The sequence below is a fragment of the Streptomyces sp. RKND-216 genome (genome assembly GCF_004795255.1).
GTDB lineage: Bacteria > Actinomycetota > Actinomycetes > Streptomycetales > Streptomycetaceae > Streptomyces > Streptomyces hazeniae.
This window is the reverse complement of the sequence record NZ_SSBQ01000002.1, coordinates 1,753,723-1,811,393: the sequence shown is the minus strand read 5'-3', so window position 1 is coordinate 1,811,393 and position 57,671 is coordinate 1,753,723. Positions and strand designations below refer to the sequence as shown.

At 74.1% G+C, this 57,671-nt stretch carries 47 protein-coding genes and 2 pseudogenes (2 of these 49 only partly in view); 29 read left to right on the top strand and 20 right to left on the bottom strand.

The features are described 5' to 3' along the window. Both E4198_RS07750 and E4198_RS07745 read right to left on the bottom strand, forming a co-directional pair. On the bottom strand, window positions 1-211 hold the beginning of the coding sequence (locus tag E4198_RS07750; RefSeq protein WP_136182525.1) for a hypothetical protein. Its footprint begins 353 nt before the window's first position; the window shows 211 of its 564 coding nt (coding positions 1-211); it begins with the start codon at window positions 209-211; its stop codon lies off the left edge, out of view. Window positions 212-322: 111 nt separating this feature from the next. Continuing rightward, window positions 323-1,465 (bottom strand): magnesium and cobalt transport protein CorA, encoded by a 1,143-nt coding sequence (locus E4198_RS07745; protein ID WP_136182524.1) that lies wholly within the window; start codon window positions 1,463-1,465, stop codon window positions 323-325. 548 nt (window positions 1,466-2,013) lie between these two features. On the opposite strand from E4198_RS07745, the gene E4198_RS07740 reads away from it, so the two are divergent. From E4198_RS07740 to E4198_RS25345, 5 genes and pseudogenes are all read left to right on the top strand, one after another. After that, the gene (locus E4198_RS07740; RefSeq protein ID WP_136182523.1) at window positions 2,014-2,601 is read left to right on the top strand and encodes a suppressor of fused domain protein; all 588 of its coding nucleotides are present in this window, start codon (window positions 2,014-2,016) and stop codon (window positions 2,599-2,601) included. Between the two features lie 134 nt (window positions 2,602-2,735). After that, window positions 2,736-3,374 carry a DUF6758 family protein gene (locus E4198_RS07735; protein WP_136182522.1) on the top strand — a complete coding sequence of 213 codons (639 nt, stop codon included), beginning with the start codon at window positions 2,736-2,738 and terminating at the stop codon, window positions 3,372-3,374. A 150-nt stretch (window positions 3,375-3,524) separates the two neighbouring features. Continuing rightward, on the top strand, window positions 3,525-4,370 hold the full coding sequence (locus tag E4198_RS07730; protein ID WP_136182521.1) for a PHP domain-containing protein: 846 nt from the start codon (window positions 3,525-3,527) through the stop codon (window positions 4,368-4,370). 204 nt (window positions 4,371-4,574) lie between these two features. Next, a complete protein-coding gene (locus tag E4198_RS07725) occupies window positions 4,575-5,183 on the top strand; it encodes a MarC family protein (RefSeq protein WP_136182520.1) in 609 nt (202 codons plus the stop codon). Window positions 5,184-5,395: 212 nt separating this feature from the next. Next, window positions 5,396-5,710: pseudogene (locus tag E4198_RS25345) on the top strand (TetR/AcrR family transcriptional regulator); the annotation flags it as partial. A gap of 40 nt (window positions 5,711-5,750) precedes the next feature. Here E4198_RS25345 and E4198_RS07715 read toward each other — a convergent pair. Both E4198_RS07715 and E4198_RS07710 read right to left on the bottom strand, forming a co-directional pair. Further along, on the bottom strand, window positions 5,751-6,617 hold the full coding sequence (locus E4198_RS07715) for an alpha/beta hydrolase (RefSeq protein WP_136182519.1): 867 nt from the start codon (window positions 6,615-6,617) through the stop codon (window positions 5,751-5,753). 265 nt (window positions 6,618-6,882) lie between these two features. Then, entirely contained in the window at window positions 6,883-8,445 is a 1,563-nt protein-coding gene (locus tag E4198_RS07710; protein WP_247597586.1) for a DEAD/DEAH box helicase, read from the bottom strand. 517 nt (window positions 8,446-8,962) lie between these two features. Here E4198_RS07710 and E4198_RS07705 point away from each other — a divergent pair. Then, the gene (locus tag E4198_RS07705) at window positions 8,963-9,709 is read left to right on the top strand and encodes a ferritin-like fold-containing protein (protein ID WP_136182518.1); all 747 of its coding nucleotides are present in this window, start codon (window positions 8,963-8,965) and stop codon (window positions 9,707-9,709) included. Between the two features lie 45 nt (window positions 9,710-9,754). On the opposite strand, the gene E4198_RS07700 is transcribed toward E4198_RS07705, so the two are convergent. The 4 genes from E4198_RS07700 to E4198_RS07685 all read right to left on the bottom strand — a co-directional run bounded on the left by E4198_RS07700 (window position 9,755) and on the right by E4198_RS07685 (window position 11,685). After that, a complete protein-coding gene (locus E4198_RS07700; RefSeq protein WP_348771290.1) occupies window positions 9,755-10,033 on the bottom strand; it encodes a hypothetical protein in 279 nt (92 codons plus the stop codon). 194 nt (window positions 10,034-10,227) lie between these two features. After that, on the bottom strand, window positions 10,228-10,455 hold the full coding sequence (locus E4198_RS07695) for a DUF3107 domain-containing protein (protein WP_210732912.1): 228 nt from the start codon (window positions 10,453-10,455) through the stop codon (window positions 10,228-10,230). A gap of 152 nt (window positions 10,456-10,607) precedes the next feature. Then, window positions 10,608-11,228: a TetR/AcrR family transcriptional regulator gene (locus E4198_RS07690; protein ID WP_027764450.1), complete on the bottom strand. Its 621-nt coding sequence runs from the start codon at window positions 11,226-11,228 to the stop codon at window positions 10,608-10,610. A 232-nt stretch (window positions 11,229-11,460) separates the two neighbouring features. Continuing rightward, window positions 11,461-11,685, bottom strand: coding sequence for a hypothetical protein (locus E4198_RS07685; protein WP_136182515.1), 225 nt, complete (start codon window positions 11,683-11,685; stop codon window positions 11,461-11,463). A 168-nt stretch (window positions 11,686-11,853) separates the two neighbouring features. On the opposite strand from E4198_RS07685, the gene E4198_RS07680 reads away from it, so the two are divergent. The 7 genes from E4198_RS07680 to moeZ all read left to right on the top strand — a co-directional run bounded on the left by E4198_RS07680 (window position 11,854) and on the right by moeZ (window position 21,410). Further along, window positions 11,854-12,843, top strand: coding sequence for an alpha/beta hydrolase (locus E4198_RS07680; RefSeq protein WP_136182514.1), 990 nt, complete (start codon window positions 11,854-11,856; stop codon window positions 12,841-12,843). After that, entirely contained in the window at window positions 12,843-14,345 is a 1,503-nt protein-coding gene (locus E4198_RS07675) for a DUF3152 domain-containing protein (RefSeq protein WP_281727967.1), read from the top strand. Before E4198_RS07680 ends, E4198_RS07675 begins: the two co-directional genes overlap by 1 nt. A 191-nt stretch (window positions 14,346-14,536) precedes the next feature. After that, on the top strand, window positions 14,537-16,492 hold the full coding sequence (locus E4198_RS07670; protein WP_136182513.1) for a DUF3492 domain-containing protein: 1,956 nt from the start codon (window positions 14,537-14,539) through the stop codon (window positions 16,490-16,492). Next, window positions 16,489-18,336: a hypothetical protein gene (locus tag E4198_RS07665; RefSeq protein WP_136182512.1), complete on the top strand. Its 1,848-nt coding sequence runs from the start codon at window positions 16,489-16,491 to the stop codon at window positions 18,334-18,336. The genes E4198_RS07670 and E4198_RS07665 overlap by 4 nt, the downstream gene beginning before the upstream one ends. A 132-nt stretch (window positions 18,337-18,468) precedes the next feature. After that, window positions 18,469-19,392 (top strand): NAD-dependent epimerase/dehydratase family protein, encoded by a 924-nt coding sequence (locus E4198_RS07660; protein ID WP_136182511.1) that lies wholly within the window; start codon window positions 18,469-18,471, stop codon window positions 19,390-19,392. After that, complete coding sequence (locus E4198_RS07655; protein ID WP_136182510.1) at window positions 19,380-20,135, top strand: spherulation-specific family 4 protein; 756 nt, start codon at window positions 19,380-19,382, stop codon at window positions 20,133-20,135. The genes E4198_RS07660 and E4198_RS07655 overlap by 13 nt, the downstream gene beginning before the upstream one ends. Before the next feature lie 96 nt (window positions 20,136-20,231). After that, a complete protein-coding gene (gene moeZ / locus E4198_RS07650; protein ID WP_136182509.1) occupies window positions 20,232-21,410 on the top strand; it encodes an adenylyltransferase/sulfurtransferase MoeZ in 1,179 nt (392 codons plus the stop codon). Window positions 21,411-21,498: 88 nt separating this feature from the next. Here moeZ and E4198_RS07645 read toward each other — a convergent pair whose 3' ends face one another. Beyond that, on the bottom strand, window positions 21,499-24,273 hold the full coding sequence (locus E4198_RS07645; RefSeq protein WP_136182508.1) for a lysylphosphatidylglycerol synthase domain-containing protein: 2,775 nt from the start codon (window positions 24,271-24,273) through the stop codon (window positions 21,499-21,501). A 254-nt stretch (window positions 24,274-24,527) separates the two neighbouring features. Between E4198_RS07645 and E4198_RS07640 the strand changes: the two genes are divergently transcribed. From E4198_RS07640 to nudC, 5 genes are all read left to right on the top strand, one after another. Then, window positions 24,528-24,905: an MGMT family protein gene (locus E4198_RS07640; RefSeq protein WP_136185242.1), complete on the top strand. Its 378-nt coding sequence runs from the start codon at window positions 24,528-24,530 to the stop codon at window positions 24,903-24,905. A 360-nt stretch (window positions 24,906-25,265) separates the two neighbouring features. After that, complete coding sequence (locus E4198_RS07635) at window positions 25,266-28,775, top strand: ATP-dependent DNA helicase (RefSeq protein WP_136185241.1); 3,510 nt, start codon at window positions 25,266-25,268, stop codon at window positions 28,773-28,775. 69 nt (window positions 28,776-28,844) lie between these two features. Then, window positions 28,845-32,309 carry an ATP-dependent DNA helicase gene (locus tag E4198_RS07630; RefSeq protein WP_136182507.1) on the top strand — a complete coding sequence of 1,155 codons (3,465 nt, stop codon included), beginning with the start codon at window positions 28,845-28,847 and terminating at the stop codon, window positions 32,307-32,309. 110 nt (window positions 32,310-32,419) lie between these two features. Further along, window positions 32,420-33,838 (top strand): dipeptidase, encoded by a 1,419-nt coding sequence (locus E4198_RS07625; RefSeq protein WP_136182506.1) that lies wholly within the window; start codon window positions 32,420-32,422, stop codon window positions 33,836-33,838. Between the two features lie 54 nt (window positions 33,839-33,892). Then, on the top strand, window positions 33,893-34,798 hold the full coding sequence (nudC, locus tag E4198_RS07620) for an NAD(+) diphosphatase (RefSeq protein ID WP_136185240.1): 906 nt from the start codon (window positions 33,893-33,895) through the stop codon (window positions 34,796-34,798). A gap of 81 nt (window positions 34,799-34,879) precedes the next feature. Here nudC and E4198_RS07615 read toward each other — a convergent pair whose 3' ends face one another. The 7 genes and pseudogenes from E4198_RS07615 to E4198_RS07585 all read right to left on the bottom strand — a co-directional run bounded on the left by E4198_RS07615 (window position 34,880) and on the right by E4198_RS07585 (window position 40,792). Next, window positions 34,880-35,665 carry a DeoR/GlpR family DNA-binding transcription regulator gene (locus E4198_RS07615; protein WP_136182505.1) on the bottom strand — a complete coding sequence of 262 codons (786 nt, stop codon included), beginning with the start codon at window positions 35,663-35,665 and terminating at the stop codon, window positions 34,880-34,882. A 163-nt stretch (window positions 35,666-35,828) separates the two neighbouring features. Beyond that, window positions 35,829-36,695 carry a class II fructose-bisphosphate aldolase gene (locus tag E4198_RS07610; protein ID WP_136182504.1) on the bottom strand — a complete coding sequence of 289 codons (867 nt, stop codon included), beginning with the start codon at window positions 36,693-36,695 and terminating at the stop codon, window positions 35,829-35,831. Window positions 36,696-36,700: 5 nt separating this feature from the next. Next, the gene (locus tag E4198_RS07605) at window positions 36,701-37,585 is read right to left on the bottom strand and encodes a sugar isomerase (RefSeq protein ID WP_136182503.1); all 885 of its coding nucleotides are present in this window, start codon (window positions 37,583-37,585) and stop codon (window positions 36,701-36,703) included. A 122-nt stretch (window positions 37,586-37,707) separates the two neighbouring features. Beyond that, window positions 37,708-39,129, bottom strand: coding sequence for a Gfo/Idh/MocA family oxidoreductase (locus E4198_RS07600; RefSeq protein WP_136182502.1), 1,422 nt, complete (start codon window positions 39,127-39,129; stop codon window positions 37,708-37,710). 200 nt (window positions 39,130-39,329) lie between these two features. After that, window positions 39,330-39,513: pseudogene (locus E4198_RS25335) on the bottom strand (XRE family transcriptional regulator); the annotation flags it as partial. 227 nt (window positions 39,514-39,740) lie between these two features. Further along, window positions 39,741-40,325: a DinB family protein gene (locus tag E4198_RS07590; RefSeq protein ID WP_136182501.1), complete on the bottom strand. Its 585-nt coding sequence runs from the start codon at window positions 40,323-40,325 to the stop codon at window positions 39,741-39,743. Window positions 40,326-40,537: 212 nt separating this feature from the next. Next, complete coding sequence (locus tag E4198_RS07585; RefSeq protein WP_027766167.1) at window positions 40,538-40,792, bottom strand: mycoredoxin; 255 nt, start codon at window positions 40,790-40,792, stop codon at window positions 40,538-40,540. A 366-nt stretch (window positions 40,793-41,158) separates the two neighbouring features. On the opposite strand from E4198_RS07585, the gene E4198_RS07580 reads away from it, so the two are divergent. From E4198_RS07580 to E4198_RS07555, 6 genes are all read left to right on the top strand, one after another. Further along, on the top strand, window positions 41,159-43,312 hold the full coding sequence (locus E4198_RS07580; protein ID WP_247597877.1) for an ATP-dependent DNA helicase UvrD2: 2,154 nt from the start codon (window positions 41,159-41,161) through the stop codon (window positions 43,310-43,312). Window positions 43,313-43,909: 597 nt separating this feature from the next. Further along, window positions 43,910-46,018 (top strand): bifunctional polysaccharide deacetylase/glycosyltransferase family 2 protein, encoded by a 2,109-nt coding sequence (locus tag E4198_RS07575; protein ID WP_136182500.1) that lies wholly within the window; start codon window positions 43,910-43,912, stop codon window positions 46,016-46,018. Next, window positions 46,015-47,130, top strand: coding sequence for an LCP family protein (locus tag E4198_RS07570; RefSeq protein WP_136182499.1), 1,116 nt, complete (start codon window positions 46,015-46,017; stop codon window positions 47,128-47,130). Before E4198_RS07575 ends, E4198_RS07570 begins: the two co-directional genes overlap by 4 nt. A 235-nt stretch (window positions 47,131-47,365) precedes the next feature. Next, window positions 47,366-47,689: a hypothetical protein gene (locus tag E4198_RS07565; protein ID WP_136182498.1), complete on the top strand. Its 324-nt coding sequence runs from the start codon at window positions 47,366-47,368 to the stop codon at window positions 47,687-47,689. 138 nt (window positions 47,690-47,827) lie between these two features. Next, entirely contained in the window at window positions 47,828-48,190 is a 363-nt protein-coding gene (locus E4198_RS07560) for a WhiB family transcriptional regulator (protein WP_136182497.1), read from the top strand. After that, on the top strand, window positions 48,187-48,513 hold the full coding sequence (locus E4198_RS07555; RefSeq protein WP_136182496.1) for a hypothetical protein: 327 nt from the start codon (window positions 48,187-48,189) through the stop codon (window positions 48,511-48,513). Before E4198_RS07560 ends, E4198_RS07555 begins: the two co-directional genes overlap by 4 nt. 123 nt (window positions 48,514-48,636) lie before the next feature. Here E4198_RS07555 and E4198_RS07550 read toward each other — a convergent pair whose 3' ends face one another. Together E4198_RS07550 and E4198_RS07545 are read right to left on the bottom strand one after the other, a co-directional pair. Beyond that, window positions 48,637-50,025 carry an AarF/ABC1/UbiB kinase family protein gene (locus E4198_RS07550; protein WP_136182495.1) on the bottom strand — a complete coding sequence of 463 codons (1,389 nt, stop codon included), beginning with the start codon at window positions 50,023-50,025 and terminating at the stop codon, window positions 48,637-48,639. Between the two features lie 30 nt (window positions 50,026-50,055). Next, complete coding sequence (locus tag E4198_RS07545) at window positions 50,056-51,177, bottom strand: ThiF family adenylyltransferase (RefSeq protein ID WP_136182494.1); 1,122 nt, start codon at window positions 51,175-51,177, stop codon at window positions 50,056-50,058. Window positions 51,178-51,317: 140 nt separating this feature from the next. Here E4198_RS07545 and E4198_RS07540 point away from each other — a divergent pair, with 140 nt between their 5' ends. From E4198_RS07540 to E4198_RS07525, 4 genes are all read left to right on the top strand, one after another. Next, window positions 51,318-51,875: a M48 family metallopeptidase gene (locus E4198_RS07540; RefSeq protein ID WP_136182493.1), complete on the top strand. Its 558-nt coding sequence runs from the start codon at window positions 51,318-51,320 to the stop codon at window positions 51,873-51,875. A gap of 69 nt (window positions 51,876-51,944) precedes the next feature. Then, window positions 51,945-53,630, top strand: a complete 1,686-nt coding sequence (locus E4198_RS07535; RefSeq protein ID WP_136182492.1) for a TerD family protein — start codon at window positions 51,945-51,947, stop codon at window positions 53,628-53,630. Window positions 53,631-53,641: 11 nt separating this feature from the next. After that, window positions 53,642-54,325, top strand: a complete 684-nt coding sequence (locus E4198_RS07530; protein ID WP_027766157.1) for an AIM24 family protein — start codon at window positions 53,642-53,644, stop codon at window positions 54,323-54,325. Between the two features lie 17 nt (window positions 54,326-54,342). Further along, complete coding sequence (locus E4198_RS07525) at window positions 54,343-55,098, top strand: AIM24 family protein (protein WP_136182491.1); 756 nt, start codon at window positions 54,343-54,345, stop codon at window positions 55,096-55,098. Between the two features lie 73 nt (window positions 55,099-55,171). Here the strand turns inward: E4198_RS07525 and E4198_RS07520 are convergent, their stop codons facing one another. After that, window positions 55,172-55,708 carry an NUDIX hydrolase gene (locus E4198_RS07520; RefSeq protein ID WP_136182490.1) on the bottom strand — a complete coding sequence of 179 codons (537 nt, stop codon included), beginning with the start codon at window positions 55,706-55,708 and terminating at the stop codon, window positions 55,172-55,174. Next, on the bottom strand, window positions 55,705-57,198 hold the full coding sequence (locus tag E4198_RS07515; protein WP_136182489.1) for a zinc-dependent metalloprotease: 1,494 nt from the start codon (window positions 57,196-57,198) through the stop codon (window positions 55,705-55,707). The genes E4198_RS07520 and E4198_RS07515 overlap by 4 nt, the downstream gene beginning before the upstream one ends. A 202-nt stretch (window positions 57,199-57,400) precedes the next feature. Here E4198_RS07515 and E4198_RS07510 point away from each other — a divergent pair, with 202 nt between their 5' ends. Beyond that, on the top strand, window positions 57,401-57,671 hold the start of the coding sequence (locus E4198_RS07510) for an SDR family oxidoreductase (RefSeq protein WP_136182488.1). It continues 824 nt past the right edge of the window; 271 of the gene's 1,095 nt are visible here — the first part of the coding sequence; it begins with the start codon at window positions 57,401-57,403; its stop codon lies off the right edge, out of view.

Below are 57,671 nucleotides of genomic sequence, written 5' to 3'. Positions count from 1 at the left end.
CGTCGGTGAGGCCGAGGCCGGACAGGGGCTGTTCGGTCCTGCCGGGGTCCGCGTCCGGGCCGGGGGTGTCCGAGCCGCGCCCCACGAGGCAGACCGCACCCTCGTGCCACACGTGCCACAGCGCGCGGGCGGGGCCCTGCGGTCCGCGCACCCACAGCAGCGCGGACTTCTTGGCGGTCTCCTCGATGAGGGCCTGGTCGAGGGCGGTCATGCTCCGCAGCGTACGCGACCCGCTGTGCGGCCGGGCGGACGCCTATGCCCCCGCGCAACTCCCGCCGCGCGCTTTCGCGTGCGTTTCCCCGCCCCGTGCCCAGGTACGCCGCTACAGCCAGCCGTTGCGCTTGAAGCCGCGGTGGATGGCGATGCAGATGCTGACCGTGACGAGGAGCACCGTCGGGTAGGACCCCTTCCACTGGAGCTCCGGCATGTACTCGAAGTTCATGCCGTAGATGCCGGCGATCATCGTCGGGACGGCGAAGATCGCCGCCCACGAGGTGATCTTCCGCATGTCCTCGTTCTGCGCGACGGTGGCCTGCGAGAGGTTGGCCTGGAGAATGGAGTTGAGCAGGTCGTCGAAGCCCAGCACCTGCTCGTTGACGCGGGCGAGGTGGTCGGCGACGTCGCGGAAGTACTTCTGCACCTCGGCGTCGACCAAGCGCATCGGGCGCTCGCTGAGCTGCTGCATCGGACGCATCAGCGGCGACACGGCGCGCTTGAACTCCAGTACTTCGCGCTTGAGCTGGTAGATGCGCCCGGCGTCGCCGCCGCGCCGGCGGCCCGGCGTGGACCCGCCGTCCGCGCCGCCCCCGCCGCCGGTGCTCTCGGAGAAGACGGCGATCTCGACCTCGTCGATGTCGTCCTGCACGGCGTCGGCGACGGCGAGATAGCCGTCGACAGTCTGGTCGGCGATGGCGTGCAGCACCGAGGAGGGGCCCTTGGCGAGCAGCTCCGGGTCCTCCTGCATGCGGTGCCGCAGGGCGCGCAGCGAGCCCTGGCCTCCGTGCCGGACGGTGATGATGTAGTCCCGGCCGGTGAAGCACATCACCTCACCGGTTTCCACGACCTCGCTGGTGGCGGTGAGTTGGGCGTGCTCGACGTAGTGGATGGTCTTGAAGACCGTGAACAGCGAGTCGTCGTAGCGCTCGAGCTTGGGGCGCTGGTGTGCGTGGACGGCGTCCTCCACGGCCAGTGGGTGGAGTCCGTACTCCTCGGCGATGCCGGAGAACTCCTCCTCGGTCGGCTCGTGCAGGCCGATCCACACGAAGTCGCCCGGTTCTCCGGAGCGCGCGGCGCGCAGCGCCTCGTCCGGCTCGAGGCGGTTGGTGATGCGGTGGCCGTCGCGGTAGACGGCGCAGTCGACGACGGCGGTGGACCGGTCGCGGGTGGTGTCGTAGCTGTAGCTCTGGCGGTCGCCCCGGCGGAGTGCGGGGCGGACGGCGGCGCGCAGGTCACGGATCATGGACATGCTGGGCTCCTCACGGGTGCCGTGCCGTCTCGTCGGCGGCGGGCGCAGCGCTACCCGGAATGGGGACCTACGGTGGCCGACGCCCCGTCGAATGCGGGAGCGTGCGGCAGGCGGAGGTCCGCAAAGCGGGTACCGCGCGGGCGCCGTGTGCGGACGTAAGGGTACGGCGGAAGCGGGCGGTCGGGGACTGTGTTCCGTCGCTCTTCCGCGTGTGCGCTCCGGCGGCATCCGGGAACGGCCCGGAGCCCGGCTACCGGTTCGGCCGGATGTCGGGCCGGTCCGGGGGTTTCACCGCGCCGCGGTGGGGGATACCGGGCCTCAGGCGTGGAACCGCGGGTGCCGTGCGGAAGAACGACTGGTACTGCACGGTCGACTCGGATCCATGAAGTCCCACCTCCTCCGGCCGGTCCCCCGTGGGGGATGTACGAACCTGCCCGGTGCTGCAGCAGCAGCTTTGACCAGCGGTCAACGGTAACACCCGCAGGGTGATCCGCCGCCCCCGGCGGGCCGGGCACCGGCGGTTTTCCGTCGCGCCTATGCTCGCGCGCATGGTGGACGTCTCTCAACTCGTCGAGACCCGGCTGCGCACCGCTCTGGGTGAGCCGGAAGCGCGGGCGGCGGTGACCTTCCTGGGTACCGAACGCATCGAGGTGCTGCGCTTCCTCGACGGGGACGTGGTGCGCTACGCGACGCTGGGGATGTCCGCCGCGCCGATGACGGACCCGGCGGCGGCGCTGGCCGACCCCGACCGCGGGCCGCGCGCAGAGCTGCTGCTGTCCGTGCGCGCGGGTGCGGCCGACACGGACAAGGTGCTGCGACCGTTGGCCGTGCTGGCCGCCTCGCCGCAGGTGGAGGGTGTCGTGGTGGCGCCTGGTGCGTCGCTGGACATCGGCGAACCGCTGTGGCCGCAGGCGCCGTTCACCTCCGTACTGGTGGCGGAGGGCGGCGGTCTGGTCCCGGACCTGGAGCTGGACCCGCCGCTGGACCCGGTGCGGTTCCTGCCGCTGTTGCCGATGACGCCGCACGAGGCGGCCTGGAAGCGGGTGCGCGGCGCCGGCGCCCTGGAGGAACGCTGGCTGGCGCACGGCACGGACCTCCGCGACCCGCTGCGGGCCGGCGTGCCGCTGGAGCCGTAACGTCGCTTCGGTCCCGCGGCATCGGGTGCGGCACGCAGAACGTTAGTGAGTCTCACAAATTCAACCCGCATGCACTTTCCCGACCGGGTGATCGTCCTTGACGGCGTGCCGGGAGGGGAGGACCGTGGTGGGTCATGAGGGGCGAACCCAGTTGCCCGAAATGCGGTGGCCGGGTGCGGGCGCCCGGTCTCTTCGCCGACACCTGGCAGTGCGGGATGCACGGAGCGGTGCACCCGTTGCAGCCTGTGGTGCCGCCGAGCGTCGAAGCGCTCGCCGTCGTCGTCGGCCGCGCCGAGGTGCCGGTGTGGATGCCCTGGCCGCTGCCCGTCGGATGGCTCTTCACCGGGGTCGCCGGGGCTGGGGACGACCGTAGCGGCGGACGGGCCACCGTCGTCGCCTGTTCCGGCCCGGGGCCCCTCGGCGGGCCCGGTGAGCTGCTGCTGATCGCGGAGGAACTCGGTGTCGGCCTCGGCGCGCGGTACGCCGGTATCGACGGGCCCGACCCCGGCCCGTACCTCCAGGTGGAAAAGCCCCCGGACGGCAAGGTGCTCGCGGCGGGCCGCCCCACTCCGCTCTGGTTGCTGCACGGCACTCCGTCCGACCGCGCCGTCTTCGCCGGTGAGGCGCGCGGGCTGTGGCTGTGGGCCGTCGTCTGGCCGGAGCAGTCCGGCCTGCTCCTCTACGACGAACTCGTCCTCACCGACCTGCGCGACGCCGGTGCGGAGGTCGACCTGCTGCCGATCGGGGCGCTCTCGCCGCGTCTCGTCGGCTGAGCGGCCGGGGTGTCCGGCGGTGCGGGGGGCGTGCCCGGGGCGGTGCCGGTGCGTGCCGCCGGTGCCGGGCCGCGCCGTCCGGCCGTGGGGCGCGCTGCCGGTAGAGTGAGGGCGCCCGCCGTTCGCTGTCCGTAGTTGGAGCACCCCGCCGTGCGCATCGATCTGCACACCCACTCCGCCGCGTCGGACGGTACCGACGCGCCCGCCGAGCTGGTGCGCAACGCCGCCGCGGCTGGTCTGGACGTCGTCGCGCTCACCGACCACGACACGGTCGCCGGGTACGAGGAGGCGCGGGCCGCGGTGCCCGCCGGCCTCACGGTGGTCACCGGCATCGAGCTGTCCTGCCGCCTGGACGGCATTCCCCTGCACATGCTGGGCTACCTGTTCGACCCGGAGGAGCCGGAGCTGGCCCGCGAACGCGAACTCGTGCGCGACGACCGGGTGCCGCGAGCCCAGGCGATGGTCGGCAAGCTGCGCGAGCTGGGCGTCCCCGTCACCTGGGAGCGGGTGGCCGAGATCGCCGGTGACGGCGCCGTGGGCCGGCCGCACATCGCCAGCGCCATGGTCGAGCTCGGAGTCGTGGAGACCGTGACCGACGCGTTCACCTCCGAGTGGATCGCCAACGACGGCCGTGCGTACGTCGACAAGCACGAGCTGAATCCGTTCGACGCCGTCCGGCTGATCAAGAACGCAGGCGGTGTCGCCGTCTTCGCCCATCCGCTCGCCGTCAAGCGCGGCGAGGTGCTGCCCGAGTCGGCCATCGCGGAACTCGCCGACGCCGGCCTCGACGGCCTGGAGGCGGACCACATGGACCACGAACCGGCCACCCGCACCCGCCTGCACGGGATGGCCGCGGACCTCGGCCTGCTCGCCACCGGCTCCAGCGACTACCACGGCGCCCGGAAGACCTGCGTGCTCGGCGAGCACACCACCGATCCGGACGTGTACGCCGAGATCGCCGCCCGCGCGTCAGGCGCGAAGCCCGTCACGGGCTGACGTACGGTCCTTCCGCCGCGCCGGCCCCTACGGGTGACGCGGCGCCCGCGCGTCTGCCCCCGCCTCCGCCCCACGCTGCGCCACCCCGCGTGCGGCCCCACGCGCGCGGCGCGTCCCGGCCGCACGACGCGGCGCGCGGCGCCGTGCGCCCGTGCGTCCCCGCCCCGCACCCCGTCACCTTCCCCCACCCCGCAAGGCCCTCTCGTGTTCGACGCCGCTCTCTTCGGATCCGTCTTTCTCACCCTTTTCGTGATCATGGACCCGCCGGGGATCACCCCGGTGTTCCTGGGCCTCACCTCCGGGCGTCCCGCCAAGGTGCAGCGCCGGATGGCGCTCCAGGCCACGGCCGTCGCGTTCGGCGTGATCACCGTCTTCGGCATCTGCGGCCGGCAGATCCTCGACTACCTGCACGTCTCGGTGCCGGCCCTGATGGTCGCAGGGGGACTGCTCCTGCTGCTGGTCGCGCTGGACCTCCTCACCGGCAAGGCGGACGAGCCCTCGCAGACCAAGGACGTCAACGCGGCCCTGGTCCCGCTCGGCATGCCGCTGCTGGCGGGGCCGGGCGCCATCGTGTCGGTGATCCTCGCCGTACAGCGCGCGGACGGCTGGGGCGGCCAGCTCGCAGTGTGGAGCGCGATCGTCGCCATGCACCTCGTGCTGTGGCTGGTGATGCGCTACTCGCTGCTGGTCATCCGCGTCATCAAGGACGGCGGCGTGGTGCTGGTGACCCGGCTCTCCGGGATGCTGCTGTCCGCCATCGCCGTCCAGCAGATCGCCAACGGCGTCACGCGGTTCGTCTCCGGCAACGGCTGACCCGGCCCGCGTCCCCCAATCGTGGGGCCGGGGGACGCGCGCGGGTTCACGGGCTGGGGACCGGCCGTGCCGGGCGGCGTGGTCAGGCGCCGTCTCCGCGGCGGGTGTACCCGTCCAGGCGTTCAGGGCCGCGCGCAGCGAGGTCTCGTCGGCAGCGCCATCCGCCCAGGCGACGTACTCTGACGCCACTCGCGCCGCGATCCTGCGCGCCTGTCGGGCACTTCCTCGCCCGCTGGGAGCAGGACGGGACGCTCACCGCCCTGCTGCGTGGCGGTGTCCCCAACGAAGCGGGCGCGGCCCGCATGCGGCACATCTTCCGCGAGCAGCTCGGACCCGTCGTCGCCAGGGTGTGCCCGGTGCCCGGGCAGGCGCCGCGGCGCGCCGCACTCGTCGCCGCGCAGATCCTCGGCATGGCGCTGGCCCGCTACGTGCTGCGGCTGCCGCCCGCCGCGGCGATGAGCCGGGACGAGATCGTCGCCTGGCTCGGGCCCACCGTGCGGCGGTACCTCACCGCCGACGCGCCCTGAGCATGTCGGCGGGAACTCCCCTCGGTCCTGCCGTCGCCCGTCAGCGCGCGGGGGTTGCCCAGCCGGCCAGCAGGGCCTGCGCGGTCTGCTGCGGCTGGTCCGCGTTCGGCGAGTGTTCGGCGCCGGTGATCACGGTCCGCCGCGCGCCGATCGCCGCGGCCAGCGCGTCGATCTGCGGTACCGGCCACGCGTAGTCCAGCTCCCCGGACAACACGTGCACCGGCATGCCCGTCGCGGCCAGTTCCGTCAGCTCCGCCGTGCGGTCCGGCTCGGTGAGCAGCTGCTGTGCGGTGGCGATCAGCTGCTCGGGCACGTTGGCCAGCCAGCGATGGTGCAGGAACTCCGCCACCGCCGGGGGCGTCAGGTCGTCCGCCGCCTCCGGCGGGTCCAGCTCCCGCATCGCCCGCCAGACGTCCTCCATCTCCATCACCGGCAGCGCGCCGAGCAGCATCTTCAGCCGCGACTGCTGGGTCGTGCAGACGGCACCCGGACCGCTGCTCATCAGCGTCAGCGAGGCGAACGGCGTGCGGTCGCGGAACACGGCGGCGCGGGCGACCAGGCCCCCGAGCGAGTGCCCGACCAGGTGCAGCGGGTGCTCCGCCTTCAGCGTCTCGGCGACCGCCAGGACGTCGGCCGCCAGCTCCTCCGGGGCGTACGCGCTCTCGTCGCGCGGTCCGCCCGTCTCGTACTGCCCGCGCCCGTCCACGGCGACCACACGGTATCCCTCGTGAGCCAGCGGCTCCAGAAGGCCGATGAAGTCCTCCTTGCTGCCCGTGAAACCGGGGATCAGCAAGGCGGTGCCGCGGGTGGCGGAGCCCATCTCGTGGACGGCGAACGGGCCGCGCGCGGTGGGGAGCCGGTGCGCACGCGCACCGTGGGGGAGTTCGAGGAGGGGCGGTCGGCTCATGCCGTGACGCTACCGCGTGCGCGGTGCCGCGGCGAGAACCGCGGGGCGCGTTCCCCGCCGACCCCGGGGCCGCCCGGCCGCGAGGCGCGGAAGGGCGCGCCGGAGCGAGCCGCGCCCCGGCCCGACGGTTCACGCAGCCCCGCGCGGGGGGAGTGGCGCCGGCACGATGCCACACCCGGACGCACGCGACGGGCGGGCTCGTGCGAGCCCGCCCGTCGCGTGCGTCCGGTCGGCCGGGCAGGGCCCGGCCGACCGGTCAGGGGGTTCAGCTCTCCGCAGCGGAGGCGGATCCGCCGCGGGTGCGACGGCGACGACGGGGCTTGGCTGCCGCGCCGCCCTCCGCGCCGCCGGACGCCTGCGGCTCAGCCGGGACTTCGGCGACGGCGCCACCGGCTGCCGCTGCCGCACCGCTCCGGGTGCGGCGCCGCCGCCGGGGCTTGCGGGCCGCGCCTTCCGGCGCACTCTGGCCGGGTGCCGCCGCCGGAGCCGCGGTCTCGGCCGCCGCCTCGAGGGGTTGCCCGCCACGCGTGCGCCGGCGCGGGCGCGACCTCCGCTCACGGCTCGGACGCTCGGTGGCGTCTCCGCCCGAGCGGGCACCGCCGCGTCCACCGCGGCCGCCGCGCGCGCCGCGCGGCCCGGTCTCGCCGAGGTCCTCGATCTCCTCGGCGGCGAGGCCGGCCCGGGTGCGCTCGGAGCGCGGCAGAACACCCTTGATGCCCTCGGGGATGCCGAGCGCCTCGTGCAGGTGAGGCGAGGTGGAGTAGGTCTCCTCCGGGTCCGGGAAGGACAGCTCCAGCGCCTTGTTGATCAGCTGCCAGCGCGGGATGTCGTCCCAGTCGACCAGCGTGACGGCCGTACCCGAGTTGCCCGCGCGGCCGGTACGGCCGATGCGGTGCAGGTACGTCTTCTCGTCCTCGGGCGTCTGGTAGTTGATCACGTGTGTGACGTTGTCGACGTCGATGCCGCGGGCCGCGACGTCGGTGCAGACCAGCACGTCGACCTTGCCGTTGCGGAAGGCGCGCAGCGCCTGCTCGCGGGCGCCCTGGCCCAGGTCGCCGTGTACGGCGCCGGCGGCGAAGCCGCGGCGGGAGAGCTGCTCGGCGATGTCGGCCGCGGTGCGCTTGGTGCGGCAGAAGATCATCGCCAGGCCGCGGCCCTCGGCCTGGAGGATGCGGGCGACCATCTCCGGCTTGTCCATCGAGTGCGCGCGGAAGACGTGCTGCTCGGTGTTGGCGACCGTGTGGCCGTGGTCGTCGGGGGCGGTGGCCCGGATGTGCGTGGGCTGGTTCATGTACCGGCGGGCGAGGGAGATGACCTGGCCCGGCATGGTGGCCGAGAACAGCATCGTCTGCCGCTTCGCCGGCAGCAGCTGGATGATCTTCTCGACGTCCGGCAGGAAGCCGAGGTCCAGCATCTCGTCGGCCTCGTCGAGGACGAGGGCCTTGACGTGCGACAGGTCGAGCTTGCGCTGGCCGGCCAGGTCGAGCAGGCGGCCGGGGGTGCCGACGACCACGTCGACGCCCTTCCGCAGCGCCTCGACCTGCGGCTCGTACGCCCGGCCGCCGTAGATGGACAGCACGCGGACGTTGCGGACCTTGCCCGCGGTGAGCAGGTCGTTGCTGACCTGCTGGCACAGCTCACGGGTGGGAACGACCACCAGCGCCTGCGGCGCCTCCGTCAGCTGCTCGGGCTTCGCCCGGCCCAGCTCGACGTCGGCGGGGACGGTCACGGTCTCCAGGAGCGGCAGCCCGAAACCGAGCGTCTTGCCGGTACCGGTCTTCGCCTGGCCGATGACGTCCGAGCCGCCGAGCGCGACCGGAAGGGTCATCTCCTGGATGGGGAAGGGGGACGTGATGCCGACGGCCTCGAGGGCCTCGGCGGTCTCGGAGAGGATTCCGAGCTCTCGGAATGTGGTGGACAGGATGCTTGCCTCTTCTGTGTGACGCGAGGCGAGGCGGCACCGGTGGGGCCCGGTGGAGCGAGGCGGGTCAGTACCGTGGCCGGTTGCGGCGGGGGCCTTCCTGCGGCCTGGTCCACCGGTCGGCGCGGGACCACTAGCTCATCGCTCTGGCGCTCATCTCGCGCGAGCGGTCCCTCATGGAACGTGGCCGGTGCTCGGTGCACCCAGCCACGTGGAGGGCTTGTCGGGTCGGAGCCGATCGGGCCACCGACCGGGCATCCGCGATATGCGTCGGGCCCCCCGTGTCCGGCGGGCTCCTATAGCACTGTACCCCGGATCCGCGCAGGTGTACCGGGACGACGGGTGTGTACGACTTCACACCTGCGGTCGCCGGAGCGGGGCTGCGGGGTTCCGGTCCTGGTGGGGAGGGCTATCGTGCTGGGCTATGGAGACGCCCGACACACACACCGACGCCGCCGGCCGCGACGCCGCGGCCACCGGCATCGCCGCGCAGAGCTGGGAGCAGGCCGCCGCCGACCCGCAGTACCGGGCCGCCGTCGTGGACCTGCTCGGCGCCCTGGCCTACGGGGAACTGGCGGCCTTCGAAAGGCTCGCGGAGGACGCGAAGCTCGCGCCGACCCTGGCGGACAAGGCGCAGCTCGCGGCGATGGCGTCCGCGGAGTTCCAGCACTTCGAGCGGCTGCGGCGGCGGCTGGCGGAGATCGATGCGGACCCCACGCAGGCCATGGAGCCGTTCGCCGCGCCGCTCGACGAGTTCCACCGGCTCACCGCGCCTTCCGACTGGCTGGAGGGTCTGATCAAGGCGTACGTCGGCGACTCCATCGCCTCCGACTTCTACCGCGAGGTCGCGGCCCGGCTGGACGCGGACACCCGCGCGCTGATGCTCGCGGTGCTGGACGACACGGGACACTCCGGCTTCGCGGTCGAGAAGGTGCGCGCCGCGATCGACGCCGACGCCCGGGTGGGCGGCCGGCTCGCGCTGTGGGCGCGGCGCCTGATGGGCGAGGCGCTGGCGCAGGCGCAGCGGGTCGTCGCCGACCGGGATGCGCTGTCGACGATGCTCGTGGGCGGGCTGGCCGACGGATTCGACCTCGCTGAGGTCGGGCGCATGTTCTCCCGCATCACCGAGGCCCACACCAAGCGGATGGCCGCCCTCGGGCTCGCCGCGTAGCGCTCGCCCGCCCGGGGCGGCGGGCCGCCGCCCCGGTCACCGGTGTCAGGGGATGCGGGGCGCGGCCGTCGCGCGCGGGGCGGGGCGGGCGGAGCGCCCGTGGAGGAGCGAGAGCATCGCCACGCTCACGGCCGCCGAGATCACCAGGGCGAGGCCGAGGTTGCCCGGGCCCATCACCGCGTAGGCCACCAGCCCGCCCACCAGTCCGCCGCCCGCGCCCGTCGGCAGCACCAGGCTGCGTTGCGGCAGCCGCCCGGAAAGCCGGTGTGCTGCGGCCCATGCCAGGGCCAGTCCGACGATCGCCGAGCAGAGTGCGTACGCCACCACAGGACCTCCCGAGCCATTGGTGCGGAGCCGGTCGATCCGGTCCTACCCTCGCCGCGCAGAACGTGAAACTGCTGTGAAGGTGAACATCGGGCGTACGGGCGGAGAACAGGCGCCCCGCGCATACACGTGTGGGGTACGGGAGTCAACTCCCGTACCCCACGGGGTGTTCGGAGTGTGCCCCGGACGCGTCGTCAGAGCGCGCCGAAGCCGACCTTCCGTCCGGCCTGCTCGCCGATCTCGACGTAGGCCACCTTGTCGGACGGCACCAGGACCCGGCGGCCGTGCTCGTCCTCGAGGGAGAGCAACGCGCTGTTCTTGCCCAGCGCCGCCTCCACGGCGGCCTGGACCTCCTCGGCGCTCTGCCGGCTCTCGATGACGATCTCGCGGGGCGCGTGCTGCACGCCGATCTTGACCTCCACGGCCATGTCCCTCCGACGGTCGGGGTGCGCGGACAGCCGCGCCGTACGCAGCACAGATTAGCTCCCCCGGGCATCACGCCGAGGGCCCCGCCCGCATGCCGACAGCGAACACCGGGGCGCGGCCCGGCCCGAGCGGTGGGCCCGCTGCGGGCTCACTGCATGGGGAAACCGGCGATGCCGCGCCAGGACAGCGACGAGATCAGGCGGGCCGCCGCGTCGCGTGGGATGCGCTGGCCGGCGCCCAGCCAGTACCGGGCGGTGATCTGCGCCATCCCGCACAGGCCCACCGCCAGCAGCATCGCCTGGTCGGAGGGCAGCTTGGTGTCCTCGGCGATGATCCCGCAGACGGCCTTCGCGCAGTCCAGGCTCACCCGGTCCACACGCTCGCGCACGGCTGGTTCGTTGGTCAGGTCGGACTCGAAGACCAGCCGGAACGCGCCGCCCTCGTCCTCGACGAAGCCGAAGTAGGCGTCCATCGTGGCCGCGACCCGCTGCTTGTTGTCGTGGGTCGACTCCAGCGCGTTGCGCACCTGCTGGAGGAGCGCGTCGCAGTGCTGGTCGAGCAGCGCGAGGTAGAGGTCGAGCTTCCCGGGGAAGTGCTGGTAGAGCACTGGTTTGCTGACGCCCGCGCGGTCCGCGATGTCGTCCATCGCCGCTGAGTGGTAGCCCTGTGCGACGAACACCTCCTGGGCGGCGCCCAGGAGCTGGTTGCGTCGGGCCCTGCGCGGCAGGCGCGTGCCGCGGGGGCGCGCCTCTGCTGCTGTCTGCTCGATCGTCACGCTCGCCTCCCTGGTGCCTCCCCGGCCGGGCCAGGGGACTGCTGCTTCTCCGCGCGGTGCGCGCCGAGACTGCCATCGTACTTTCGGGTAACCCGGGTCCGCGCTCCGCAAGCGCACATTCTCGCTCAGCGCAGGCTATCGGGACACCCTCTGGCCGCAGGGCGGGGCGAGGGGCACCCGGATGGCGACCGGCCCCCGGGGCGGGGCCCGGGGCCCGGGGAGCGTCTCAGCGGTACTCGTCCTCGTTCACCTCCACCACACGGGCCTGCTCGGCGGCGTCCGCCGGGTCCACCTCGTCGGAGCCGCGGCCGGTCATCGGCTCGCTGCGCTGCCGCAGCAGATCGGCCTGCTGCTCCGCGGCGTCCGCCTCGGGCGCCTCGAGCTCGGCTCCCTCCGGCTCCTCCTCATAGGCGTCGTCGAACGTTTCGGGATCGGTCGGGTCGACAGACATGTGGGCTCCCCTTTCCGGTGCGGGCGTTCCGCAATCTGCTCCAGGCGGGTGCAACCGCTACGGAACGCGACCGGTTCCGGCCGGTTCCCCGCGGTATGTCGTGCGGGTCCCCGCGGCAGTGACGGCGCACACCTGGGTACCCGCGTGATCGTCTCGTAATATTGCTTCATGTCGTCGACCGAGCAGCCGGATCTGCGTACCGCCGTCCCGCACGCGATCCCCGACCTGAACGGACCGCACGTCCATGGCGGGGAGGCGTTGCGCGACGTCTCCCTCGCCGGTCTCACGCTCTCCGTGCGCGCCCGGCCGCCGGTCCGTCGCGGGCTGCCGCCCGCGCTGTACGTGCACGGTCTCGGCGGGTCGTCGCAGAACTGGTCCGCACTCATGCGGGAGCTGGCCGGGCACCTCGACGGCGAGGCCGTGGACCTGCCCGGCTTCGGAGGGTCGCCGCCGCCGGACGACGGCGACTACTCCGTGTCCGCCCACGCCCGCGCCGTGGTCAGACTCCTCGACGCGTCCGAGCGCGGCCCGGTCCACCTGTTCGGCAACTCCCTCGGCGGCGCGGTCACCACCCGCGTCGCCGCGATGCGTCCGGACCTGGTGCGCACGCTCACCCTGGTCTCCCCGGCGCTGCCCGAGCTGCGCCCGCAGCGCACCGCCGTACCGACCGCGCTGCTCGCCCTCCCGGGGGTGACGTCCCTCTTCGGCAGGTTGACGAAGGACTGGACGCCGGAGCGCCGCACCCGCGAGGTCCTGGCCCTGTGCTACGGCGATCCCGGCCGGGTGGCGCCCGAGGACTTCCAGGTCGCGGTGCGGGAGTACGCGCGCCGGCTCGAACTCCCGTACTTCTGGGACGCGCTGACCCGTTCGGCGCGCGGCCTCGTGAACGCCTACACTCTCGGCGGTCAGCACTCCCTGTGGCGCCAGGCCGAGCGGGTGCTCGCCCCGACGCTGCTCGTCTACGGCGGCCGCGACCAGCTGGTCTCGTTCCGCATGGCGCGCCGGGCGAGCACCGCCTTCCGTTCCTCCCGGCTGGTCGCGCTGCCGGAGGCCGGGCACGTGGCGATGATGGAGTACCCCGACGTGGTCGCGCGGGCCTTCCGCGAGCTGCTGGCGGAGACATCCGACCGGAGCGAGCAGGCAGTGAAGGGAGCGTAGTGGGACGCCACAGCCGCAAGCGGAACGCTCCGCCGGAGACCCCGGCCCGGACCGTGCCCGAGGCCGGACCCGTGGTGGGTGCCCAGCCCTGGGCGGCCGGTGGTCCGGACGGTGCCGCAGCCGCCCGGCCCGCGCCGCCTCCCGACTCCTCGGGTCCTGCACCCTTCGCGCCCGGCTCCTTGCGCCGTCCGGCCGTGCCCCGGCCCTACCCGGGCGAGCGCAGCCCGGCCGGAGCCCCCTATCCGGGCCCCGCCGCGTACGGCACGCCCCCCGGCGGGACGCCGCAGGCGCGCGGCGGTCACCCGCAGCACCGCGAACACGGCGGCGCCTGGGGCGGCGGCCCCGCCACCGGCCCCCCTCCTACCGTCGCCGGGCCGCGCTCCGGTGGTCCCCGGCCCGGCGTCCCGCGCAGCGGAGCGGCGCCCGGCCCGCGGTACGGCCCGCGCCAGGACTATCTGGACGCCTTCGACGACGACGTGTTCGCCGCAGGCTCCGCGTCGCGCTCCGCCCCGCCGCCCGAGATGCCGGGCCGTCGGGCCTCGGGTGCCGTCGGCGGTGGCCACGGCGCCCCGCCGCCCCGCGCCGAGGACCCGTGGGACTCCGCGTCGCCGGGCCCCGACGGCGACCATGAAGGTGGCCATGAAGGTGACCACGACGACCCGGAGACCGGGCCGCAGCGCGCCCGCACCAAGGGCCGCACGTTCACCGGCGTGGCCGCCGCCGCGGTCACGACCGCGCTGGCGATCGTGGTGGCCGGCCAGGTCACCGGCCTGGAACAGCGGCCGGACAACCGGGACGCGGCCGCCGGAGCGGGCGAGGCCCGCGGCGGCGACGGCGAGTCCTCCCGCCGCGTGCCGCGCCCCACACCGTCCGACACGCAGGCCGCCCGTCCGCTGACCTACGCGGAGCGGATCGCCACCGTCCTCCCCCTGGACCCGGACCTGCACGGCACCGGCGAGTTCAGCACCGTGGAGGGCCGGGAGGAGGGCGACGGCCGGGGCGAGGTCGTCCGCTACCGCGTCCAGGTGGAGAAGGAACTCCCGCTCGACGCCGAACTGTTCGCCGAAGCCGTGCACCGCACACTGAACGACGACCGCAGCTGGGCGCACGACGGTGCGCGCAGCTTCCAGCGGGTTGCCTCCGACGACGCCGACTTCGTCATCACTCTGGCCAGCCCCGGCACCACGGGCGCATGGTGCGCCAAGTCCGGCCTGGACACCACGGTGCAGAACGTGTCCTGCGACTCCGCGGCAACCAACCGCATCATGATCAACGCCTGGCGCTGGGCGCAGGGTTCGGAGACCTTCGGCGACGACCGCATCCGCGAGTACCGCGAGATGCTGATCAACCACGAGGTCGGACACCGGCTCGGGCTCGGACACCGCTTCTGCGGGTCCGACGGAGCCCTCGCGCCCGTGATGATGCAGCAGACCAAGACCCTCACCACCGGTGCCGCCACATGCCGCCCGAACGCCTGGCCGCACCCGGAGAAGGACGGCTGACCGGCGCACCGCGTACCGCCGCGAGACCGTTGAACGCGCAAACGTCCGGAAAGTCACGGCCGTTCACCCCTTCCGGTGGTGCGACGGACAACCGTCCGTCGTAGCCCCCCGTACCGCGCATACCGTCGTCGGCGTCACATCCACCGCATCCGACGCGGTGGCCCACTTGTCGATCGGCCGGGGGTGCGTTCGTGCGCGTTGCACTGCTTACGGAGGGTGGCTACCCCTTCGCGCGTGGTGAGTCGGTGCTGTGGTGCGACCGGCTGGTGCGAGGGCTGGGCGGACACGAGTTCGAGCTCTACGCGCTCAGCCGCAGCCCGCGCCAGGAACAGGCCGGCTGGTGCGACCTGCCGCAGAACGTGCGGCACGTCCGCACCGCTCCGCTGTGGGGCGAACCACCGGTGCACGTCCCCTGCGCCGACGGCACCGCCGCACGCGGCATCACCGGGCGCCGCGAACGCCGCCGCTTCGCCGAGTGCTTCGCGGAGCTCGCCGCGGCGATCTGCACCCCGGCCGCCGACGGTGACGAGCCCGACCGGGCGGACCGCACTGGCCCCACGGCCGCGGAACGCTTCGCCGCCGGTCTGCACGGACTCGCGGACCTCGCCCGCGACCACGGCGGCCTGCCGGACGCGATCCGCTCCGAACTCGCCGTCCGCGTCCTGGAGTCCGCGTGCCGCGCGCCGGGCGCCCTGCGTGCCGCGCACGCCGCCCAGGTCTCCGACCTGCTCGCCGTCGTCGACCGGCTGGAACGTGCCCTGCGCCCGCTCTCCCTGGACTGGCTCGACGAGGGCCCCGGCAGCGCCGGCCTGGGCGACGCCGACCTGTGCCACGCCGTCGGAGGCGGCCCCGCCGCACTCGCCGGGCTCCTCGCCACCCGCGCCTACGGCACGCCCCTGCTCATCACCGAGTACGGGGTCCGGCTCCGCGAGCACTACCTCGCCAGCACCCCCCTCCCCGCGCAGGCCGGCGGCGTCGGCCCCGGCGGTGCGGCGCCCGGCGTCCGGCCCGCCGACGCGCGGCAGCCCGTGCGGGCGCTGCTCGCCTCGTTCCAGGGCCGGCTGGCGCACGAGGCGTACGCCCGCGCCCAGCTCATCACCCCCGGCAACACCCACGCGCGCCGCTGGCAGGAACGCTGCGGCGCCCGCCGCGAACGGCTCCGCACCGTCTACCCCGGCATGGACGCCGAGCCGTTCACCGAGGTCGGCGAGGCCGTGATGGACGTCCCCGCGGGCGGCAGCGACGGAGACACGCCGGGCTGCGGCGGCCGGTCCCGGCCCACCCTGCTCTGGGTCGGACGGGTCGAACCCGCCAAGGACCTCGTCGCTCTGCTGCACGCCTTCTCCGAGGTGCGCCACGCGCTGCCCGGCGCCCGCCTGCGCATCGTCTCCACCGGGCTCGGCACCGCACCCGACGCCGCCGCGTACGCGGCACACCTGCGCGCGCTCGCCGCACACCTGTTCCCGGACGAGGCCGCCGACACACGCAGTGTCGGGGAGAACCCGGTGGTCTTCGAGGAGATCGGCGGTCCCGCCGCCCCCACTCTCGCCGACGCCTACGCCGGCGGCACCGTCGCCGTCCTCTCCAGCGTCGTCGAAGGCTTTCCGGTCTCGCTGGTGGAGGCGATGTTCTGCGCCCGCGCCACGGTCTCCACCGACGTCGGCGCGGTGTGCGAGGTCATCGGCGGCACCGGCCTGGTGGTGCCGCCCCGCAATCCCCGCGCCCTCGCCGACGCGTGTCTCGCGCTGCTCCGCGACCCCGCCCGCCGCACGCGCCTGGGCGCGGCGGCGCGTGCCCGGGCGCTCGAATTGTTCACCGTGGAGCAGAACGTCGAGGCGTTCCGCGGGATCTACCTCGAACTGATGTCGCGCAGCACGCGCGCCCCCGCCGCCCTCGACGTCGACGGCGCGCCGGTGCCGTTCGCGCAGCCCGCCGAGTCCCATGTTCCAGGCCGCTGGGCCAGCACCGCCAGACCCCCGGCGGCGCTCGCGTCCGCGACCGCCTCGCCCCGCCCGGCCGGACTGCGCTCGCCCGCGCACGCCCGGGCGGCGCAGCCCGCCACCGTCCACGGCCCGAGCTGGGCCCGGCACGCCGCGTCCGGTACCCCGGCCGTCGGTGTCCGGCCCGGCCAGGAGGACCCCGCATGACGTCCCGCCATCCGCACCGGCGCGCCCCGGAGGGCACGCCTCCGCCGTCCGGGCCCGACCGGAGGCCCGCCGGCCCGTCCGGGCAGGCCGAGCCCGCCGAGACCGTCGCCCCCGTCAATCCGGGGGCGTGGGACACCCGTTCGTGGACCCTGGTCGACGACGCCGACGGTCCGCCCGCCGAATCCGGCCCCGAGCCCCTCGACTCGTGGCGCTCCGCGCCGGGTGCGGGGGCCACTTCGGGATCGGGAGCCCAGGTGGTGTGGCCGGAGGCCGGGCATCCCGCGTCGGCCGCGCTGGACGCGGAGGGCGTGCCGCTCGCCGAACCGCCCACGGGGCCGCTGCACGCCCTGGACGGCCCGCCGCCACGTCGTCGTGCGGCCGCGACACCCACCCGGGCCCCCAGCCCCGCGCCGCCCGCCCCCGAAACCCGCCTCCACACCGGCTCCTTCGGGCCCACCCAGCCGGCCGAGCCCGACGCCCCCCGGTCCGCCGCCGACGCCCCCCGGGCCACCCGGGACGACCCCTCGCCCCCGCATCCGGGAGGGCCCGCGCCCGGCGTACGGGTCACGGGGCGCCGGGCGCCCGCCCCGGACGCCGACGCGGCAGCACCGGCCGGCAGCAGGACGTCCCGCGCGGACGGCGGGCGGCGGGGGGTCTCGGCGGACCCCGTGCGGGAGCTGATGCACCGCCACCGGGCCCTGTGCGAGCGGGCCGTCGACCCGCTGGAGATCGCCGCCGGACTGGAGGCGCACGGCATCACCGACCGCACCGCCGCCCGCTACCGGCACCGCGACGTGTTCTCCCTCGCCGAGGAGCTGTACGTCCGGGTGCCCCGCGCCGAGGACGGGGCCGTCGCGGATCCGTCGGCCGACGGATCCGGGCCGCAGAAGCCGCGCCGGGTCCGGGCCGCGGGCCGCGGGCTCAGTCACCTGCTGCCCGGTGTGCTCTGCGCCGCCACCGTCGTGGGGCTGACCTACGTGCCGCTGGAGCCGCCGTACGCCCGGCCCGCCGTGGGGACGCTCGGCGGACTCGCGGTGCTCGCCGCCGTACGGCTGTCGCTGCGCGGCGTGGCACGAACGCGCACCGCCGCACTGTGGGCCTGCTGGCTGCTCGGCTACGTGCTGTACGGCGACTGGCTGCTCACCGAGCTGATCGCGGGCGGAGCGGGCGTCGGGCGTCTTCTGCCGGCGCTCGCGTGTCTGTGCGTTCCCCTGGCACTGGCGTTCGGCGTCGCGCCGGCGGCCTGGTCCGCGCACCTGTTCGCGGCGCGGGCCCGGCGGAGGCTGGCGGGCAGCCGCAGCCTCGGCGACTTCGCCGCGGGCGTACGGCCGTTGCTGCTGCTGACCGTCGGCCTCTTCGCCGTCGCACTGTCGGCCGTGCAGGCCGCCGCTCACCTGCTGGTGCGCGGCGCGGCGGCCCCGCACGCCACCCACGCGGCGACGGCGGCGCTCGGCGTGCTGCTGTTCGTGGCGCTGCTGCTGAGCCGCCACGGTTTCCCCCGCGCCGCTTCGGGCGGGCTGGCCGCCGCCTGCCTGCTGATCGCCGCCGCGCTGGGCACCGTGCTGGCGGCCCGGCTGCCCGGCGCGGCGGCGGTCGGACGGCCGGTGGAGCAGGCCGTCGCGGCGTACGGCCCGACCGTCGTTCCGGCGGCCGCCTGCGCGCTGGCGGCCCTGGCGCTGCTGGCGTACGGGCTGCGTGCCCTGACCGGCGCGTCCGCGCACCAGCGGCCCGCCGCGGGGGAGGCGTCCGGCCGCCTCCCCCGTCAGGGGCCTGCGCCGGGCCCGGCTCCGACGGGCGTGGAGCCGGATCCGCCCGGCGACCGCCTCGCCCGGCAGGCCCGGTGACCGCCGTCCGCTCCGCCTCCGGCGGCCCTCCCGACCACCCCACTGCGCACGCACGTGCACGACACCGACAGGAGCACCACCGATGACCGCATCCGAGTCCCCCGGAACGACCCGCCACGAGGAGGCCGCACGATGAGAGTGCTGCTGATCGGTGCGCACGGCTACCTCGGGCGCTACGTCGCCGACCGGCTGCTCGCGGACCCCGCCGTGCAGCTGACGGCGCTGGGCCGGGGCGACGAAGCGGACGTGCGCTTCGACCTGTCCTCCGGAAGCCCGGGAGCGCTCACCCGCTTCCTCGACGCCGTCCACCCCGGCGTCGTCATCAACTGCGCCGGCGCCGTGCGTGGCGGCGCACGGGAGCTGACCCGGCACAACACCGTCGGCGCCGCCACCGTGTGCGAGGCGCTGCGCCGCAGCAGTTGCAGTGCCCGGCTGGTGCACATCGGCTGCGCCGCCGAGTACGGCCCGGCACAGCCCGGCAGCTCCACGGGCGAGGACGCGCTGCCGCGCCCCGGCGGCCCGTACGGGGTGAGCAAGCTGGCCGCCACCGAGCTGGTGCTGGGCTCCGGCCTGGACGCCGTGGTGTTGCGGGTGTTCTCCCCGGCCGGGCCGGGCACGCCGGCCGGTTCGCCGCTCGGGCGGCTCGCCGAGGGCATGCGCCGCGCCCTGCAGCAGGGCGACAGCGAGCTCAAGCTGCCCGGTCTGGCCGTGCAGCGCGACTTCGTCGACGTCCGGGACGTGGCCCGTGCCGTGCACGCCGCCTCGCTGTCCGCTGCACAGGGCGTGGTCAACATCGGCACGGGGCGCGCGGTGCGGATGCGGGACGCCGTGTCCGTGCTGGCGCGGGTCGCCGGCTACGCCGGCGCCGTGCACGACCTGGAACCGACGGTGCCCGGCCCGAACGGCGCGCCGGCCGCCTTCCCCTATCCCGACGGCTGCGGGCTGTGGCAGCAGGCCGACGTCCGCACGGCCCGCGACCGGCTCGGCTGGCGGCCCCGCATCGGGCTGGAGGAGTCGCTCGCCGACATCTGGATGGAGGCGGCATGCCGCATCTGACCACTCCGGGAGTGCCCGCCGCGACCGGGGCCCCGGCGGCCCGCATCGGCCTCGCCGCGCCCGGCTGGGCCCATCCGATGCTGGCGCCGCGCGAGTGGCGGGAGCCGGCCCGTGCCGAGGCGCCGCCGCTGCACTGGGCGGTGCTGAACGTGGGCCGCGGACCCGGCGCCCGCCCGGACCCGTACTGCCTGGCCGCGGCGGCACGGCTGCGTGAGGCCGGCACGCCGGTGCTCGGCCACCTGGAGCTGCGGCAGGGGTTCCGGCCGTTCGCCGAGCTGGTCGCGGACGCGCGCCGCTTCCTGGACTGGTACGGCGTCAGCGGCTTCTACCTCGCGCGCTGCCCGTCCGACCCCGCCCATCTGCACGAGACCCGCCGCACCACCCGCACGCTGCGGGCCCTCAGCGACGGCGGGCTCCTGGTCCTCGGCCACGGCACGCACCCCTACCCCGGGTACGCCAAGCTCGCGGACCAGCTCGTCACCTTCGAGGGCGGCTGGCCGGACTACCGCTGGTCGCAGGTCGCGGAGTGGACGGCGGACCATCCGCCGGAGCGCTTCTGCCACCTGGTGCACGGCGTGCCTGGCACGCATCTGGAGGAGGCGCTGCGCATCGCCCGCTGGCAGGGCGCAGGCACCGTCTACTTCACCGACCGCGGCACCGGTGGCGGCGTCAGCCCCTGGGAGTCGCTGCCCGGCTACTGGGACGAGATCGTCTCGCGCCTCGGTACGGGTGTCTCGGAATGAGACAGCGCGTGGCAGTGTTACGGGAGGAACGAACGTCCGTCCGGCGCCCGGCGCCCGGGCGGTCACCATCCACCGACCACCTTTGCTGAGGTCTTCGTGTCGCTGCCACCACTGGTCGAGCCGGCTGCCGAGCTCACCGTCGACGAGGTCCGCCGGTACTCCCGTCATCTGATCATCCCGGACGTCGGGATGGAAGGTCAGAAGCGGCTCAAGAACGCCCGGGTCCTGTGCGTCGGTGCGGGCGGCCTGGGCTCGCCCGCGCTGATGTACCTCGCCGCGGCGGGCGTCGGCACGCTCGGCATCGTCGAGTTCGACGAGGTCGACGAGTCGAACCTGCAGCGCCAGATCATCCACAGCCAGGCCGACATCGGCCGTCCCAAGGCCGAGTCCGCCAAGGACACCGTGCTGGGCATCAACCCGCACACCAAGGTGAACATCCACGAGGAGCGCCTGGACTCCTCGAACGTCAAGGAGATCTTCGCCGACTACGACCTGATCGTGGACGGCACGGACAACTTCGCCACCCGCTACCTGGTCAACGACGCCTGCGTGCTGCTGAACAAGCCGTACGTGTGGGGCTCGATCTACCGCTTCGACGGCCAGGCGTCGGTGTTCTGGAGCGCGCACGGCCCGTGCTACCGCTGCCTCTACCCCGAGCCCCCGCCGCCGGGCATGGTGCCCAGCTGCGCCGAGGGCGGCGTGCTCGGCGTGCTGTGCGCGTCGATCGGCTCCATCCAGGTCAACGAGGCCATCAAGCTGCTCGCCGGTATCGGCGACCCGCTGGTCGGCCGGCTGATGATCTACGACGCCCTGGAGATGACCTACCGCCAGGTCAAGGTCCGCAAGGACCCGGACTGCGCCGTCTGCGGCCCGAACGCGACGGTCACCGAACTGATCGACTACGAGGCGTTCTGCGGCGCCGTCTCCGACGAGGCCCAGCAGGCCGCCGCTGGTGCGACGATCACCCCGAAGCAGCTCAAGGAGTGGATCGACGACGGGGAGAACCTCGAGATCATCGACGTCCGCGAGCCGAACGAGTACGAGATCGTCTCCATCCCCGGCGCCAAGCTGATCCCGAAGAACGAGTTCCTGATGGGCAACGCGCTCGGCGAGATGCCGCAGGACAAGCGGATCGTCCTGCACTGCAAGACGGGTGTGCGCTCCGCGGAGGTCCTGGCCGTGCTGCAGAGCGCCGGTTTCTCCGACGCCGTGCACGTCGGCGGCGGCGTCATCGGCTGGGTCAACCAGATCGAGCCGGACAAGCCCGTCTACTGACCGGCACCGGCAGATCGGCCGCGCAGTAGAACGGCGCCGGGCGGACCCCCTACGCGGGCCGCCCGGCGTTCGCCTGTCCGGCCCGCCGCTACAGCGCGCCCTTGCGGGTGAGCTGGGTGAAGGACAGCCAGCCCGGCAGCACCGGCAGCCAGAACGTCATCAGACGGAACAGCAGGACCGCCGGCGTCGCGATCTCCTTCGGCACGCCGAAGGTGATGAGCCCCGCGATCAGCGCGGCCTCGACCGCCCCCAGACCGCCCGGAGTCGGTGCCGCCGAGCCCAGCGCGTTGCCCGCCAGGAAGACCACGGCGAGCGTCGCGTAACTCATGTCGTCGTAGCCGAACGCGCGCAGCGACGCATCCAGGCACATCAGGAACGCGAACGGCAGCAGCAGCGTGCCGCCCACCCCGGTGAGCAGCAGCTTCGGCCGCTGCACCACGTCCAGCATGCGCGGCACCACCCCGGCGAACAGCGACCGCAGCCGCTCCGAGACGAACTTCCGCAGTCCCGGGATCGCGGTGACGATCAGCACCAGCACGGCCGCGGCGAGCAGTCCGGCGATCACCGCGCGGGACGGCGACAGCGTCGGCGTGTGCTCGGTGCCGGTCAGGTAGCCGAAGGCGAGCAGCAGCAGGATGTTCGCGCCCAGGCCGAACAGCTGCGAGGCGCCCACGCTGGCCACCGCGTGGCCCGGCCGTACGCCCGCCTTCTGGAGGAACCGGGTGTTCAGGGCCACGCCGCCGATCGCCGCCGGTGCCACCAGCTTCACGAACGATCCGGCGATCTGCGCCAGCACGGTGCGCGGGAACGGCACCTTCTCCGGTACGAAGCCGAGCAGCGCGATCGCCGCCGCCAGGTAGGTCAGTGCGGAGAAGCCCAGCGCGATAGCGACCCAGCTGTAGTCGGCGCCGGCCACGGCCTGGCCGATCTCCACATGGCTGAGCTGGCTGAAGAGGAAGTACGCGGCGAGCGCACCGGCGATGAAGCTGATCAACGTGCGCGGTCTGATCCGCTCCAGCCGGGCCGGCTCCACCGGAGCCTGCGGCCGGATCAGCAGCACGTGACTGCGGATCTGCGCCAGCAGGTCCTCCTCGCGCGCCTCCTCCAGGGCCTCGTCCAGCGCCTTCTTCTCGGCGTTCTTCTCCGCCTTCAGCGCCTTGCGGTCGTGCGCGATCGAGTACGTCTCCTCGGCGGCCTCCCGCGCCTCCTTGCGCAGCCGGGAGGCCTCCAGCACCGCCTCCCGCTCCCGCTGCGCGCGTTCCTTCGCGAGCCGGCGCAGGGTGGTGCGGGTGCTGCGGCTCAGCGCGATCGGCTGGAGCAGCGGCAGGCTGTCCGCGACCACGTCCGGCCCGAGTACGGCCACCGCTGCGGCGACCGAACGTTCCGCCCCGACCCGCAGGCCGAACGTCGTCAGCAGCTGGGCCACGTCCATGCGCAGCACCAGGTCTCCGGCGGCGATCTCGCCCCCTCGCAGGTCGGTGAGGAACACCGCGCCGGAACGATCCAGCAGCAGCGACTCGCCGATCAGCCGCCGGTGCGCGATGCGCCGCGACTGGAGCGCCTGCACCTGCCGCCAGGTCGCCCGCATCAGGCCGTCGTCGACCTCCTCGTCGGGCAACGCCTCGATGCTGCGACCGTCGATGTGCTCGTAGACCAGCATCACCGCGTCGGGGCCCAGCTCGGACGTGGCGATCAGCCGCGGCGCGTTCGCCCCCGCCGCGATGGCGGCGTAGGCGATGAGCGCCTCCTGCTCCAGCGCCTGCCGGAGCGACTGCGTGCTGCGCGGCTGGGTGAGGCCGCGCAGCGCCAGGCGGCGCCACACCCGGTAGAAGTAGCCGTGCGCCTGCTGCTCGCGGTCCACGACGGTGACGTCGAGGGACGAGCCGTCCTCCAGCCGCACGCGGTAGCGGCGGCCGCGCTCGTGGTCCGGGTGCTCGCCCTCGGGGGCGGGTTCCTCGATCCCCACCGCTCCCTCCGGCCGGAACCCGACCCGGCGCAGGCCGGCGAGCAGCGTCTGGGCGGTCGGGCGGACGTTCGGGGAGCCGACGGCGTACAGGGTGCCGTAGGCGACGCTCCAGCCGACGAGCACGGTGACCGCGAGGGAGAACGGGGTGGAGTAGCCCGCGATCAGCACCGCGAAGGCGTCCAGCAGCAGCACCGCCCACAGCAGCACCCGCCACCGCGGGCGCCGCGCCATGCCCACGGCCGTCATGTAGGCGATCACCGGGGCGAGGTAGCTGTGCACCGGCGTGCTGACGACGCCGTCGCCGAGTTGCTTGGTGAGGGCGTCCTCGACGGAACCCGGTGCCGCCTGGGTCACCCACAGGTCGGTGGCCAGCGACACACCGTGCGCCAACACGGCCGCCAGCACGCCGTCCGCGATCCGCAGGCCGTCCCGCTTGATCAGCCGCTCGATGGCGAAGGCCACCGGCACCAGCAGCACCGCGACGCTCGCCGCCAGCCCGGTCACGCTGATGAGCAGCGCCGGCGCCTGCTGGGTGCCCTTCTCGACGTCGCTCTCCAGGCCACTGGTCGTGCCGTGCGCGAACGCGGCGATCGTCAGCACCGCGACGATGCCCAGCACGCCCAGGCCCAGGCGCAGCAGGTCGGAGGGGCGGTGCACGCGGGCGGGCAGCAGTGGCACGTCCTCGTCGATGCCGCTGTCCCGCTGCGCCGCGTCGGCCGGCCCGGCGCCCTCAGCGGACGCGGCACCGCCCTGCGGGGCCCGGGTCGTTCCGGTGTCGTCGTGCGGCTCGCGATCCGGGCGCGCGGCGGCGTCGCGGCGGTCCTCGTCGCGTCCGCCGCCATGCTGGCCGCCGCCGTCGCCCGGTGCGCCGTCGGGGCTGCCGTGCTCGTCCCGCATCTGTGCGCCGTCCTGCGAAGAACCGTCGGCGAGGGGCGCCGGCCGTTCCGGTGGCTGGGCTCTCGGTGGCTCCGCCCGAAGCCAGTTCCCCCGTCGCATGTAGGCCGCCGTCTCGTCCTGGTCTCGCATCACTTGTTACCGCCCGGACGAAGATGGTGACACGTCGGAATGGTGCCCGGGGGTATGAAGGCGTATTCGTGGGGCGCGAGATGCGTAACACTGCGCTCGGTGAGCTGTCGGTGCCGTACGGCACCATGGCTCGCATGCCAGTGAGCGAACCGCCGGAGCTGCCGGACTACGCGGAGCGTGTGCTCGACGTGACCGAGCGCATTCCGCCCGGCCGGGTGATGACGTACGGCGACGTCGCGGAGTGGCTGGGCGAGGGCGGACCGCGTCAGGTCGGCCGGGTGATGGCGCTCTACGGCGGGGCCGTCCCCTGGTGGCGCGTCGTCCGCGCGGACGGCAGGCCGCTGCCCGGCTCCGAGCTGCGCGCCCTCGGCCACTACCGGGAGGAGGGCACCCCGCTGCGGAAGGCCGGCCGCTCGTCCGGCGACCACGGCCTCCGCCTCGACATGCGCCGTGCCCGCGGTGCGCCTGCGGCGCGCCGGGCATACGACCCCGATGCCCCCTGATCCGCGCGCCCTCGCCCGCCGGGTGAGGTCCCTGAGCCGGACGGGACGGTCCGGTACGACGCCGGGCCCGTCCGGCGGCCCCGGGCGAGGCATCCCCGGCGCGCGGCACGGCGGGGGAGGACGGAGGGCCGGGCCGGGGAGCGGGCCCGGCGACCCACGGTGCGCGCCGCGTCCGCGGCGCACCCCGGGCCGACGGGGAGCCCCGCACGGCGTGTGCCCACCGCGTATCGTCGGCTCTTCGTAGCCCCCGCCGGCCCAGCCACCCTCCGCAAGGCGATCCACGTGAGCACCTCCCTTCCGTCGTCCGCGTCGCACCGGTACGCGCCGTCCGCTCCGGCGGCGGCCGGCCCCTACCGGCTGCTGCGCACGCCGCCGGTGCCCGCCGACGTCCCTGCCTTGGACGCACGGCAGCGCGCCGTGGTTGACCACCCCACCGGTCCGCTGCTGGTGCTGGCCGGACCCGGCACCGGCAAGACCACGACGCTGGTCGAGGCGGTCGCCGAGCGCGTGCGCCGCGGCGCCGACCCGGAACGCCTCCTCGTGCTCACCTTCAGCCGCAAGGCCGCCATGGAGCTGCGCGACCGGATGACCGCGCGCCTCGGCGGCACGGGTGCCCCGCAGGCCACCACCTTCCACTCCTACTGCTACGCGCTGGTGCGGGCGTACCAGGACGCCGACCTGTTCGCGGAGCCGCTGCGGCTGCTGTCCGGCCCCGAACAGGACCTCTACATCCGCGAACTCCTCGCCGGGCAGCTCGACCTCGAAGCGGAGGGACGCGGCCGCACGGCCTGGCCCGACGAACTGCGCGCCTGCCTGACCACCCGGGGCTTCGCCGACGAGGTGCGGGCCGTCCTCGCCCGCAGCCGGGAAATCGGCCTCGCACCGGAGGCGCTGGGCACGTTCGCCCGCCGCACCGGCCGCCCCGACTGGGGCGCCGCCTCCGCCTTCCTCGCCGAATACCTGGACGTGCTCGACATGCAGGGCGTCCTCGACTACGCCGAACTCGTCCACCGGGCCGTGCTGCTGGCCGAGCGCGACCATGTCGCGGCGCAGCTGCGCGCCCGCTACGACGCGGTGTACGTCGACGAGTACCAGGACACCGACCCCTCCCAGGTGCGGCTGCTGCGCGCGCTCGGCGCGCCGACGCTGGTCGCCTTCGGCGACCCGGACCAGTCCATCTACGCCTTCCGGGGGGCGGACGTCGGCGGCATCCTCGACTTCCCGGCGACCTTCCCGCAGCCCGGCGGTGCACCGGCGCCCGTGCGGGTGCTCGGCACCTCGCGACGCTCCGGCGCGCGCCTGCTGGCCGCGACGCGGGAACTCGCCCGCCGCATGCCACTGCACCGCCTCCCCGCGGACGCCGTGCGCGCCCACCGGGCGCTGCAGCCGGGCCGCGACACGGGCCGCTGCCAGGGCGAAGCCCGGGAGGACGGACGCGTGCAGGTGCTCACCTGCCCCACGCCCGGTGCGGAACTCGACACCGTGGCCGACCTGCTGCGCCGTGCCCACCTCGAGGACGGCGTGCCGTGGGGCGAGATGGCCGTCCTGGTCCGCGCGGGCGGGCGCACCCTGCCCGTCGTGCGGCGCGTCCTCACCTCGGCGGGCGTCCCCGTCGAGACGGACGGCGACGACGTTCCCCTCCGCCAGGAACCCGCCGTCGCCCCGCTCCTCACCGCCCTGCGCGCGGCCGCACAGGCCGTGACCGACGGCGCGCGCCCCCCTGCGGGGCGCGGTGCCGACGCCCCGCAGGAGGCGGGGGAGGGCTCGGGGCCGTTGCCTCCGACCCGTCCGGGCGTCGGGCCGGGTCCGGGCGCGCCCATGCCCACGGCAGCGGCGCCCGTGTCGTCCGCGGGTGCCCCCGGCGCCGACGGTCCCGCCGCCGCGCCGCCCCCGGCCGGGACCGTACCCGGGCTGGATCAGGCTGACCCCGGCACGGCCCAGGTGTCGATTGACGCCGCACCGGGCGGGGACGAGAACACCGCACCGGCCGCGGCGGACCCCGCCGCGCCGGAGACGCTCGCCGGGTGGGACGTGGAGACCGCGCTGACGCTCCTCGCGTCGCCGCTGGGTGGCATGGACGCCGCCGACCTGCGGCGACTGGGCCGGGCCCTGCGGGACGAGGAACGTGCGGCGGGCCGTGCCGTGCCGCGCCCGTCCGACACCCTGCTCGCCGAGGCCCTCGCCGAACCCGAACGCCTCGTCGCCCACGACACCGCGTACGCGCGCGGTGCCCAGCGCCTCGGGCTGCTGCTGCGCAAGGCCCGGGAACTCCTCGCCGGCGGCGGCACCGCCGAGGAGGCCCTGTGGGAGCTGTGGAACGGCACCCCCTGGCCCGACCGGCTGGAACGCGCGGCCCTGCGCGGCGGTCCCGCCGGGCGGAACGCCGACCGCGACCTGGACGCCGTGTGCGCCCTGTTCGCCGCCGCGGCCCGCGCCGAGGAACGCATCGGCGGCCGCGGCGCGCTCAACTTCCTGGAGGAGATCGACGCCCAGGACATCGCCGCCGACACCCTCACCGCCCGCGTGTCCCGCCCGGACGCCGTGCGTCTGATGACCGCGCACCGCGCCAAGGGCCTGGAGTGGCACACCGTGGTGGTGGCGGGCGTGCAGGAGGGCCTGTGGCCCGACCTGCGGCGGCGCGGGTCGCTGCTGGAGGCCGACCGCATCGGCCGGGACGGTCTCGCCGAGCCGCTGCCGCCGGGCGCGTTGCTGTCCGAGGAGCGGCGGCTGTTCTATGTGGCGGCGACCCGCGCGCGCGAACGCCTCGTCGTCACCGCCGTCCGTGCGCAGGCCGAGGACGGCGACCAGCCGTCCCGTTTCCTCGCCGAACTCGGCGTCGAGCCGCGTGCGGTGGCCGGCCGCCCGCGCCGTCCGCTGTCCGTGCCCGCGCTGGTCGCCGAGCTGCGTGCGACGACCGTCGACCCGGACGCGTCCCCCGCGCTCCGCGAGGCCGCCGCCCGGCGCCTGGCACGGCTCGCAGCCCTGCGGGACGACGAGGGCCATTCCCTCGTGCCCGCCGCGCACCCGCACCGCTGGTGGGGGCTGTACGAGCCGACCCGTGCCGAGGTGCCGCTGCGCGACCGCGACCAGCCGGTGGCGCTGTCCGGCAGCGCCCTGGACCAGCTCGCGCGCACCTGCTCCCTCCAGTGGTTCCTGGGCCGCGAGGTGAAGGCGGACGCCCCGGCGAGCACCGCGCAGGGCTTCGGCAACGTGGTGCACGTCCTCGCCGACGAGGTCGCCTCCGGCGGCACCCCGGCCGACCTGGCGACGCTGATGGAACGTCTGGAGAGCGTGTGGGACGGGCTTGCCTTCGACGCGCCGTGGAAGTCCCGCCAGGAGAAGGACAACGCCCGTGCCGCGCTGGAGCGGTTCCTGCGCTGGCACGTCTCGGGCCAGGAAGCCGGACGCGAAGTGCTCGGCAGCGAGCGGACTTTCGACGTCACGCTGGACGCCGGGGCGCACGAGATCCGTATCCGCGGCAGCATGGACCGCGTCGAACGGGACGCGCAGGGGCGGGCGTACGTCGTCGACTTCAAGACCGGGAAGGCCAAGCCCAGCGGCGCCGACGTCGAACGGCACCCGCAGCTCGCCGTCTACCAGCTCGCGCTGCACGCGGACGGCGCCGAGCCGGGCGGGGGTGAACTGGTGCACCTGCGGATCGGTGCGACACGGCGTGACGGCGGCGACGCGCTGCCGGCCGTGCAGCGGCAGGAACCGCCGGACGGGGAATGGGTCGGCGAGCTGCTGGCGGAGGCCGCGGGCCGCGTCCTGGACGAGCGCTTCGCGCCGTCGACGGGCGCGCACTGCGGCAACTGCGCGTTCCGGTCCGCGTGTTCGGCGCAGCCCGAAGGGCGCCACGTCGTCGAGTGAGGACCGGTGGGCGCGGCGCGGTGCCCCACCGCGGCCCGTTGTCGGACCCGGCGGATACCGTCTTGCAACGTGCCCGCACCACCTCCGCTCACCGACCCCGGACAGCTCAAGGCGCTGCTCGGCATCCCGTTCACCCCCGAACAGCTCCGCTGCATCACTGCGCCGCTCGCGCCGCAGGTCATCGTCGCGGGCGCCGGGTCGGGGAAGACCACCGTGATGGCCGCACGCGTCGTGTGGCTGGTGGGCACCGGTCAGGTCGCACCCGAGCAGGTGCTCGGGCTGACCTTCACCAACAAGGCCGCCGGAGAACTCGCCGAACGCGTGCGCGCCGCCCTCGTGCGGGCCGGGGTCACCGACCCCGATCCCGCCCCCGCGCAGGCGGCGGACGAGGACCCGCCCGGCGAACCGCAGATCCTCACCTACCACGCGTTCGCCGGGAGGCTCCTCAAGGACCACGGCCTCCGCCTCGGCGTCGAGCCCGGCGCCCGGCTGCTCGCCGACGCGACCCGCTTCCAGCTCGCCGCCCGTGTGCTCGCCGCCGCGAGCGGCCCCTTCGAAGGGCTGCGCAACAGCCTCAGCACCCACGTGCAGGACCTGCTGTCCCTCGACGCCGAACTGTCCGAACATCTGGTGCCGCCCGCTCGCCTGCGCGCGTACGACGCCCGGCTGCGCGCCGAGCTCGCCGCCACCGAGCTCACCAACAAGGACCTGCGGCGCGTCCCCGAGACCGCGATCGGCCGTGCCGAACTCCTCGGCCTGGTCGAGGAGTACCGGGCCCGGAAGCGTGACCGCGACCTGCTGGACTTCGGCGACCAGATCGCGCTCTCCGCCGCCCTGGCCCGCGACGTCCCGGAGGTCGGCCGCATCCTGCGCGACGCATGCCGGGTCGTCCTCCTCGACGAGTACCAGGACACCTCCGTCGCCCAGCGCATCCTGCTCGCCGGACTGTTCGGCGCGGGCGCGGGCGCGGGCGCGGGCACGGGCACGGGAACGGGAACGGGCACGGGCACGGGCACGGGAACGGGCACGGGCACGGGAACGGGCTCTGGCACGGGGTCGGGCTCTGGCTCTGGCGCCGGCCACCCGGTGACCGCCGTCGGCGACCCCTGCCAGGCCATCTACGGATGGCGTGGCGCGTCCGTCGCCAACCTGGACGACTTCCCGCGCCACTTCCCCCTCTGGGACGGCACGCCCGCCCCCCGGTTCGCGCTGAGCGAGAACCGCCGCAGCGGCGGTCGCCTGCTCCGCCTCGCCAATGCGCTCGCCGCGCCGCTGCGGGAGCAGCACGAAGGCGTCGAGGCGCTGCGCCCCGCGCCCGGTGCCGAACACGACGGCCTCGTGTGCTGCGCCCTGCACGCCACGCACGCCGAGGAGATCGACTGGCTCGCCGACTCTCTCGCGCACCTGGTGCGCACCGGCACCCCGCCCGGCGAGATCGCCGTCCTGTGCCGCACCGGCGGCGACTTCGCCGCCGTCCAGGGCGCCCTGGTGGAGCGGGACGTGCCGGTCGAGGTCGTCGGCCTCTCCGGGCTCGTCCACCTGCCGGAGGTCGCCGACCTGGTCGCCGTGTGCGAGGTGCTCCAGGACCCGACGGCCAACGCACCCCTGGTGCGGCTGCTGAGCGGGCCCCGCTGGCGCATCGGCCCGCGGGACCTGGCGCTGCTGGGCCGGCGTGCCCGGCTGCTGGTCCGGCGGGACGACGCGGCGGCCGGCGACGACGCGGACCTGCGCCTCGCGGCTGCCGTGGAGGGCGTCGACCCGGCCGAGGTGACCTCCCTCGCGGACGCGCTGGACACCTTCCTCGAGGGCGACGCCGACGACGAACTCCCCTTCTCCGCCGAGGCCCGCGTACGCTTCGCCCGGCTGGCCGCCGAGATCCGTGACCTGCGCCGGTCCCTGGGCGACCCGCTGATGGACGTGCTGCACCGCGTCCTCGCCGTCACCGGGCTGGAGGTCGAACTCTCCGCCTCCCCGCACGCACTGGCCGCCCGCCGCCGCGAGACCCTCGGCGCCTTCCTGGACATCGCCGCCGGGTTCGCCTCGCTCGACGGCGAGACCACGCTGCTCGCCTTCCTCGGATTCCTGCGCACGGCCACCCAGTACGAGAAGGGCCTGGACGGTTCGCTGCCCGGTGGGGAGAACACCGTGAAGGTGCTCACCGCGCACAAGTCCAAGGGCCTGGAATGGGACGTGGTCGCCGTACCCGGCCTGGTGGCCAAGCAGTTCCCCAGCACTCAGCCCCGCGAGTCCTGGCTCACCCGCCCCGGCGTCCTGCCGCACGACCTGCGCGGCGACGCCGACACCCTGCCCCGCGTCGAGGGGTGGAACGCCAAGGCCCTCAAGGCGTACGACCTCCGGCAGCGCGACCACCAGGCCACCGAGGAGCTGCGGCTCGGCTACGTCACCTTCACCCGCCCCCGATCGCTGCTGCTGGGCTCCGGGCACTGGTGGGGGCCGACCCAGAAGCGCCCGCGCGGGCCGTCCGCCTTCCTGGAGGCGCTGCGCGACCACTGTGCGGCCGGCCCGGCGTACGGCGAGGTCGAGGCGTGGGCCGACGCACCGGAACACGGCGCGGAGAACCCCGCCCTGTCCGGCGACGGCGACGACGCGGCCTGGCCGCTCCCGCTCGACCCGGTCGCACTGCGCCGCCGCCGGACCGCCGCCGCGCGCGTGCTGGCCCACCTGCACGGTGACGGCGCGGCACGCGGTGAAGCCCATGGCGGCGACCGCGGCGACCGCGGGGAGGCCCCCGGCGGGGGCGACGCCGACGCGGTGCCGCCGGCCACCGCCCTGCCCGGCCCGCGCGACGGGGACGGGGAGGCCCCCGCCGGGCTTGCGCCCGAGGACGCACGGCTGGTGGAGGGGTGGGACCGCGACCTCGACGCGCTGGAGGGTGAACTGCGCCGCTCCCGCGCCACCGTGCACGACGTTCCGCTGCCCGGGTCGCTGTCCGCCTCCCAGCTGCTGCGGCTGGCCGCCGACCCCGACGGGTTCGCCCGCGAACTGGCCCGCCCCATGCCCCGCCCGCCCCAGCCGGCCGCGGCCCGCCGGGGCACCCGCTTCCACGCCTGGGTGGAGTCCCGCTTCGAGGAGCTGACGCTGCCGATGCTCGGCCCGGACGAGCTGCCCGGCGCCGACGAAGCGGCGGGCATCGAGGACGAACGGGATCTCGCCGCGCTGAAGGCGGCCTTCGCTCGCACCGCGTACGCGCACCGGACGCCGTACCGGGTCGAGGCGCCGTTCCAGCTCGCCCTCGCGGGGCGCACGGTGCGGGGCCGGATCGACGCCGTCTACCGGGAGGACGGCGCCGGGCCGGACGGCGGCCCGGCGTACGAGATCGTCGACTGGAAGACGGGACGCCGTCAGGACGCGGACCCGCTGCAGCTCGCGGTGTACCGGGTGGCGTGGGCCGAGCAGTGCGGCGTCCCGCCGGAGGCGGTGACGGCGGCGTTCCTCTACGTGCGCTCGGGCCGTGTCGTGCGGCCGCCGGACCTTCCCGACCGCGCGGCGCTGGAGCGGCTGCTCCTGCCGTGAACCCCGGGCGCCCGCCGTCCGCGGCTCCCTGCCCCGGGAGCCCGCCGGGACACCCCGGCGGCACCCCGGCGGCGGGGAAGGACCGGCGGAGGGGCGGATAGGGTCGGGGCATGAGCACCACCCCGGACAGCGCGGTCCGCAGTTTCATCGACACCCACCGTGAGGGCTTCCTCGCCGCCCTGGAGGACTGGCTCCGCATCCCCTCCGTCTCCGCCGATCCGGCGTACGCCGCCGACGTGCGGCGCAGTGCCGACTGGCTGGCGGACGCCCTGCGTGCGACCGGATTCCCGACGGTCGAGGTGTGGCAGACCCCCGGCCACCCCGCCGTGTTCGCCGAGTGGCCCTCCGGCGACCCCGGTGCGCCCACCGTGCTGGTCTACGGACACCACGACGTGCAGCCCGCGCAGCGTGCCGACGGCTGGCACACGGAGCCGTTCGAGCCGGTCCGCCGGGACGGACGGCTGTACGCCCGAGGCGCCGCCGACGACAAGGGGCAGGTGTTCTTCCACACGCTCGGCGTCCGCGCGCACCTTGCCGCCACCGGCCGCACCGCGCCCGCCGTGAACCTCAAGCTGGTGATCGAGGGCGAGGAGGAGTCCGGCTCCCCGCACTTTCCCGACCTGGTGCGCGCGCACGCGGACCGGCTCGCCTGCGACGCGGTCGTCGTCTCCGACACGGGCATGTGGGCGGCCGACACCCCCACCGTCTGCACCGGCATGCGCGGGCTCACCGACTGCCAGATCGACCTGTACGGGCCGGACCAGGACATCCACTCCGGCTCCTTCGGCGGGGCGGTCCCCAACCCGGCGACAGAGGCGGCGCGGCTGGCCGCCTCCCTGCACGACGCCGACCGCCGGGTCGCCATCCCCGGCTTCTACGACGGCGTGATCGAACTGTCCGACCGCGAGCGCGCGCTCTTCGCCGAGCTGCCGTTCGACGAGGCGGCCTGGCTGCGCACCGCCCACTCGCACGCCGTCGGCGGCGAGCGCGGGTACACCACCCTGGAACGCATCTGGGCCCGCCCCACCGCCGAGGTCAACGGCATCGGCGGCGGCTACCAGGGCCCCGGTGGCAAGACGATCGTGCCCTCCGCGGCCCAGCTGAAGCTCTCCTTCCGGATGGTCGCCGGGCAGGACCCGGAGAAGGTCCAGCAGGCCGTACGGGACTGGGTGGCGCGGTCGGTGCCCGCCGGGATCGGGCACGAGATCACCTTCTGGGGCGCCACCCGCCCTTGCCTGACGCCCCTCGACCACCCGGCCCTGCAGTCCACCGTCCGCGCGATGAGCCGCGCCTTCGGCCGCACCGTACGGTTCACCCGCGAGGGCGGATCCGGGCCCGCCGCCGACCTCCAGGACGTGCTGGGCGCCCCCGTGCTGTTCCTCGGCATCTCCATCCCGTCCGACGGCTGGCACGCGCCGAACGAGAAGGTCGAACTGGACCTTCTCGCGAAGGGTGTCGAGACCGCCGCCTACCTCTGGGAGGATCTGGGCCTGAACTGGACGCACGCCGCCGACGAGGGGAACCGGTAAGCAGCCGTGACCATCTGGACACCCGACGCCGACAGCTCCGAAGCCGCCCCCGCCATCACCCTGACCGGCACCGGCGGCATCGACCGCGCCGCTCACCGCCGCCTCGACGAGGCGTGGCTCGCGGCCGCGTGGAGCCATCCGACGACGCGCGTCTTCGTGGTGTCCGGCGGGCAGGCGCTGATCGAGGACACCGGGGACGGGTGCACCGAGCTGGTCACCATGCCGTCGTTCGACGCGCCCGCCACCGAGTCGCACCGCTACTTCCTCGGCGTGGACCCGGAGGGAGTCGCCTACTTCGCGCTGCAGAAGGACGCCCTCCCCGGCCGGATGGACGACATCGCCCGCCCGGCCGGGCTGCGCGAGGCCGGCGTGCTGCTTCCGGAGCGGGACGCGGAACTTCTCGTGCACGCCGTCGCGCTGGAGAACTGGCAGCGTCTGCACCGGTTCTGCTCCCGCTGCGGCGAACGCGCCGTGATCGCCGCTGCCGGCCACGTGCGCCGCTGCCCCGCCTGCGGCGCCGAGCACTACCCGCGCACTGACCCGGCGGTCATCATGCTGGTCACCGACGTGCACGACCGCGCCCTGCTGGGCCGCCAGGTGCACTGGCCGGAGGGCCGCTTCTCGACCCTGGCCGGCTTCGTGGAGCCGGGCGAGTCCATCGAGCAGGCGGTGGTTCGGGAGGTCGGCGAGGAGGTCGGCGTCGAGGTGCCCGTGGAGGGCGTCGCGTACGTGGGCAGCCAGCCGTGGCCGTTCCCGTCCAGCCTGATGCTCGGGTTCACCGCGCGCGCCTCCTCCTCCCGCATCCAGGTGGACGGCCACGAGATCGAGGAGGCCCGCTGGTTCTCCCGCGACGACCTGCGCGCCGCGTTCGCCTCCGGCGAGGTGCTGCCGCCGTCGGGCATCTCCATCGCCGCGCGTCTGGTCGAACGCTGGTACGGCGAACCCCTGCCCCCCCGCTGACACCTCGCTGTGGCGGCTGCGCCCGGCCCCGTACGCGAAGGGCCCCTGGAATCCGCCCGGTCGCGCGGGGCCGGCCGACGTTCAGACGCGGCGGACGTCGACGCCGACCGCGGTGAAGCGCTCCACCATCTCGTCGGGGGCTTCGGAGTCGGTGATCAGCACGGAGATCACATGCACCGGGCAGACCTGCGCGAAGGCCCGGCGCCCCAGCTTGGTGGAGTCGGCGACCACGACGACCGTCTCGGCCCGCTCCGCGAGGGCCCGGTTCGCCCCCGCCTCGCCCTCGTCGTGGGTGGCGGCGCCGAACTCCGGGTGCACCGCGTCCACCCCGAGGACGGCGCGGTCCAGGGCCAGGCTCTGGAGCCCTGCCGTGGCGAGCGGGCCGGTGAGCTCGTAGGAGTTGGGGCGGGTGACGCCCCCGGTGACCACGGTCTTCACGTGCGGGCGGACGGCGAGTTCGTTCGCGATGTTGATGGCGTTGGTGACGAGCGTGAGCGCCGGGGTGCTCGTCTCGCTCATCAGGTCGGTGCGGGTGGCCAGTTCGCGGGCCACCTCCGAGGTGGTGGTGCCTCCGTTCAGGCCCACGACGCTGCCGGGAGCGACCAGGGCGGCCGCCGCGCGGGCGATGCGGTGCTTCTCGTCCGCACGGCGCGCGGTCTTGTAGCGCAGCGGCAGGTCGTAGGCGACGGCGCTCAGGACCGCGCCTCCGCGGGTGCGGGTGAGCATCTGCTGCCCGGCGAGTTCGTTCATGTCGCGGCGGACGGTGGCGGCGGAGACCCCGAGCCGTTCGGCGGCCTGGGCGACGTCGATCCGGCCCTCTTCACCCAGGATCTCCAACAGCCGTGTCCATCGCTCATGTGCCGCCACCCGTTCGCCTCCTCGTTCGCCGTGCAGGGGGCCGAGCGTATCGCGCACGGTCCTGCGCGTTCCGGGCCGTGTGCACCACCCTCGTGTGCGCGGTTCTGCGCGCGGGTCGGCCTTATCTGCGCGGAGCGGCGCGCGAGCCGACGCGGGAGCTGCCGTGCCGGGTTCAGTGCGGGCGGCCCGCGCCGGAGACGGCGGCGAGCATGCGCACCACGGCGTCGGTCATCGCCTCGCGGCCCTCGCGCAGATACGCGCGGGGGTCGACGCGTTCCGGCTCCGCCGCCAGGGCGGCCCGGACGGCCCCCGTCATGGCGATGTTGAGGGCGGTGCCGATGTTGACCTTGGCGATACCGCCGGCGACCGCCCGGGCGAGCTCGGCGTCGGGCACGCCGGACGAGCCGTGCAGCACAAGCGGCACGTCGAGCGCCCGGTGCAGGGCGCCGAGCAGGTCGTGGTCGAGCCGGGCGTCGCGGGTGGTCATGGCGTGCGAGCTGCCGACGGCGACGGCGAGCGCGTCCACGCCGGTGGCCTCGGTGAACCGGCAGGCCTCGTCCGGATCGGTACGCGCGCCCGGCGCGTGCGCGTCGAGCGGGCCGCGGCCGTCCTTGCCGCCGACCTCGCCGAGTTCGGCCTCCAGCCACAGGCCGTGCGCGTGCGCCCACGCGGCCGCCTCCCGGGTGGCGGCGACGTTCTGCTCGTACGGCAGGTGCGCGGCGTCGAACATGACCGACCCGAAGCCGCAGCCGGGCGCCTGCTCCAGCAGCGCGCGGTCCTTCACGTGGTCCAGGTGCAGTGCGAGCGGCGCCGTGCCCTGCCGGGCGCACTCCGCGGCGGCCGCCGCCAGCGGCCCGGGCCGGCCGCCGTGGAAGAGCACGGCGTTCTCGCTGATCTGGAGGATCACCGGCAGGCCCGCGCGCTCGGCGCCGGCGACCACTGCCTCCACGTGCTCCAGCGTGATGACGTTGAAGGCGGCCACGGCCGCGCCGCGGGCGGCCGCCTCGGCGACCAGTGCGCCGGTGGGGACGAGGGGCACGTCGCTCAGCCGTCGGCGAGGATCACGGAGCGGGTCAGATTGCGGGGCCGGTCCGGGTCCAGCCCGCGCTCCGCGGCGACAGCGGCGGCCAGCCGGTGCACGGAGACCAGCGAGGCCAGCGGGTCCAGTGCGCTCTCGATCCACCGTGCGCCGGTCGCCGCGACCTGCTCGGGGAGCCCGGCGGGCGCCGGTCCGAACATCCAGGTGACGGTGGACCGGTCGGCGATGCTGATCGGTCCGTGCCGGTACTCCATGGCGGGATAGGACTCCGTCCAGGACCGGGTCGCCTCGCGCATCTTCAGCGCGGCCTCGTGGGCGAGCCCCACCGTCCAGCCGTTGCCGAGGAAGGTGAACTGCGAGGCCCGGGCGAGGCCTTCGGGGAGCGGCTCGGACAGGGCCCGCCGGGCGTCCCGCTCCACCTGCGCGTCGTGCAGGCCGAGGCCCGCGCGCAGGAAGGTGAGGGCGCTGGTCGCGAACCGGGTCTGCACCACCGAGTGTTCGTCGGCGAAGTCCAGCACGGCGAGCGCGTCGGCGGCGGACGCGACCGGGGTGTGCGGGTCGGCGGTGACGGCGAGCGTGCGCACCGCGCCGCGGAGCCCGGCGAGCAGGTCGAGCACCTCGGTGGTGGTACCGGACCGGGTCAGGGCGACCACCTGGTCGTAGCGGCGGCCGCGCGGAAACTCGGAGGCCGCGAAGGCGTCGGTCTCCCCGAGCCCGTGGGACTCGCGCAGCGCGGCGTACGCCTGGGCCATGAACAGGGAGGTGCCGCAGCCGACCACGGCGACCCGCTCGCCGTTCACGGGAAGCAGGTCGCTGCGGGCCGCGGCCAGCGCGGCGGCACGGTCCCAGCACTCGGGCTGGTCGGCCGTCTCCGCTTCGAGGTGCGTCACGGGCTCTCCTCGGCGTGCATCGTTTGACGCTTTCTGAGTGTTCTACGGGCCATTCAAGCATATACGCGCACGGCGCCCCGGTCGTGGCAGGGGGGCGCCGTGCGTGCCGTGGTGCCTGCGGGTCAGCCGCCGGACGGCTTGGAGGAGTCGGTTCCCGGGTGCGGGGTCTTCCACTCGCCACGGGTGAAGTCCGGGAAGGGGACCGTCGCGCCGTCGTGGCGCACCGAGTGGATGCTGAGCGCGAAGGGGGCGTTCCAGGCGGCGGCATCGTAGACGTCCATGTCCGGCGCGAGGCCGAGCCGCATCGTCTGCGCGAGGCGGTACAGCATGAGGTAATCCATGCCGCCGTGGCCTCCCGGCCCCGGTCCGACGTCCTTCCACAGCCAGTGGTCGTACTCGGCGTACCGCCCGAAGTCCTGCCACTCGTGCCCGCTCGCGCCGGGTTCCAGGTAGATGCGCTCCGGGTAGTCCTCGAAGGCGCCGCGGGTGCCGGCCAGGTGGTTGAGCCGGCTGTACGGGTGCGGGTTGGAGACGCCGTGCACGAGGTGGATCACCCGGCCGCGCTCGGTCTGCAGCAGGCTCATCGTCACGTCGCCGTTGACGTAGCGCTCGTCCCACTTCGGGTCGTCGCGCGGCACGTGCCGGTCGCGGTAGTCGGCAAGCCCCAGCGCGGGAGTGCTCATGGACGTCATGCGCACCAGCCGGTCGCCCCGGTTGATGTCCATGTAGGCGGCCACCGGCCCGAGCCCGTGCGTGGGGTAGAGGTCGCCGTCCCGCCGGGTGTGCCAGGCGCGGCGCCACTCGTCCTCGTAGTACGTGTCGGAGAACAGCAGTTCGCGCAGGTCGTGCAGGTAGGCGCCGGAGCCGTGCAGCAGTTCGCCGAACAGCCCCTCGTGGGCCATGCGCAGCACGCGCAGTTCGTTCTGCCCGTAGCAGCAGTTCTCGAGCTGGATGCAGTGCCGCCGGGTCTCCTCCGAGGTGTCCACCAGCCGCCACAGGTCGCGGATGCTGGTGGCGATCGGGCACTCCACGCCCACGTGCTTGCCGGCCCGCATCGCGGTGAGGGCCATCTCGGTGTGCCACTCCCAGGGCGTGACGACGTAGACGAAGTCGAGCTCCTGGTAGGCGCAGAGCTTCTCGTACGCGTCCTCGCCGGTCGTGAACGTGGCCGGTTCGGGCTGTCCGGCGTCGGTGACCGTCTTCACCGCCCCGGCGACCTTCTCCCGGTCCACGTCGCACAGCGCGGTGACCCGGACGCCCTCCAGCGCGAGGAACAGCGGGAGCATGGCCGAACCGCGGTTGCCCAGCCCGATGACGCCGACGCGCACCGTGCGATGCCGGTCGAACGGCACGCCCATCATCGACCGGCCGCGCCGCTTCGGCCAGGTGCTCTCGTCGGCTCCGGGAATCCGCGGCCCCGTACGATCGGCGGCCGCGGCGGTGCCGCCGCCCGCGCCGACCGCGGCCATCCCGGCTCCGGCGAGTGCCCCGGCGCGCAGTGCCGCTCTGCGGGACAGCCCGCCGACGTCTTCGGGTCCGGACATGCGAAGCCTCCTGACACGTGGTGAGGGTGCGATCGCGCAGCAGTTTCCGCCCGAATCTGCTCACAGGTCAAGGGTTGCGCGCGTTTTCGCGCAACCATGTGCAGCACGTGCGGGTGGTGTGCGTGTGCGGGCTCCACAGGGCATGCGGAAGCCCCCCGGCCCTGCGGGGCCGGGGGGCTCGGGGGTCCGTAGCCGCCGACTCAGGCGGTCGCCTCCACCTCGTCCATGAGCATGCGGAGCGGTGAGGCTGTGCTTCTCCGGCGGGAGCCGCCCAAGGGCGCGCCGGGCGTAGGTGATCCCGCCGTCCCGGTCCCCGGGTCGGGCGAGCATGAGGCCCCGGTGCATCTCCAGGTGCGTCGCGAACCGGGGCAGCTCCGTCGGCAGACCCGGCCTGCCAACGACTTGTGGCCGACATGCGCCGGGCCGAGAGCGAATGCGACCTCCGCAAGGTCGATGACTGCCGAGTCCTGCTGGTCCGGCATCGACTCGGCGAACACCCGCAGGATCCGGAGTGATCACCCTCGACGCGCGTGTGGACGCACGCTTCGCCGGGGCCGGCTCAGCCGGCGAGCCAGAGGAGGATCCGGAGGTCGCTCACGAAAGTATCGAGGCTACTCCTGAACGGGCGCGGCCGACCTGGCGGCCCGCTCGATCTTCGCGCAGTAGGCTGCACGGGCTTCCTCGTTGATCGGCATCTCGTGTTCGGGGCGCAAGCCGGTCCGGCCGTCGAGGCCCTCGCGCAGGATATCTGCGTGCCCGGCATGCCGAACGGACTCGCCGAGGACATGGACCATGATGGCGAACAGCTTCGTGTGGCAATGAGGCTCCGGCCACCACGGCACGTGGCCGGGTGCGTCGAGGGGAAGCTCGTCGATCGTGGCGTCCGAGTGTTCCCATGTGCGGCGGTAGAACCCGATGATCTGATCGCACGTCTCGTCCTCGGTCGCCCACAGATCGCTGCCGTCGGAGTCCTGCCAGCGAGGCAGCGGCTCCGGTGAAGGGCGGTCGAATACCTCGCCGAAGTACCTGGCCTCGACGATGGCCACGTGCTTGACCAGGCCGAGCAGGTTGGTCCCGGTTGCTGTGAGAGGTCGGCGGGCGTGGTACGCGGACAAGCCGTCGAGTTTCCAGAGCAGCGCCTCGCGGTCCCGCCGCAGTCTCTCGTGCAGATCGCGTTTCGCGAATGCCTCGATCATGCGGCTGGAGCCTGCCAGGGGCTGCTCGTGGCCACAAGATCCCGTGCGTGCTCCGCAACGACTCATGTGATGGCCGCCGTGCTTGCAGCGAGGAAGCCGCTCCCGCCTTCTGTGCGGCTGCGGCGATGAGGATGTCGTAGCCGCACAGAAGGCGTCGGGGCACGCGAACGCCCCGCCGGGGTGTCGGCGGGGCGTCGGTGTGCTCGCCGTCGTCAGGCGGCCAGGGCGGCCTTCACCTGGGCGAGCGAGGGGTTGGTCATGGTCGTCTCGGTGCCCTCGGGCCCGACGACGAGGACCGTGGGCACCGTCTGGTTGCCGTCGTTGGCCTTCTCCACGAATGCCGCCGACGCGGGGTCCTGCTCGATGTTGATCTCGGTGTAGGCGATGCCCTCGCGCTCCATCTGGCTCTTCAGGCGGCGGCAGTAGCCGCACCAGGTGGTGCTGTACATCGTCACGGTTCCCATCATGGGCGCGGAATCTCCTTCGTGTGCGGACGGTGCCTGCGGCGCGGGCGCCGAGCGCAGGGCCGGGGCGCCGCGAGGAGAACGTCCGGGGGAGACCCGGACATTCCCGTCACCGGCGGCACTTCCCGGCGGCGTTCGTCACACCGCAGAGTCGGGGCTGTGGACAACGTACCGAGAGGCGACGGCGAAGCTGGCAGCATGGGCGGGGTGAGTAGTGCAGCAAGCGACGCCACCCTCTTCCCCGTCGGCTCCGGGTCCTCCGCGCCCGGCACCTCCGCGCCCGGCACCTCCGCGAGCGCGCCGCCCGCGGTCCCGGCGCCCGCCGCTCCGCGACCGGAGCACGTCGAGCCACCGCGGGACGCCGACGCCGTGCTGGAAGGGCTCGACCCGGAGCAGCGCGAGGTGGCGACGGCGCTGCACGGCCCGGTGTGCGTGCTGGCGGGCGCGGGGACGGGCAAGACCCGCGCGATCACGCACCGGATCGCGTACGGCGTGCGCGCCGGCGTCCTGCCTCCGGCCGGCGTCCTCGCGGTCACCTTCACCCAGCGTGCTGCCGGCGAGATGCGCGGCAGGCTGCGCCAGCTCGGCGCGACCGGCGTCCAGGCCCGCACGTTCCACTCGGCGGCGCTGCGCCAGCTCCAGTACTTCTGGCCGCGCGCGGTCGGCGGCGAGCTGCCGCGGCTGCTGGAGCGGAAGATCCAGCTGGTGGCCGACGCCGCCGCCCGCTGCCGCATCCGGCTGGACCGCAACGAACTGCGGGACGTGACCGGCGAGATCGAGTGGGCGAAGGTGACGCGCACCGTCCCGGAGGACTACCCCGCGATGATCGCGAAGTCCGGTCGTGAGGCGCCGCGCGATCCGGCGGAGGTCGCCCGGGTCTTCGCCCTCTACGAACAGCTCAAGCGCGACCGCTCGGTGATCGACTTCGAGGACGTGCTGCTGCTGACCGTCGGCGTCCTCCAGGACCGGCCCGACATCGCCGAGACCGTCCGCGCCCAGTACCAGCACTTCGTGGTCGACGAGTACCAGGACGTGAGCCCGCTCCAGCAGCGGCTGCTCGAACTGTGGGTCGGCGACCGGGAGAGCCTGTGCGTCGTCGGCGACGCCAGCCAGACGATCTACTCCTTCACCGGCGCCACCCCCGACCACCTGCTCGACTTCCGTACCCGCCATCCGAACGCCACCGTCGTGAAACTGGTCCGGGACTACCGCTCCACCCCGCAGGTCGTCCATCTGGCCAACGGCCTGCTGGCGCAGGCCCGCGGCCGCGCCGCGGACCACCGGCTGGAGCTGGTCTCCCAGCGCGAGACCGGGCCCGATCCGGTCTACACGGAGTACGCCGACGAGCCCGCCGAGGCGGAGGGCACCGCCCGGCGCATCCGGGAACTGATCGACGCCGGGGTCAACGCCGGCGGCATCGCCGTCCTCTACCGCATCAACGCCCAGTCCGAGGTCTACGAGCAGGCTCTCGCGGACGTCGGCGTGCCCTACCAGCTGCGCGGCGCCGAGCGCTTCTTCGAACGCCCCGAGGTGCGCGAAGCCGGCGTCGCCCTGCGCGGCGCCGCCCGCGCGGGGGGTAACGACCCGCTGCTGGAGGACGCCGTCGACGTGCCGTCCCAGGTGCGTGCCGTGCTCACTTCCCGCGGCTGGGCGAACGAACCTCCCGCCGGCTCCGGCGCGGTGCGCGACCGCTGGGAGTCGCTGGCCGCCCTGGTGCGCCTCGCCGAGGACTTCGCCCGCGCCCGTCCGCAGAGCACCCTCGCCGACCTGGTCGCCGAGATCGACGAGCGCGCCAACGCCCAGCACGCGCCCACCGTCGAGGGCGTCACCCTCGCCTCGCTGCACTCGGCCAAGGGGCTGGAGTGGGACGCGGTCTTCCTCGTCGGGCTCACCGAGGGCATGGTGCCGATCACCTACGCGAAGACCGACGCGCAGGTCGAGGAGGAGCGGCGGCTGCTCTACGTCGGCGTGACCCGGGCCCGCCGCCACCTGTCCCTCTCCTGGGCGCTGTCCCGCTCTCCCGGCGGCCGGGCAAGCCGGCGCCCCAGCCGCTTCCTGGCGGGGCTGAGGCCCGGCTCCTCCGCCACGGGGACCCGTACGGCCGGTGGCGCGGGCGGTGTGGAACGCGGCGCAGGCCGGTCCCGCCGGCGCCGAGGGCCGGTGCGCTGCCGAGTCTGCGGCCGCACGCTCACCGACCCCGGCGAGGTGAAGCTGATGCGCTGCGAGGGCTGCCCCTCAGACCTGGACGAGGGGCTGTACGAGCGGCTGCGCGACTGGCGTTCGGACCAGGCGAAGCAGCTCGGCCAGCCGGCCTACTGCGTCTTCACCGACAAGACGCTGATGGCCATCGCCGAAGCGGTGCCGGACGACGAGGCCGCGCTGGCGACGATCTCCGGCGTGGGCACCCGCAAGCTCCAGCGTTTCGGGGCCGACGTGCTCACACTCTGCGCCGGCGCGGAACTTCCCGCGAGTGGCGAGGAACACACAGGCGATGGCACGGCGCATGAAGAAGTCGAACGGTAAACCACACTCCGTGCTTTCCTGCGCATCAGTAGCGGTCGGGCGACAATGCGTACCGGATTCGGGCTGGGCGGAATCGGCTTGTGGGAATCCCCTGCTGGTTCTGTGAAATTCCCCGGCGCGGGGAACCTCCCGCCCCGGGGAGCGGTAGAGGGCGGACTCGCCGGCCCGACCGCTCCGCTGCCGGTCAGGTCTCCTGTTCATTTCTGCGGCGCCGTGAGTACACTCCTCCGCCATGCGTACTACCCCCCACACCAGTACACACCGAGGGCGGCGGAACCGTCCGATATTCATGGAAAGTTCTGGACGTCGTAGAACATTCCTCCGGTACACCGCATTCGCGCTGGGATGCTCCTGTGCCGGCTATCTCCTTTTCGTCGGCGTGCTGTTCGGCGGAATGCAGGATTCTGTAGGGAACCATCCACCGCGCACGGACCGGCCGCTGCCCAGCGCCCCCGCCATGCACGAGTCCGAGGCACCGTCGGGGACCCCCACTCCCGATGGCGCTCCGGATTCCCGCCCGGCGGACCCGGTCCCGGACGCTCCGCCCTCGCCCTCGGCGCCCTCGGCTCCGGCCGGCGTCCCAGACCCTGCGGGCGGGTGAGCCCGCGACACGCGCTGCGCCGACCGCCACGCGGTCACTGGATCCTGCTGCTGCTCGTCCTCCCGGTGATCGCCGCAGCCTTGCTCTTCGAAGGCTGGTCCACCCACGAGATCGACGCGGCACGGGCGAAGGAGCCGTGCACCAGCCCGATACCCGGGGCCGCCGACGACGGTGACCCGGTGCTGCGCCTTGCCGACGGCCGGATCGAGACGGCTTCCATGCAGCCCCGCACCGCCGCGCTCACCTTCGACGGCGGTCCCGACCCGGTCTGGACGCCGCGCATCCTGGAGCTGCTGCGCCGGCACGACGCACACGCCACCTTCTTCGTCACCGGCGCGCAGGCGGCCCGGAATCCGGCACTGATGCGTCGGATCGTCGCGGAGGGGCACGAAGTCGGGTCCTACACCTACACCGGTGGCGCCCTGGGCAAGGCCTCCGACCTGCGGTTCCGCATGGAGTTGTCGCTGACCCAGACGGCGCTGGCCGGTTCGGCCGGCGTGCGTACCCGGCTCCTGCGCCTGCCGCACACGACGGCCGCCGACACGATGTGCGGACCCGAATGGTCGGCCGCACGGCGCGCCGCGGAGAAGGGGTACCTGCTGGTCGCCGCCGACCGCTCGTCGCGCAAGGCGAGGAAGGGGGTCGTGCGCCAGTACAGCCACACCGACCTGGGCCACCGCGAGGCGCGCGCCCTGCTGCGCAATCCGCGGATCGACGACTTCCCCACCGTCTCGGCCGGACTCGGCACGCCCACGTTCACCACTCCCGCGAGCGGTCTCCAACGGATCGAGGGCGAGGGCCTGATGTGGATGCAGGCCGCCGGCGGCGCTTTCACCCGCCTGACGGCCTGGGCCCTGGGCATCGCCGGGGCGCTGGGCGTGCTGCGCCTGCTGCTGCTCCTCCTCTTCGCCCGCGCCCACGTGCGCCGCCGGTACCGCGACCCCGCTCGCGCACACGGCCCGGGTGGGGTGACCGCGCCGGTCACGGTGCTGGTGCCCGCGCACAACGAGCAGGCGGGGATCGCGTCCACCGTGTACTCGCTCCTCGGCTCCACCCACCCGCGACTGGAGATCGTCGTCGTCGACGACGGGTCGACGGACGACACCGCGGCGATCGTCGAGCGGATCGACGACCCGCGCGTCACCCTGGTCCGGCAGCCCAACCGCGGCAAGCCCGGCGCCCTCAACACCGGTCTCGCGCACGCCCGGTACGACATCGTGGTGATGGTCGACGCGGACACCGTCTTCGAACCGGAGGCGCTGCACCGGCTCGTCCAGCCGCTCGCCGACTCCCGGGTCGGCGCGGTCAGCGGCAACACCAAGGTGGGCAACCGGCGCCGGCTGCTCGGCCGGTGGCAGCATCTCGAGTACGTCGTCGGCTTCAACCTGGACCGGCGCATGTTCGAGGTCCTGCAGTGCATGCCCACGGTTCCGGGCGCCATCGGAGCGTTCCGCAGGGAGGCCTTGGCGCACGCCGGCGGGGTCAGCGACGACACGCTCGCCGAGGACACCGACCTCACGATGTCGATGGGGCGGGCCGGCTGGCGGATCGTGTACGAGGAGTCGGCCGTGGCGTGGACCGAGGTGCCCACGTCGCTCCGCCAGCTGTGGCGGCAGCGCTACCGGTGGTGCTACGGCACGCTCCAGGCCATGTGGAAGCACCGCCGTTCCCTGCGGGAACGGGGCGCGGCCGGCCGGTTCGGCCGTCGCGGCCTGAGCTACCTGATGCTGTTCCAGGTGCTTCTGCCGCTCTTCGCCCCGGTGGTCGACGTCTTCGCGCTGTACGGGGTGTGCATCGCCGACCGGGGGACGGCCGTCGCGGTCTGGCTGGGCTTCCTCGGCGTCCAGATGGTCACCGCGGCGTACGCCCTGCGCCTAGACCGGGAACGGCTCCGCGCGTTGTGGACGCTGCCGCTCCAGCTCTTCGTCTACCGCCAGCTGCTCTACCTGGTCGTGATCCAGTCCGTGATGACCGCACTGGCCGGCAGCCGGCTGAAGTGGCAGCGGCTGCGCCGCGCGGGCACCGCCGACCCCTACCTGGAGGCGGAGGACACACGTCCGCAGCCGGTGCCGGTACGGAAGGTCCCCGAGGGAGCCGAGCGATGACGAACCCGCCCCCGCACAACCACGACGAGCCCTTCGAGCAGCCCCGGCCCCGCGGCGTGTCCGCCGCGCGGCGCGGCGCGGCGTACCGCTACGGCCCGCGCAGCAGGCACGCGCGCCGTCGCAGCGGTCTGCGCCGGCTGCGGCGGGCGTGCGTCATGCTCCTGGTGACCGTGCTCGCCGCCGGCCTCGGCGGCTACGCGTGGGCCGACCACCGGCTGGACCAGGCGGTCGACCTCGGCGCGTACGGCCCGCGGCCGCCGGCGGGCGAGGGCACCACCTACCTGATCGTGGGTTCCGACAGCCGCGGCGGGTTGTCCGCGCAGGAGCGGGCCGACCTGCACGCCGGCGGGGGCGGAGGCCGCCGCGCGGACGTGATGATCCTGCTGCACACCGGGTCCGCCGGCACCACCATGGTCAGCCTGCCGCGGGACTCCTGGGTCACCGTCCCGGCGCACACCCGGCCCGAGACCGGCAAGCACGTACCGGCGGGCGGGGACAAACTCAACGCGGCGTTCTCGCACGGGGGACCGGAACTCCTGCTGCGCACCGTCGAGCACAACACCGGGCTGCGCGTGGACCACTACGCGGAGATCGGCTTCGGCGGCTTCGTGGACGTGGTCGACTCCCTGGGCGGGGTCCGGATGTGCCTGCGCCGAGACATCCGGGACGAGAAGTCGGGTGCCGACCTGCGGAAGGGCTGCCAGGACCTGGACGGCGCCGACGCCCTCGCCTTCGTCCGGCAGCGGCACCAGGAGGCGCGCGGTGACCTGGGGCGCACCCGGAACCAGCAGCGGCTTCTCGCCGCCCTGGCCCACCAGGCCGCCAGGCCGGACTCGCTGCTGGACCCCGCCGAGTCCTACGGGGCGCTGAGCGCCGGCCTGGACGCGCTCGTCGTCGACCGGGGGATGAGCCTGCGGGACCTGGCGGCGATGGCGCGCGCGGTGCGGGACGTGGCGGGCGGCGACGGCCGCCGCATGAACGTGCCCGTGTCGGGCGTCGGCGTGCCCACGTCCAAGGGCAGTGCCGTGACCTGGGACCGGTCCGAGGCGAGCAGGCTCTTCCGCCTGCTGCGGCAGGACCGGGCGGTGCCGCCGGGCCTGCCGCCCGGCTGACCCGGGGGACGGCCCGGAAGCCGACCGGCCGGCCCGTCACAGAAGCTGTTACAGAAGAAGCCGGAAAATAGTTTGCGCAGCCGCAGTGCGGCCTCATAGCCTTCCAGTCGTGGACAGGGCGGGGGCTTCTCGCTCCACCCCGTTCATGCTGTACTGAACCCTGAACATCTTCGGATCAGCTCCGGCCCGTGGGCCGGACGCCCGGTCCCCGAGACGCCGAGAGGAGGCGAGCCCAGTGATCAGCTTCATCAACACCACGACGACCGACCGCTCGGCCGTCTCCACGTGCCTGCTCGGCTCCCGCCTGCGCGGCACCGGTCTGTCCGGCGCTCCCGTCTCCGCCGTCGCCCCGTTCGGTCCGGGCGTCGTCGAGATCGCCGGCGGCAACGAGCGGCTCGGCGCCGAGCGACCGACCAACGCACCCGCGGTGGCAGCAGAGGCACAGGCAGCGGCCTATGCCCTCGGCTTCGCGGCCAACGGTGCCGGCGTGGGTCGCCAGAAGAAGCAGCACCTGATGTGGGCCTTCCGTGGCCACGAACCCTGGAGAGATCCAGCCTGATCGGCAGTGATCAGGTCGGCACCTTCCAGGGCCGCGGAACCCTCACCGGGATCCGCGGCCCTTCTGTTTGCCCCAGCCGCCCGGCCACCAGCCGGGCCGAACAGACAACAGACACCACCGACGAGGAAGACACCGACAGTGCATCTCGAAGCGCACGCGCCGTCACCGACCACCGACCTGATCCCGCCCGGCCCCACGGAGGACTCCTTGACCGCCCCGCTCATCACCCTCACCGAGCTCGATGACGCCATCGACAGGCTCGGCGTCGCCGTCCCCTGCCGCTCCTACGACCCGGAGGTCTTCTTCGCCGAGGCCCCCGCGGACGTCGAGTACGCCAAGTCGCTCTGCCAGACCTGCCCGCTGCGCGAGGCATGCCTGGCCGGCGCCAAGGACCGGCGCGAGCCCTGGGGCGTCTGGGGCGGCGAGCTGTTCGTCCAGGGCGTCGTCGTTCCCCGCAAGCGGCCGCGTGGCCGTCCGCGGAAGAACCCGGTCGTGGCATGAACGTCCCGGGAACGCTCAATCACCCGTCGACGCGCGATCCGCAGCTGCGTCACCTTCCGAAGCAGGACCTCACGATGAACGACTCCCCCCACCGCGCATTCCGCCGGCCCGAGGCCGGTACCCCGCACTCTTCGCAGAACAGGACCCGACAGATGCAACTCATGCCAGAATCCCTGGCCCGTGCCCAACTCCAGTCACGCCTCTACGAGGCCGAATCCGAACAGACGGCGCTGCGGGTCGTTCGCGCCCGACGCCTTCAGCGCCGTGCCGAGCGCGTCTCGCTGCGCGCCCGCCGGGCCGTCGCGATGGCGGTCATGCAGTGACCCGGGCCGTCACGGGGTGAACCCCGCCGTCACGGAGCGACCTCCACCGTGATGCGGGGACTTCCGAGCCGAGGGGCCGGGGCGTTCCACGCCCCGGCAGCTCGGCGTGCCGGGCTGAGCCGGTCACGCACCCGGGGCCGTGTCGTCGAGTGGTACCCCGGCCTCCTCCGGGGGTGACGGGTCGAAGCCCGGCACCCAGTCGGCCATCTCGTCCCGCAGAGCCACCGTGGCGCCCAGCTGGCACAGCACCCCGATCGTGCTGAGCGTGACCCGGTGGATCAGCAGGTACGACGGGGGCAGGTTCAGCTGCTTGCCCAACTGGTGCGCCGGCGAGCGCGGATCGGCGATCCGGGCGGCCTGCTCCCGCATCCAGCCCCGGCTGAAGGTGAACGCCTCCACCCGCGCCGGCTCGATGATCGGCACCAGGTAGTCCAGCACCGCGTCCGGCTCCAGATCGATGGAGTCCTTGACGAAGCCCTCCTCCCGCAGCATCGCGTACACCGCGTCCCCGTCGCCGTCCAGAGCGAGGCGCAGCGCAGTGCCGATCGTCGGCGGCAGCCCGTCGGGCAGCCGGTCGACGGTGCCGAAGTCCAGCACTCCCAGCTTCCACTCCGCCGGCGGGCTGTCCGGGTCCTCGCCCGGTATCAGCCGGAAGTTCCCCGGGTGCGGGTCGGCGTGCAGCAGCCCGGTGCGGGCCGTGCCGGAGAACAGGAAGCGCGCGAGCAACTGCCCCGCCCGGTCGCGTGCCTCTTCCCCGCCCTCGGCGATCACCTCCGACAGCGGCACGCCGGTCATCCACTCGGTCACCAGTACGCAAGCGCCCTGGTGCACGACGTCCGGCACCCACACGTCGGGGTCGTCCGCGAACTGCTCGACGTACCCGCGCTGCGCCTCGGCCTCCAGCGCGTAGTCCAGCTCCTCGGTGACGCGCTCGCGCAGCTCGGTGATCAGCGGCTTCACGTCCATGCCGGGCACCAGCGGGCCGAGCAGCCGGGCGAACCGGCCGAGCTGTGCCAAGTCGGAGATCAGTGCGTCCCCGGCGCCCGGGTACTGCACCTTCACCGCGACCTCGCGGCCGTCGTGCCACACACCCCGGTGCACCTGGCCGATCGAGGCGGCGGCCGACGGCTTGTCCTCGAACTCCTCGAAGAGCTCACGCCAGTCCTCGCCCAGGCTCTCGGCCAGCACCCCGTGCACCGTGTCGGCGGGCATCGGGGGCGCCGCCTCCTGGAGCTTGGTCAGCGTCGCGCGGTAAGGGCCGGCGATCTCCTCGGGAAGCGCCGACTCGAAAACGGAGAGCGCCTGCCCGAACTTCATCGCGCCCCCCTTCAGCTCGCCCAGCACCCGGAACAGCTGTTCCGCGGTGCGCTGTTGCAGTTCGTTGCCGACGAGCTCCGCGGAGTACCCCCCGATCCGCTTGCCGAGGCCCCAGGTCGCACGCCCCGCGAAACCCAGGGGGAGTGCGGCCAGTTTCGCGGTGCGGGTGACCGCCCTGCGGGGAAGATCAGACATGCGCCCCTCCAACTCCCGGACTGTCCAGCCCTACCGGGCCATTGTGGACTGCACCGGGACGCCTGCCGAGGGCGGAGGGTCACCCGGACCGGAAGCCGCTCCGCACGGGCAGTCCGTGTGCGGCGTCAACCGCTCCGTCTCCGCACTCAGATGGGGCAGCACCCAGCGGGTCCGGAAGCCTGCGGCCGGTAGCCCGTCGCCGTCCAGGAAACTCAGCGCGTACGACGCCGTGATCCCCGCCACCATCGTCGCCAGTGCCGCGTCGCAGGCGGGGACGCCCGCCCGTCCGCGGCCCGAGCTGCGCCACTGCGCCACGACCAGCGGCCACGCCGGCTCCCGCTCCGCCCGCGCACGGTGCAGGCACTCCGCGCACGCCGTCACGCCCGGCAGCACGAGCGGACCGACGAAGCCGGTGCCCTCCAGCACCCCCGCGAAGAGATGCGGAGCGCCCGCCCGCAGATGTGCGGCGGCCGCCGCTGGATCCGGGGCGTAGGCGTCCAGCCCGTCGCGTGGCGTTACGACCACCAGCGCGATGCCGTCGCCGTCACGGGTGGCCTCGGGTGGGGGCCGGCGCGGCCACGGCGCCGCCTCGCACACCACGCGGCGCGCGGCCACGTCCCGCCGTTCACCGATCCGGCCCCTGCCGATTCCGCCGGGCAGCGTGTCCCACGGCTCGACGTCTCCGCCGTCCAGCACCTCCACCCGGCCCACCCCGGCGGCCGACAGCAGGGCCGCCACCGCCGCGCCGACCCGGCCCGCACCGCGCACCCGGACCCGTGCCCGGCGGCGGGCCGCCAGGCGTGCCGGCCCGCCGCCCGGCTCGGGGTGCACGGTGGACAGCGACGCCAGGTCCGCCCGCAGCCCGTCCCCCGGCCGCCCGGCCGCCCGCCGGTACGTCTCGGCGTCGTCCAGCAGCCCGGCGGCGGTCAGCCGGGCCACGAGGGTGTCGGCCGCGCCCGGCGGCAGGCCGGCACGTACCGCCTCCTGCCGCAGCAGCTCCATGCTGCGGGTGCCGTCCAGCCGGTCCAGGAACGCCGCCGACGCGTCGTCCACCGGCCCGAGCAGCACCGCGTGCGCGGGAGCCACGCCGTACTGGAGTGTCTGCCGGTCACGCCAGCCCCGGCGCAACGCCGGCTTGATCATGGGATGCATGGGGCCAGAATGCGTGCTGCGCGAGAACGGCGTAGCCGGCTGTCCACAGGCTGTGGCCGATTGTCTGATCACTGGCCGCCTGCGGCCGCCCACGGCCGGGTGACACGCATCGCGGGCCGTGGGGAGGGTAGCTTCAAGACGTGACCGTCGAGCCGCTGAACAGCACCGGAACCGGCAGAGGCACAGTCGAGGTGCGCCGGAGCACCCGTCGCCGTCGCACGGTCTCGGCCTACCGGGACGGTGACCGCACCGTGGTGCTCATCCCCGACCGGATGACCGCGGCGGAGGAGGAACGCTGGATCGGGGTGATGCTGGACCGGCTGGCCGCCCAGGAGAACCGGCGGATGCTCGACGGCAGCGAACTCGCCCGCCGCGCCACCGAACTCTCCGAGCAGTACCTCCAGGGCCGGGCCCGCCCCTCGTCCGTGCGCTGGGTCACCAACCAGCACACCCGGTGGGGCTCCTGCACCCCTGCCGAGGGCAGCATCCGGCTCTCGCACCGGCTTCAGGGCATGCCCTCCTTCGTCGTCGACTACGTGCTGCTGCACGAGCTCGCGCACCTGCTGGTGCCGGGCCACGGGCCGGATTTCTGGGGGCTGTTGGACACCTACCCGCGTACCGAGCGGGCCCGCGGCTTCCTGGAGGGCGTCGCCGCCGCCGGGCGTCTGCCGCACACTCCTTCCGCACAGGGTGAGTGATACGCAGCCTCCACCCGCTAGCCTGGCGCGAGGCACCAATCGCCACCGGATGGGGGACGGTCGTTACGTATGTCCAGGCAATTCCAACGCGGCCACAAGGCCAGGATCAGTGATCTGACGGCGGGCACGGACCTGTACGTGGGCGTGCAGATCACCGGACCGGGCCTCGGGTTCGACATCAGCTGCTTCGGTCTCGACGCCCAGGAGAGGCTCGCCGACGACCGCTACTTCGTCTTCTTCAATCAGCCCAAGTCGCCCGAGGAGTCCGTGCAGCTGCTCGGCGCGCAGGCGGGCGACACCGAGTCGTTCCGGGTCACGCTGGACAGGATTCCCGCCCAGATCCAGAAGCTCTCCTTCACCGCGACCGTCGACGGGGCCGGGCAGATGTCCCAGATCGCCCCGGGCTACCTGCGGATCGTCGCAGGAGGCGAGGAGGTCGCCCGCTACGCCTTCGAGGGTTCGGAGTTCACCACCGAACGCGCCGTGATGCTCGGGGACTTCTATCTCAAGGACGTGTGGCGCTTCGCCGCGGTTGGGCAGGGCTTCGACGGCGGACTGGAAGCGCTGCTGCGGCACTTCGGCGGAGAGGTGCTGGAGGAGGAGCCCACCGGAACTGGCGCGGCTCCCGGCACCGCGCCGGGCTTCGCGCCTCCGGGCGCCCCGGCGCAGGCCGCGCCCGGCTTCGCGCCGCCCCCTGGGCAGGCCGCCCCGCAGGCCCAGCAGAGCCCACCGGCCCCCCCGCAGGTTCCGGCACCGGCGCCTGGGCCGGCCCAGCCCGCACCGGCCCTCGGCGCCCCGCAGGCGCCCGCCCAGCCGCCGTTCGGCCAGCAGCCTCCGGCTCCTCCGGCACAGCCCGGCCCGCCCGGCGGTCCCGGCTGGCAGCCCGGCGAGTCCTTTGCGGCGCCCGCCGCGTCGCCACCGGCCGCCGCCCCGCCCGCGCCGCAGGGCGTACCGGCACCAGCCCCGCCGCCTTTCGGTCAGCATCCCCCGGGTCCGCCCGGGCAGCCCACCGTGCCCGGCCAGACCATGGGCAACCCGTTCGCCGCGGCTCAGCCGCCCGCCGCAGCCGTCCAGCCGGTGCCGCAGACGCCGCCCCCCGGCCTGGGCACGGCCCTGGAGAAGTACCGCGAGGCCGCCACCGGCCAGCGCTGGACCCTGCAGAACGAGGAACTGGCCCGCGTCGACCTCGGCGTCGACGGGCAGCCCGTGCTCGCACGTCAGGGCAGCATGGTGCTGTACCAGGGCAAGGTCGACTTCTCCTACAAGGGCGCCGGCTTCAAGGGCCGCGTCGTCGGCAACGCCACGGGCCAGGAGATGCAGTTGATGCGCTGCACCGGCGGCGGGCAGGTCTTCTTCGCCGAGAGCGCGTCCCACCTGCACCCCATCGAACTCCAGGGCGACGCGATCTGCGTCTCTGCGGAGAACGTGCTCGCCTTCGACGAGTCGCTGCACCACGAGGTGCGGCGCATCGAGGGCCACGGCATCCCCGGCGGCGCGCTGTTCACCATGCAGTTCCAGGGCACCGGCACGGTCGTCGTCAGGACGCAGGGCACGCCCGTGGTGCTGCCCGTCACGCCGACGACCTTCGCCGACGCCGACGCGGTCGTCGCCTGGTCCGCGGGCGCACAGGTGATCGTCTCCAGCCAGGTCCGGCTGCGCCGCCAGGTGTACGGCGGCCAGAGCGGCGAGACCGTCAACCTCCAGTTCCGGGGCGCTCCCGGCAACTTCATCGTCGTCCAGCCGTGTGAGGTCTGAGGGAGCCCGTCATGGATCAGCAACTCGTTTCGGGCCACGCCCCGACCCGCCCCGCCGCACGCATGGAGAACCACGGCCGCAGCATGCTGAAGGTCGCCATGCAGAGCGGGCAGGACCTCCTCGCCCGCACCGGATCGATGATCGCCTACGAGGGCTTCGTCCAGTACGAGCCCAACCCGCCCGCCGTACGCCAGATGGCCTCGCAGTGGCTGACCGGCGAGGGCGCGCCGCTGATGCGCTGCCACGGCGACGGCCTGCTCTACCTCGCCGACTATGGCGCGGACGTCGTCGTGGTCGGCCTGAACGACGACAACCTGTCCGTCAACGGCACCAATCTCCTCGCCTTCGACGCCCACTTGAACTGGGGCGTGCAGCGGGTCAAGGGCATGGCGAAGTTCTCCGGCCAGGGCCTGTTCAACGTCGCGATCTCCGGCACCGGCTGGGTCGCGCTCACCACCCGCGGCACACCCGTCGTCGTCGACTGCGGCAAGGGCGCCGACGAGACGTACGTCGACCCGGACGCGCTCGTCGCCTGGTCGACGCACCTGAAGATGAAGGGCAAGCGCAGCTTCAAGGCGTCGTCGATGATCGGCCGCGGCAGCGGAGAGGCCTACCAGTTGGGCTTCTCGGGCCAGGGCTTCGTCGTCGTCCAGCCCAGCGAGGACAGCGCCGACCGCCTGCGGGCGCGAGGCTGAGGGGGAGCGAAGAGATCATGCAGAGTTCGCTTTTCGGCTACACCGAGGTCCAGTCCACGGACCGCTACGCGCTCCAGAACCCGCGCCTGCTGCGGGTCGGGCTCACCGGCCACGACGACGTGCTCGCCCGCCAGGGCAGCATGGTCGCCTATCAGGGCATGCTGGAGTTCGACGGCGAGTACCAGACGCAGGACCAGCGGCGCGCCCGGCGGCGCACCGGCGAGGGCCTGGACCTGATGCGCGTCTCCGGACAGGGCACCGTGTTCCTCGCAAACCTCGCGCAGTACGTCCACCTCCTCGACGTCGGCCACGAAGGGCTGACCGTCGACAGCCAGTACGTCCTCGCCCTCGACTCCCAGCTGCACTGGGAGGTCGTCTCCGTCGACAGCCAGTACGGGGTGTCCGGCTCCGGCAAGTACAACCTCAACATCACCGGTCAGGGCAAGGTCGCGCTAATGACGTCGGGCCAGCCGCTGCTGCTCACGGTCAGTCCGGACGCCTACGCGAACGCCGACTCCGACGCGGTCGTGGCCTGGTCCTCCTCCCTGCGCGTGCAGATGCAGGCGCAGACCAGCGCTTCCAGTGTGTGGCGGCGCCGCGGCAGCACCGGCGAGGGGTGGGAGCTCAGCTTCATGGGCGAGGGCCACGCGCTGGTGCAGCCCGCCGAGCTGCTGCCGCCGCAGAACGCCCAGATCGGGCAGGGCCTCGGTGCCCAGTTCGGTGTGGGGGCCCAAGGCGCCCGCGGCGCCAACCAGGGCAGCATCTGGGGCTGACGTCGCGTGTCCCCGGTCGCCGGGCGCAGCGCGCACCCGGCGACCGAGGACGGCAGGCGCCTGCCGCGCCCGCTCACTGTCGGTCGAGCAGGCGGCTCGTCGCGGTGGCTAGGTGCTGGACGGAGGCGTCCGTGACGTCGGTGAGTTCCGCGAAGCGGAACCAGCGCAGGTCCAGCGACTCCTCGCTGACCTCCGCCACCGCCCCGCGAGGCGCCCGCACCGCGTACTGCACGTCCAGGTGCCACGCGCACGGCGTCAGGTGCCGGTCCAGCCGCACCGGCGCGTCGCCGAGCAGCGACAGCCCCGTGATCCCGGACTCCTCCGTCGCCTCCCGCAGCGCCGCCTGCGCCAGCGTCGTGTCCTCCGGCTCGCAGTGGCCACCGGTCTGGAGCCACATCCGCAGCTTGCGGTGCAGGGTCAGCAGCACCCGACCGCCGTCGGCCTCGACCACCAGCGCGCTCGCGGTCACGTGCCCGTCGGCGCACGCCTTCCAGACCCCGTCCGGATGGGCGGCGAGGTGGTCGAGGTAGGACAGCCGCAGCCGCTCCTGCTCGGCGTCCGGGGCGCCCCACTCCTTCAGTACGCGGCCCGCGTCCGCGTGCAGGCTCACTTCTGCTCGTCCGGACCGCCGGCTCCGGAGTCCGGACCGTCGGTGCCGGAGTCCCGGCCGTCCGCCCCGGACTCGCCGTCGGTGCGGCGTTCCGCCGCGTCGCCCAGCATCTTGTCCAGCTCGGAGAAGTCCGGCTGCTCGCGGTGCACGAAGCCGTCCGGGTCGTCGAGGTCGTCCGCGGTGGGCAGCATGTCCGGGTGGGACCACAGACCGTCGCGGCCCTCGGCGCCGCGCGCGTCGGTCAGCGACGCCCACAGCCGGGCGGCGTCCCGCAGCCGTCGCGGACGCAGCTCCAGCCCGATCAGGGTGGCGAACGTCTGCTCCGCAGGGCCGCCGGACGCGCGGCGCCGCCGCAGCGTCTCGCGCAGCGCCCCCGCCGACGGCAGGTGGGGCTCCGCGGCGGCGTGCACCACCGCGTCGACCCAGCCCTCGACCAGGGCGAGGGCGGTCTCGAGCCGGGCGAGGGCGGCCTTCTGCTCGGGGGTGTCCTCCGGCTGGAACATGCCCTGCTGCAGCGCCTGCTGGAGCTCCTCCGGGTTCTGCGGGTCGAACTGGCCGACCACGTCCTCCAGCTTGCTCGTGTCCACCTTGATGCCGCGGGCGTAGCCCTCGACGGCGCCGAACAGATGCGAGCGCAGCCACGGAACGTGCTGGAAGAGTCGCTGGTGAGCCGCCTCGCGCAGCGCCAGGTAGAGCCGCACCTCCTCCAGCGGCACGCCAAGGCCCTCACCGAACTTCTCGATGTTGTGCGGCAGCAGCGCGGCCTTGCCCGAGGGGCCCAAAGGCAGGCCGACGTCGGTGGAGCCGACGACCTCCCCGGCGAGCACGCCGAGCGCCTGGCCGATCTGGGTGCCGAACATCGCGCCGCCCATGGAGCGCATCATGCCGAGCAGGGGCCCGGCCATCGCCTGCATCTCCTCGGGCAGCACGTCGCCCATCGCCGCGCCGACCCGCTCCGCGACCGGGTCCACCAGATCCTTCCAGACCGGCAGGGTCGCTTCGACCCATTCGGCGCGGCTCCACGCCACCGACGAGCCGGATCCGGAGGGCAGCGACGTCGCGCCGTCCAGCCACAGGTCCGCCAGCCGTACGGCCTCCTCGACCGCGCCGCGCTCGGTGGGGCCGACGCTGACGTCCTTGTCGCCGCTGTTCTCGCCGCTGCGGGCAACGGTCTGCCGCGCGATGTCCTTGGCCATGTCCCAGTTCACCGGGCCGCCCTCGTACGACAGCATCTGGCCCAGCCGCTGGAACGCCGCACCGAGGTCGTTCGGGTCGAAGCCGCCCGCACCGCCGGCTCCGCCCAGCGAGCCGAACATGGCGGCCAGCGGGTTGTCAGCACCGCCCTGGCCTCCGCCGAAGCCGAACGGGTTCGGGCTCGGCCCGTCGCTCCGGCCGCCCTGTCCCTCGTCGCCGCTCCGCTTCTGCTGGCCCTCGTCCCCGTCCTCGGGCTCCTCGGGAGGTACGCCGAATCCGAACGGAATGTCACTCACGGGTTTCCTCGGCTCTGTCTCGTCGGACGGTTCGCTGCTGCGTGCGCTGTCGCGTGTGGCGTGCACGGCCAGGCCCGGACCCCGCGTACGGTCGCGGGTGTGGATCTGACCGATCCGGTGGGCTCTGCCTCCAGCCTAGACACCCGTCAGGCAGGATGGGTCCAGCCCACCTCGTACCAGAAACAACCACTGGAGACGCCCGGTGAGTTCCTCTCCGTCCGACGTTCGCGCAGCGCGAACCCCCGTCGTCGCCGTCACCGGCGCGGCCTCGGGAGTGGGTGCCCTGCTCACCGAGCGGCTCGCCGCCTCGCCGGAGATCAAGCAGGTCATTGCCCTGGACGAGCGTCGCGGGGAGGTGGACGGCGTCGAGTGGCACACCCTCGACGTGCGGGACCCGGCCATTGCCGACCGGCTGCGCGGCGACACCCGCCCCGTCGACGTGGTGGTCCACCTGGCGCTCGACCTGGACCTGG

What these genes read in the sequence shown, in the direction of transcription:
- E4198_RS07745 (WP_136182524.1), bottom strand. Translation starts at nt 1,465, where the DNA reads ATGTCCATGATCCGTGACCTGCGCGCCGCCGTCCGCCCCGCACTCCGC.
- E4198_RS07740 (WP_136182523.1), top strand. Translation starts at nt 2,014, where the DNA reads ATGGTGGACGTCTCTCAACTCGTCGAGACCCGGCTGCGCACCGCTCTG.
- E4198_RS07735 (WP_136182522.1), top strand. Translation starts at nt 2,736, where the DNA reads ATGAGGGGCGAACCCAGTTGCCCGAAATGCGGTGGCCGGGTGCGGGCG.
- E4198_RS07715 (WP_136182519.1), bottom strand. Translation starts at nt 6,617, where the DNA reads ATGAGCCGACCGCCCCTCCTCGAACTCCCCCACGGTGCGCGTGCGCAC.
- E4198_RS07710 (WP_247597586.1), bottom strand. Translation starts at nt 8,445, where the DNA reads ATGACCCTTCCGGTCGCGCTCGGCGGCTCGGACGTCATCGGCCAGGCG.
- E4198_RS07705 (WP_136182518.1), top strand. Translation starts at nt 8,963, where the DNA reads ATGGAGACGCCCGACACACACACCGACGCCGCCGGCCGCGACGCCGCG.
- E4198_RS07685 (WP_136182515.1), bottom strand. Translation starts at nt 11,685, where the DNA reads ATGTCTGTCGACCCGACCGATCCCGAAACGTTCGACGACGCCTATGAG.
- E4198_RS07680 (WP_136182514.1), top strand. Translation starts at nt 11,854, where the DNA reads ATGTCGTCGACCGAGCAGCCGGATCTGCGTACCGCCGTCCCGCACGCG.
- E4198_RS07665 (WP_136182512.1), top strand. Translation starts at nt 16,489, where the DNA reads ATGACGTCCCGCCATCCGCACCGGCGCGCCCCGGAGGGCACGCCTCCG.
- E4198_RS07660 (WP_136182511.1), top strand. Translation starts at nt 18,469, where the DNA reads ATGAGAGTGCTGCTGATCGGTGCGCACGGCTACCTCGGGCGCTACGTC.
- E4198_RS07655 (WP_136182510.1), top strand. Translation starts at nt 19,380, where the DNA reads ATGCCGCATCTGACCACTCCGGGAGTGCCCGCCGCGACCGGGGCCCCG.
- E4198_RS07645 (WP_136182508.1), bottom strand. Translation starts at nt 24,273, where the DNA reads ATGCGGGACGAGCACGGCAGCCCCGACGGCGCACCGGGCGACGGCGGC.
- E4198_RS07640 (WP_136185242.1), top strand. Translation starts at nt 24,528, where the DNA reads ATGGCTCGCATGCCAGTGAGCGAACCGCCGGAGCTGCCGGACTACGCG.
- E4198_RS07625 (WP_136182506.1), top strand. Translation starts at nt 32,420, where the DNA reads ATGAGCACCACCCCGGACAGCGCGGTCCGCAGTTTCATCGACACCCAC.
- E4198_RS07600 (WP_136182502.1), bottom strand. Translation starts at nt 39,129, where the DNA reads ATGTCCGGACCCGAAGACGTCGGCGGGCTGTCCCGCAGAGCGGCACTG.
- E4198_RS07590 (WP_136182501.1), bottom strand. Translation starts at nt 40,325, where the DNA reads ATGATCGAGGCATTCGCGAAACGCGATCTGCACGAGAGACTGCGGCGG.
- E4198_RS07585 (WP_027766167.1), bottom strand. Translation starts at nt 40,792, where the DNA reads ATGATGGGAACCGTGACGATGTACAGCACCACCTGGTGCGGCTACTGC.
- E4198_RS07570 (WP_136182499.1), top strand. Translation starts at nt 46,015, where the DNA reads ATGACGAACCCGCCCCCGCACAACCACGACGAGCCCTTCGAGCAGCCC.
- E4198_RS07555 (WP_136182496.1), top strand. Translation starts at nt 48,187, where the DNA reads ATGAACGTCCCGGGAACGCTCAATCACCCGTCGACGCGCGATCCGCAG.
- E4198_RS07550 (WP_136182495.1), bottom strand. Translation starts at nt 50,025, where the DNA reads ATGTCTGATCTTCCCCGCAGGGCGGTCACCCGCACCGCGAAACTGGCC.
- E4198_RS07545 (WP_136182494.1), bottom strand. Translation starts at nt 51,177, where the DNA reads ATGCATCCCATGATCAAGCCGGCGTTGCGCCGGGGCTGGCGTGACCGG.
- E4198_RS07535 (WP_136182492.1), top strand. Translation starts at nt 51,945, where the DNA reads ATGTCCAGGCAATTCCAACGCGGCCACAAGGCCAGGATCAGTGATCTG.
- E4198_RS07530 (WP_027766157.1), top strand. Translation starts at nt 53,642, where the DNA reads ATGGATCAGCAACTCGTTTCGGGCCACGCCCCGACCCGCCCCGCCGCA.
- E4198_RS07525 (WP_136182491.1), top strand. Translation starts at nt 54,343, where the DNA reads ATGCAGAGTTCGCTTTTCGGCTACACCGAGGTCCAGTCCACGGACCGC.